This window comes from Lactococcus sp. UBA7128 (assembly GCF_002492185.1).
GTDB lineage: Bacteria > Bacillota > Bacilli > Lactobacillales > Streptococcaceae > Lactococcus > Lactococcus muris.
In genome coordinates this window covers 1-41885 of the sequence record NZ_DKXK01000018.1, presented here as the reverse complement: position 1 = coordinate 41885, position 41885 = coordinate 1, and the positions used below count along the sequence as shown (strand labels likewise).

The 41885-nt window shown below is 37.7% G+C and carries 36 protein-coding genes and 1 tRNA gene; 35 read left to right on the top strand and 2 right to left on the bottom strand.

All coding sequences use genetic code 11. The features are described from left to right. Positions 1 to 244 precede the first annotated feature (244 nt). The 16 genes from B4H39_RS02250 to B4H39_RS02175 all read left to right on the top strand — a co-directional run bounded on the left by B4H39_RS02250 (position 245) and on the right by B4H39_RS02175 (position 19792). Positions 245 to 436, top strand: a complete 192-nt coding sequence (locus B4H39_RS02250) for a helix-turn-helix domain-containing protein (protein WP_058211109.1) — start codon at positions 245 to 247, stop codon at positions 434 to 436. Positions 437 to 460: 24 nt separating this feature from the next. Continuing rightward, entirely contained in the window at positions 461 to 1072 is a 612-nt protein-coding gene (locus B4H39_RS02245) for a DUF1819 family protein (RefSeq protein WP_251420896.1), read from the top strand. Between the two features lie 3 nt (positions 1073 to 1075). Next, positions 1076 to 1651, top strand: a complete 576-nt coding sequence (locus B4H39_RS02240) for a DUF1788 domain-containing protein (protein WP_251420894.1) — start codon at positions 1076 to 1078, stop codon at positions 1649 to 1651. Next, complete coding sequence (brxC, locus tag B4H39_RS02235) at positions 1648 to 5187, top strand: BREX system P-loop protein BrxC (RefSeq protein WP_251420892.1); 3540 nt, start codon at positions 1648 to 1650, stop codon at positions 5185 to 5187. Before B4H39_RS02240 ends, brxC begins: the two co-directional genes overlap by 4 nt. Before the next feature lie 10 nt (positions 5188 to 5197). Further along, on the top strand, positions 5198 to 8596 hold the full coding sequence (pglX, locus tag B4H39_RS02230) for a BREX-1 system adenine-specific DNA-methyltransferase PglX (RefSeq protein WP_251420890.1): 3399 nt from the start codon (positions 5198 to 5200) through the stop codon (positions 8594 to 8596). A gap of 10 nt (positions 8597 to 8606) precedes the next feature. After that, a complete protein-coding gene (locus B4H39_RS02225) occupies positions 8607 to 9002 on the top strand; it encodes a hypothetical protein (protein WP_251420888.1) in 396 nt (131 codons plus the stop codon). Between the two features lie 171 nt (positions 9003 to 9173). After that, complete coding sequence (locus B4H39_RS02220; protein ID WP_251420886.1) at positions 9174 to 10394, top strand: AAA family ATPase; 1221 nt, start codon at positions 9174 to 9176, stop codon at positions 10392 to 10394. After that, positions 10394 to 10954 carry an RloB family protein gene (locus B4H39_RS02215; protein WP_251420884.1) on the top strand — a complete coding sequence of 187 codons (561 nt, stop codon included), beginning with the start codon at positions 10394 to 10396 and terminating at the stop codon, positions 10952 to 10954. The genes B4H39_RS02220 and B4H39_RS02215 overlap by 1 nt, the downstream gene beginning before the upstream one ends. Beyond that, positions 10935 to 13496, top strand: coding sequence for a BREX-1 system phosphatase PglZ type A (gene pglZ / locus B4H39_RS02210; protein WP_251420882.1), 2562 nt, complete (start codon positions 10935 to 10937; stop codon positions 13494 to 13496). Before B4H39_RS02215 ends, pglZ begins: the two co-directional genes overlap by 20 nt. A 224-nt stretch (positions 13497 to 13720) precedes the next feature. After that, a complete protein-coding gene (locus tag B4H39_RS02205; protein ID WP_251420880.1) occupies positions 13721 to 15082 on the top strand; it encodes a hypothetical protein in 1362 nt (453 codons plus the stop codon). Positions 15083 to 15601: 519 nt separating this feature from the next. After that, positions 15602 to 16078 carry a replication initiation factor domain-containing protein gene (locus B4H39_RS02200; RefSeq protein WP_251420878.1) on the top strand — a complete coding sequence of 159 codons (477 nt, stop codon included), beginning with the start codon at positions 15602 to 15604 and terminating at the stop codon, positions 16076 to 16078. Between the two features lie 108 nt (positions 16079 to 16186). Then, positions 16187 to 16498, top strand: a complete 312-nt coding sequence (locus tag B4H39_RS02195) for a hypothetical protein (protein WP_251420876.1) — start codon at positions 16187 to 16189, stop codon at positions 16496 to 16498. Between the two features lie 1036 nt (positions 16499 to 17534). Further along, entirely contained in the window at positions 17535 to 17882 is a 348-nt protein-coding gene (locus B4H39_RS02190) for a nucleoside triphosphate pyrophosphohydrolase family protein (protein WP_202231694.1), read from the top strand. Continuing rightward, positions 17879 to 18496: a thiamine diphosphokinase gene (locus B4H39_RS02185; protein ID WP_202231695.1), complete on the top strand. Its 618-nt coding sequence runs from the start codon at positions 17879 to 17881 to the stop codon at positions 18494 to 18496. Before B4H39_RS02190 ends, B4H39_RS02185 begins: the two co-directional genes overlap by 4 nt. Before the next feature lie 9 nt (positions 18497 to 18505). After that, positions 18506 to 19426 carry a Gfo/Idh/MocA family protein gene (locus tag B4H39_RS02180; RefSeq protein ID WP_202231696.1) on the top strand — a complete coding sequence of 307 codons (921 nt, stop codon included), beginning with the start codon at positions 18506 to 18508 and terminating at the stop codon, positions 19424 to 19426. A gap of 39 nt (positions 19427 to 19465) precedes the next feature. Beyond that, positions 19466 to 19792, top strand: coding sequence for a heavy metal-binding domain-containing protein (locus B4H39_RS02175; protein WP_202231697.1), 327 nt, complete (start codon positions 19466 to 19468; stop codon positions 19790 to 19792). Positions 19793 to 20166: 374 nt separating this feature from the next. Here the strand turns inward: B4H39_RS02175 and B4H39_RS02170 are convergent, their stop codons facing one another. Beyond that, entirely contained in the window at positions 20167 to 20469 is a 303-nt protein-coding gene (locus tag B4H39_RS02170; protein WP_202230454.1) for a GIY-YIG nuclease family protein, read from the bottom strand. Between the two features lie 105 nt (positions 20470 to 20574). On the opposite strand from B4H39_RS02170, the gene uvrA reads away from it, so the two are divergent. From uvrA to B4H39_RS02125, 9 genes are all read left to right on the top strand, one after another. Next, positions 20575 to 23394: an excinuclease ABC subunit UvrA gene (gene uvrA, locus B4H39_RS02165; protein WP_286927481.1), complete on the top strand. Its 2820-nt coding sequence runs from the start codon at positions 20575 to 20577 to the stop codon at positions 23392 to 23394. 164 nt (positions 23395 to 23558) lie between these two features. After that, positions 23559 to 25481 carry a fructose-1,6-bisphosphatase gene (locus tag B4H39_RS02160; RefSeq protein WP_251420872.1) on the top strand — a complete coding sequence of 641 codons (1923 nt, stop codon included), beginning with the start codon at positions 23559 to 23561 and terminating at the stop codon, positions 25479 to 25481. A gap of 46 nt (positions 25482 to 25527) precedes the next feature. Further along, entirely contained in the window at positions 25528 to 26280 is a 753-nt protein-coding gene (locus B4H39_RS02155; protein WP_251420870.1) for a MurR/RpiR family transcriptional regulator, read from the top strand. 130 nt (positions 26281 to 26410) lie between these two features. Beyond that, positions 26411 to 27553: an N-acetylglucosamine-6-phosphate deacetylase gene (gene nagA / locus B4H39_RS02150; protein ID WP_251420868.1), complete on the top strand. Its 1143-nt coding sequence runs from the start codon at positions 26411 to 26413 to the stop codon at positions 27551 to 27553. A gap of 150 nt (positions 27554 to 27703) precedes the next feature. After that, on the top strand, positions 27704 to 28126 hold the full coding sequence (locus B4H39_RS02145; protein WP_202230459.1) for a PTS sugar transporter subunit IIA: 423 nt from the start codon (positions 27704 to 27706) through the stop codon (positions 28124 to 28126). Beyond that, positions 28127 to 28402 carry a preprotein translocase subunit YajC gene (gene yajC / locus B4H39_RS02140; protein WP_202230460.1) on the top strand — a complete coding sequence of 92 codons (276 nt, stop codon included), beginning with the start codon at positions 28127 to 28129 and terminating at the stop codon, positions 28400 to 28402. Positions 28403 to 28491: 89 nt separating this feature from the next. Next, on the top strand, positions 28492 to 28968 hold the full coding sequence (gene agaV, locus B4H39_RS02135) for a PTS N-acetylgalactosamine transporter subunit IIB (RefSeq protein ID WP_202230461.1): 477 nt from the start codon (positions 28492 to 28494) through the stop codon (positions 28966 to 28968). Positions 28969 to 29090: 122 nt separating this feature from the next. Next, the gene (locus tag B4H39_RS02130) at positions 29091 to 29900 is read left to right on the top strand and encodes a PTS mannose/fructose/sorbose/N-acetylgalactosamine transporter subunit IIC (protein WP_202230462.1); all 810 of its coding nucleotides are present in this window, start codon (positions 29091 to 29093) and stop codon (positions 29898 to 29900) included. After that, the gene (locus B4H39_RS02125; protein WP_202230463.1) at positions 29890 to 30729 is read left to right on the top strand and encodes a PTS system mannose/fructose/sorbose family transporter subunit IID; all 840 of its coding nucleotides are present in this window, start codon (positions 29890 to 29892) and stop codon (positions 30727 to 30729) included. The genes B4H39_RS02130 and B4H39_RS02125 overlap by 11 nt, the downstream gene beginning before the upstream one ends. 31 nt (positions 30730 to 30760) lie before the next feature. Here B4H39_RS02125 and B4H39_RS02120 read toward each other — a convergent pair whose 3' ends face one another. Continuing rightward, positions 30761 to 31519 (bottom strand): MurR/RpiR family transcriptional regulator, encoded by a 759-nt coding sequence (locus tag B4H39_RS02120; RefSeq protein WP_202230464.1) that lies wholly within the window; start codon positions 31517 to 31519, stop codon positions 30761 to 30763. 156 nt (positions 31520 to 31675) lie between these two features. Between B4H39_RS02120 and pfkB the strand changes: the two genes are divergently transcribed. The 10 genes from pfkB to B4H39_RS02070 all read left to right on the top strand — a co-directional run bounded on the left by pfkB (position 31676) and on the right by B4H39_RS02070 (position 41883). Continuing rightward, positions 31676 to 32608 carry a 1-phosphofructokinase gene (pfkB, locus tag B4H39_RS02115; RefSeq protein ID WP_251420864.1) on the top strand — a complete coding sequence of 311 codons (933 nt, stop codon included), beginning with the start codon at positions 31676 to 31678 and terminating at the stop codon, positions 32606 to 32608. Between the two features lie 9 nt (positions 32609 to 32617). Beyond that, entirely contained in the window at positions 32618 to 34546 is a 1929-nt protein-coding gene (locus B4H39_RS02110; protein ID WP_251420863.1) for a fructose-specific PTS transporter subunit EIIC, read from the top strand. Between the two features lies 1 nt (position 34547). Beyond that, on the top strand, positions 34548 to 35195 hold the full coding sequence (locus B4H39_RS02105) for an HAD family hydrolase (RefSeq protein WP_202230503.1): 648 nt from the start codon (positions 34548 to 34550) through the stop codon (positions 35193 to 35195). Between the two features lie 154 nt (positions 35196 to 35349). Beyond that, positions 35350 to 36501, top strand: coding sequence for an SIS domain-containing protein (locus tag B4H39_RS02100; RefSeq protein WP_251420860.1), 1152 nt, complete (start codon positions 35350 to 35352; stop codon positions 36499 to 36501). Between the two features lie 14 nt (positions 36502 to 36515). After that, positions 36516 to 37445, top strand: a complete 930-nt coding sequence (gene lacC, locus B4H39_RS02095; protein WP_251420858.1) for a tagatose-6-phosphate kinase — start codon at positions 36516 to 36518, stop codon at positions 37443 to 37445. 25 nt (positions 37446 to 37470) lie between these two features. Then, positions 37471 to 38328: a class II fructose-1,6-bisphosphate aldolase gene (gene fba / locus B4H39_RS02090; protein ID WP_251420857.1), complete on the top strand. Its 858-nt coding sequence runs from the start codon at positions 37471 to 37473 to the stop codon at positions 38326 to 38328. Between the two features lie 857 nt (positions 38329 to 39185). After that, a complete protein-coding gene (locus B4H39_RS02085; protein ID WP_202230470.1) occupies positions 39186 to 39605 on the top strand; it encodes a hypothetical protein in 420 nt (139 codons plus the stop codon). Further along, positions 39606 to 40826, top strand: coding sequence for a hypothetical protein (locus B4H39_RS02080; protein WP_251420855.1), 1221 nt, complete (start codon positions 39606 to 39608; stop codon positions 40824 to 40826). It abuts the gene before it with no gap. Between the two features lie 329 nt (positions 40827 to 41155). Next, positions 41156 to 41359: a DUF2969 family protein gene (locus B4H39_RS02075; protein WP_202230472.1), complete on the top strand. Its 204-nt coding sequence runs from the start codon at positions 41156 to 41158 to the stop codon at positions 41357 to 41359. Between the two features lie 452 nt (positions 41360 to 41811). Continuing rightward, positions 41812 to 41883, top strand: a tRNA-Gln gene (locus B4H39_RS02070). Positions 41884 to 41885: the final 2 nt, after the last annotated feature.

The following is a 41885-nucleotide window of genomic DNA, read 5'->3' as shown; positions in this document are numbered from 1 at the left end:
ATTAGGATGGTTATCTCCAATCGAATACCGTAATTTTACTTGAGCATCGGTCCAAATTTATGGGTGCACGACATTCTCTGTCTAACTTTTGGGGTGCAGTACAAAAAATACTGAAGTTTTTTTATATCCAAATTTTCTTATTTATTCATAGTAAATCCTATTAAATGTCATTAGATAATATTTATTCAAATATAAAATATGATACAATAATAAGTAAAAGCAATCAAAGATAGAGGTGTAGAAAATGGAGAAAGAACCTGAAAAGTGGTCGAATTTAGAGGAAATTGCTGAGCATTGTGGTGTAAGCAAAGATACAATCAGAAACTGGATAAAAAAAGATGCAATTCCTTATCATAAAATGGGAAAACAATATAAATTTAAAATTTCAGAAGTTGATAGATGGGTAGAGAGTGGAGATAGTGCCAATATTGACTAATCAAGTGAAGGGAGAGTGATTGAGATGATGAAATCTGATAGATATAGTGGTGCGCTAACTGCAGAGCAATTTTTGTTTCATGAGATGCGTATCGTAGCAAAAAAATATTTAGAGAAACAACTAATAGAAAAAATCATTTCAGAAGTCAAAAAAGATAATCTATTTCAATATCCAACTGAAAGACAAGTTTCAAGAATGGTGAGAGCGTGCTTTAAAAGAGCTAATTTGTTAGATAATGATAAATTAGTAGCTGAAATAATCAATGCCCCTACAGATGTTGCTAAACAAATCAATCTTTACTCAATCATGCGATACAATCGTTTGGTGTGGGAATTCATGGTTGATGTAGTTGGAGAAAAATATCGACAAAATGACGATACGCTAACTGTAAAAGATATCAATGAATTTTTCACAAGACTTCAAGAACAAAATGATAGTGTGGCATCTTGGAGCGAGGCAACTATAAAAAAATTGAGTCAAGTACTTAGAAAGTGCCTAGTTGAGGTTGAGATTTTAAATTCATCAAAAAGTACAAAACTAAATCCTATTCTTATTAGCGCTGAACTTGAAGAAGGAATGAGAGAAAATCATGATGAAGCAGCATTTTCTGCATTCAATTATTTTCCAAGGAGTTAATAAATGTCAGATATAAAACAGAGATTAGATCAAATTAAACCAAGAATTTTAGAAAAAGGATTTCTGGAAAATGAAGGGCTATCAAATGAAGTTGGAATTTACATTTTTCAATATGATCCTAAAGATGAACTGATTGTTCAGGCTTACGTTCAAAAAATAGTGGAAAGCTCTAACCCTCCGTTTAAAATTGTGAAGCAAGATTTATATGAACTTTTTCTTCAAATTTTAGAAGAAAAACGAGTATTGCCTGCCATTAGTGATATGGAGCGTAAAAAAGGAAAAGATTTCTTGTTGCAGCAACTTCAGAAGATAGCTAGTCCAAACGAGTTTTTAGACCGAATGAAGAAAGTAGAAATCGGAAAAGGAAATGTACTGTTTTTAACTGGAGTTGGCCAAGTTTATCCCTTTATGCGGGCTCACAAAGTGTTAGATAATATGCAACATATGTTTGAAAATGTACCAATTATTATGTTTTATCCTGGAGAATTTACAGGACAAAGCTTGAGTTTATTTAATGAGTTTAGTGATGGAAATTATTATAGAGCATTTAACCTTTTGATTGAGGAGAAATCAGAATGAAAATTCAAAAGATGTTTAAAAAGGATATCAATCGCGATATCAATGGAGTAGTCAAAGTAAGCCAAGATGATAACAAAAGCTTGAGTACCGAGTTAGAAGAGTATATCGTTACAAAGGAGTTAGAGAGACATTTTAAGACTTTCCTAGACAACTATTCTTTAGCACTTGACTATCCGACAGATAAAGTTGGCGTTTGGATTTCAGGATTCTTTGGGAGTGGTAAATCTCACTTCCTAAAGATTTTATCATATCTCTTATCAAATAAAGAAGTCGATAATAAAAAAGCTATTGATTTCTTTGAAGATAAATTTGTTGATGTGAAGTTATATGAAAAACTTCTTCAATCAGCAAACGTGCCTACAGAGTCAATCCTTTTCAATATTGATAATGAAGGCCCGATTAATAAGGACAAGACTGCCATTTTGCGTGTGTTTGCGAAAGTGTTCTACAATCATTTAGGTTTTTTTGGTGATGATTTAAAACTAGCAAAGCTAGAATTGTTCATTGATAAAAAGGGCAAAACCAATGAATTCCATCGAGTTTTCAACGATATTCATGGAGACCCATGGTTGACAAGTCGTGAAGCCTATGCTTTCTTTGAAGATGATGTTGTCGATACTCTTCAAAAAGTGCTTGGTATGAGTGATACCGCAGCCAGAAACTGGTTCAATGGCGAAGAAAACATTGATATGAGTATCAAACAACTTGTAGCTGATATTAAAGGTTATGTTGATGCAAAAGATGGTGATTTCAGGCTTTTATTCTGTATTGATGAAGTGGGGCAATACATTGGTGATGATGGCAACTTGATGATTAATCTCCAAACGATTGTCGAAGAGCTTGGGACACATTGTCAGGGTAAAGTTTGGGTGATGGTGACTAGTCAAGAAGCAATTGACTCAGTTGTTAAGATTGCAGGCGATGATTTTTCAAAAATTCAAGGGCGCTTCAACACTCGTTTATCACTTTCATCAGCATCAGTCGACGAAGTAATTAAGAAACGTATTCTTGAGAAAACAGATGAGGCGAAGCAACAACTTCAGCTTGAATATAGTGAAGATTATGCGGTGCTTAGAAATCTTTTTACCTTTAGTGATGCAGTTTCAGATATGAAGGGATTCAATGATTCAGAAGAATTTGTTTCAACTTTCCCATTCGTTCCATATCAATTTATCGTTATCCAAAAGGTCTTGGCTGAAATCAGAAAACACGGCAACTCTGGAAAGCACTTATCAGGTGGTGAACGTTCAATGCTGTCAGGTTTCCAAGAAGCTGCGCAAAAAGTTCAAGATGCTGATGAACAAGCACTTGTGCCATTCTTTAGATTCTATGATACAGTTCATACCTTTTTAGAAAGTACGATTCGTCGTGTTATTGACCGTTGCCAAAATTTAGTTGATACCAATCCCAATATGAAGCAACTAGATGTTGATGTACTGAAATTACTTTATTTGATTCGTTATATTGATGATATCAAGTCAAATATTGATAATATTTCAATTTTGATGATTGACAGTATCAAAACAGACAAGATTAAACTTAGACAAGAAATTACAGAATCATTAGAGCGCTTAGAGCGGGAGAACTATATCGCTCGTAATGGAGATCGTTACTATTTCTTGACTGATGAAGAGCAAGATATTGCTCAAGAAATTCGTAATACACCAGTGGATAGTGCCAATATTGTACAAGGCATCGGTCAAACTATTTTTTCTGAAATTTATCCATCGAAGAAATTTAAATATGGTAAAAATGGGAGATATGACTTTGCTTATGACCAATATATTGATAGTACGCTTATTGGTGGTGTAAAAGGTGACATTCGCTTACGATTCATTACTGTAGCGAGCGATGGTTTTTTGAGTGATGAAAATAAAATCCTGTTTGATTCGAGAGCAAATAATGAAGCAGTCGTTTTACTTTCAACAACAGCCCAGTATTATAATGCACTTGAGTCAGCAGCTAAAATCAAGAAGTATGTGAAGCAAAAAAATATTGGACAGCTTCCAGAACACGTTCAAACGATTATCCGTACTCGCCAAGAAGAAGCAAGAAAACTTGAAGATGAAGCGAAACAGCAAATTGAGCAGGCGATTATTGAAGGAGATTTTTATGCTTTTGGTGAAAAAATAGAAATCAAGGCGGGGGAAGCAAAAGTTAAGATCGATACCCTGTTAAATCACTTGATTGAAGATGTTTACTCAGAACTTGACTTGGTAAACACTTTCTATGAGAGTGATGCTGATATTCAAGCAGTTTTAAACAACGTGATTTCAGAAACGACACTTGAAGGAACTGGGGGGAATAACGAGTTTGCCATTCAAAAAATGTTGCAGTGGTTGGATGAGCGTGAGATGAGCCATATCCCTGTGACCATGGGTGATGTTCAAAAGCGTTATCAAGCGATTCCTTATGGTTGGCGTGAGCATGAGATTGCTGGGATGATTGCACAACTCATTGTAGCTAAGAAAATTGAGATTAGATACGCTGGCGCAGTGGTAGGAGCTGATAATCGAAATCTAGTGAACTATCTACGTAGAAAATCGGAAATTGACCGTGCAAGTGTCAAACGTAAAGTTGCACCATCAGAAGAACACCTAAGAAAATCTGCTATCTTCATGCGCGAGTGGATGGATCGCATGAGTGTGCCAACTGGTGAAGAAGAATTGCCAGATTTTGTTGTTGCGACACTGACAGATAAAGTCAATCATTATCACGAACTACTCGCTGAATACAAAGTAACAAGCTACCCACAAAAGCATGAGGTTGAATATGCCATTCAACTCCTACAAGATATTCTTTCACAAAAATCTGATAGTATCGCTTTGTTGACAATCTTGATTCAAAAGCAAGATGACTTGTACGATATGTCAGAGGATTTAGAGGATATTGAGACATTCTTTACTTCTCAGCGTGAGATTTTTGATAATGCCCTCAAACTTCAAATTGATATGAAAGATGAAAGGCATTATCTTGAAACAAGCGAAAAAGCAACAGATAGCCTAAGAGAAATCGCAACAATTTTAGCAAATCCTAAGCCATACCAACGCATCAAAGAACTTCCAAGCTTAATTCAAGAGGTTAAAAATGTCCACCAAGAGTTACTAGCTCAAAAGAAAGCGGAAGTTTTTGAAAATATTCAAGAGTGTATGGCGGAAGTGCATACAACAGCGGAGGGGGATCTTCGGGCGCAAAATGAAGTCACTCGAGCTGATCAATATTATACAAGTGTAAAGGAAGAGGTGGAATATACCACTCAAATCATGAAGCTTGATGCGATGATTCGCCAGCTTCAAAATTACACTGCTCCTGTAGTTGCTCGAATCGAAGGATTGGTTCGACAAACAGAGTTTACTGTGTATGAAGATGGGACTGAGATTGAAACTCATATCCCTAAGATTACTCGTGTGCGCCGTATGGAAGTGTTTCCTGTCAAAATGCTCAGCTCACATCAAGAGATTGATGACTATTTAGACGCAATAAAGCAAAAGCTTTACAGCAAATTAGATACTAATGACAGTATCAAAATTAATTAAGAGGTGACTTATGAATAAAAATGCCGTTCAAAAATATGCGGTATGGGCAAGAACGGAACTCATCTCACAAGTGAAACAGCAAGCTTATTTTTACGGAATTGATGAAAACGGCTATGGAGAAGAAAACCCTGTCGCTGTCAATGAGCGTGTGCTAACGGACAATGAGAAGTCCCAACGTAGAGAGCTCGTCTCAAAAATCAAACAATCCAGTTACCAACAAGTCATGGAAGAAGTGGCTTATACGTGGTTCAACCGTTTTGTTGCGCTTCGCTACATGGAAGTCAACGATTATCTACCAACGCACATTCGAGTTTTTTCAGATATTAATGGTAAGTTTAAGCCTGAAATTTTAGACAATGCCTTGCGCTTAGAGCTTGATGGACTTGATTCGTCAAAAGTGGCAACTTTCATCAATGATAATGCCACAAATGAACTTTATAACTATCTTTTGCTGACACAATGTAACGCGCTCAATTCAGCACTCCCTGAGATGTTTGAACGTTTGGATAGCTACACCGAGCTTTTACTTCCTACAAACCTTCTCAAAGACGATAGTGTACTCGGTCGTCTAGTCTCTGATATCCCTGAGGCTGACTGGCAAGATGCCGTACAGATTATCGGCTGGCTTTATCAATACTACAATACAGAGCCAAAGCAAGAAGTCTTTGATGGACTGAAGAAAAACAAAAAAATCACTAAAGAGAAAATTCCCGCAGCCACTCAACTTTTCACACCTGACTGGATTGTACGCTATATGGTTGAAAATTCGCTCGGTCGGACTTGGTTAGAAGCTCACCCCGATAGTCCGCTCAAGTCAGAATGGAAATACTACCTTGAAGAAGCTGAGCAACTGCCCGAAGTAGCAAGTGAGCTTGCACAAATTCGTAGCACAAGAAGCGGACTGTCGCCTGAAGACATTACTTTCCTTGACCCTTGTATGGGAAGCGGTCATATCTTGGTTTATGCCTTCGATGTCTTGATTAAAATCTATGAAAGTGCAGGCTATCGTCCTCGTGAGGCTGCACAGCTCATCTTAGAGAAAAATCTTTTTGGACTAGATATTGATAAACGTGCTTATCACTTGTCTTACTTTGCACTGATGATGAAAGCAAGACAATATAATCGTCGTTTCTTGACACTTGGCGTGAAACCACAAATCTATCATCCAGAAGGCTGGACAAACGGAGAAGAATTTGGTTCTTTGCTCAAAGTTGAAACGCTTGAGCCTAAACCGATAGAGCAGATTGATCAGCTGGATTTGGAAGATTATGGCACGAAACTACGTGTATGGAACTTTAAACGACTGTTGTCACAAAAGTATGATGTGGTTGTGACCAATCCGCCTTATATGAGTTCAAATGGTATGAGTGGAAAATTGTCTGAATTTGTGAAGAAGAATTATTCTGACACGAAAAGCGACCTTTTCGCCGCGTTCATAGAAAGGTGCAGGCATTTATTGAAGCCGACTGGCTATCAGGCGATGATTACTCAACATGCTTGGATGTTCCTGTCAAGTTATGAAAAACTGCGTAATAAACTGCTTACCTGTGACATCGTAAACATGGCACATTTGGGAGCACGAGCGTTTGAGGAAATCGGCGGTGAAGTAGTGCAGACTACAGCATTTGTCCTAAACACTCACAAAACGCCGAGTTTCTTGGGAACGTATATCCGCTTGGTGGACTTTAACAGTCAAGATGAGAAAGAAATATCGTTCTTAAGGGGTAAGGATCGCTACGTCTCTAATGCTGACAATTTTTCCAAGATACCGGGTAGTCCCGTGGCATATTGGGTGAACAGAAAAGCCTTTGAGATTTTTGATTCAGCATCAAGTTTTGGTGATTTATTCACAACTCGTGCGGGAATGATAACGGGAAACAATCATATATTTGTGAGGCTATGGCATGAAGTAAATAATCAAAGCTTTTGTGTAAATTGTCAATCACGTGATTTAGCAATAATGAGTAATGCAAAATGGTTTCCATACAGTAAAGGTGGTGAGTTTAGGAGATGGTATGGTAATAATGAATATGTAGTTGACTGGTATAACGACGGTTATAATATGAGAAATCTAAAAAATGAAGCTGGCAAGATACCAGCGCATGCATTTAATTTAGAGTATATATTTTGTGAAAATATTTGTTGGAACTCATTGTCATCAAATATGTTTTCTACAAGGTATACGGAGTATGGATTTTTATATGATGCAAGCGGTTCTTTTGCTTCAATTCCACCAGGATATTCAATAAAATATTTGTTAGCTTTCTTGAATAGCTGTGTAGCTTCATATTATTTATCAGCAATTAATCCGACAATGAATTTTCAAAAGGGAAATGTCAGCAACCTACCGATTTTATTTAGTTGTATAGCAGAAGTAGAAACCATTGTCGAACACAATATCTCCATCTCCCGTACCGACTGGGACTCTTTCGAAAATTCATGGGACTTCAAGAAACATCCGCTTCTTGTCAGTACTGACAAGATTGCGACAGCTTTTGAACTTTGGGAAAAAGAAGCTGATGAGCGCTTCAATACCTTGAAAGCCAATGAAGAAAAGCTTAACGAAATTTTCATTGATATCTATGGCTTGCAAGATGAGTTAAGTCCTGAGGTTGAAGATAAAGATGTCACTGTTCGTAAAGCTGACTTGGTGCGTGATGTGAAATCACTCATCAGCTATGCAGTGGGCTGTATATTTGGACGTTACACGCCATACGAAGATGGCCTTTTCTATGCAGGTGGCGCTTGGAGCTATGGTTCAAAGGTGGAGCGGATTATGGATTCTGCAAAACGTAACGGAGTTGAGAACGGGATAGATCCTTTCCTTCCTGATGAAGATAATATTATCCCAATCACAGATGATGAGTATTTTGAGGATGATATCGTAGGTCGATTTGTGGAGTTCATCAGCAAAATCTATGGAGAAGCGACTTTAGAAGAAAATCTCAAATTCATTGCGGACGCACTAGGTGGTAAAGGCACACCAAGACAGGTCTTGCGGAACTATTTCCTTAAAGATTTCTACAAAGATCATGTCAAGATGTATCAAAAACGTCCAATCTATTGGATGTTTGATAGTGGTAAGAAAAATGGTTTTAAAGCGTTGGTTTACTTGCACAGATACAGTCGTGATACACTTGCCAAACTCCGTACCGATTATATCCATGAGCAGCAAGACCGCTATCACACGCAACTTGAACAAATTGAACAAGAATTGCTGACTGCAGAAGGACGCGAGCGTGTCGCTTTAACCAAAGCTCAAACCAAGTTTATGGCACAAGTTCAAGAGACAGTAATTTTTGAAGAAAAAGTTCATCACCTAGCAGATATGAATATCGAGCTAGATCTTGATGATGGAGTAAAGGTTAACTATCCGAAGTTTGGGGATATTTTAACGAAGGTGTTCTAGGAGCTAATTTATGGGGAAATCAATTTTAGGATTATCAAATAAAGAGGCGAGAGACTATTTTCCTGAAGCTAGAAATTATGTGACAGTTAATCTTCCACCTTATTATGATGTTGGTGCACTTCTGAATAAGGCTGTTAAAGAAATCTGGAGCCAGCGTCTAGTGATTAGAAATTTGGAAGATGAATCCGAGTTGATTAACGCTTATGTTGAAAAAAATAATAATGAGCTAACCAAGCTTTGTGTTGCTGTTGTTAAAGATGAAGAATTTGAACCTATATTTAACCAGAATTGGTTGAAGGATAAATATAAGATTGATGAAACAATATTCATTAACAAAGAAGTAATTGCTTCATTATCGGAAGTAATCTCGAATACCGAAATAAATGATTCAGAGTATCCTTTTTAAGTAGTCGCCCTCATATTGGAGATTAAAATAAATTGCGAACGCAGCGTGTATGCAATTAAAGTTTAAATAGTTAAGACTTTGTTAAATTCGGCAAAGTCTTTTCTTCTGTTTTAAACAATAAAATGTTAAAATTAAATACAGGAAAGTGTTTTTAAGATTGGAGATGTTGAGATGCTATTATCTTTAAAAGTGAAAAACTATCGGTCATTTAAGGAAGAACAAGAGATTTCTTTTGTATTGAATAAAGATGAACGAAGTGATAAAAATCGCCGTTTTGAGGTTAAGACGAAATTAGGCACAATTCGTGTGCTTAAAAATGCAATGATTTACGGCGCAAATGCGAGCGGAAAATCTAATATTTTGAAAGCTTTATTTCAGCTAAGTGCCTTGATTTTAAATCCCAATCAAAATGATGAACAAGGACTTTTTTCAGATAGTTTTGCTTCAAATAAAGAAAACACAAGATTTGAAGTTGTATTTTTAAAGCGTGAATCTGTTTTTAAATATATTCTTGAGTATAATCGAAATGAAGTTGTTTTTGAACGTTTGCAACAAGATGAAGAACTGATTTTTGAGCGAAATTATCAAGAATTTGTTTTTTCAGATATCAATGCTCAAGTTAATTACTTAGTAGCAACGATACGGAAAACAAGTTTGGCTTTATTTTTTGCACAAAATAATAATGTTAAAGCAGCACGTATTGCTTTTTCATGGTTTTATGACCTGCAGAATCCAAATAGTGGAAATGTTTTTCAAAAACTAAGAGATGATAGTAACTTTAAAGAACGCGTACTTTATGCGATGCGTTTTGCGGATTTCAATATTTTTGATATAGAAATTGAGGAAAATCTACGTCCGTCACTTTCTTTTGGAATGAAAATAGACATGAAAGAAGCAAAAGGCCCAGAAGATTTTCAGCAGCAATTCACTATGCAAAATGTAACCGAAATATACCTTGTTCATGAAAATAACGGAAAAAGATTCAGGATACTTTTGCAAAATGAAAGTGATGGAACACAACAATATTTCAATATGATTTTACTTCTATTGGGGGGCAACTCGGTGAAAGATATTGTGATATTAAATGATGAATTTGATCGTTCACTTCATAAAAAATTGACACAAAGTTTTGTGAATTTAATCAATAGCGAAAAGAATAACATTCAATTTATCTCAACCACTCATGACAGTAGCTTGATGGATATTCTCCAAAAGCATCAAATCTATTTTGTTGAGAAAAACTCTGATGGTGAGAGTGAACTCTATAAACTTTCAGAATTTGATGGAATCCGCAAAGAGACAAAAGTTTCTCCTAAGTATGAAGCAGGACTTTTTGGGGCAATTCAAGAAGTGAATGAAGCTGGTTTGATGGGGATCTTGGAGGAAGACTAATGGGACGAAAAATAAAGCAGGTCTTCACTATCTTTGTCGAAGGATTTAGCGAAGAAATTTATTTCTCAGCTTTGAAACAGCAAGACTTTGTGCGTCAATCTAACTACAAGCTTGAAATTATCAATTGTGAGGGCTTAAATCATTTGTTGGACGCTGCGCTAAAAGACCGTTTTTACAAAAAGCAAATTAAAGATTCTGCTAAAGTTGCATTTGTATTTGATAAAGACCATTTGACGGAGCAACAGTTTGAGCAAATGTTAGCAACTGGGTATATCATTGGTTTTACCAACCCCCAGTTTGAAATCTGGTTGCTTGCTCACTTTGAGAAATTGAGAATGAACTATGCGGATGTGATTCGAGATTTAAAGAAACATATTCCAGAGTATAGTGAGAACAATAAAACAACGCGTAAAATTACAGATTTAGTTCGAGATATTCATCAAGCCATTGAAAATAGTCGAGATGTTTCAACTGCCAAGTATGATGAAGTTTCATGCAGTATTGAAAATGTGATTAGAGAGATTGGGAAAGGAAGTTACAATGTTATCAGAAGCAATTGAACAAAGATTAAAAGAACGATTTACATCTCCTTTGCCAGAATTTCATCAACGTCGTATTGTTTTTTGGAGTGATGAAGATGAGGAATTTAGAGAGGATTTTGCTGACTATGAGCTCACTAATGTCAAAAAAATTATTTTAACAGGGAGCAATAATTTTCAAGTTAAGAAGCAATTAGTCATTGATGATTTGGAGAGTGATTACCTAATTTATGATTCACTAACTTATGAAAAAGACCATCAAGACGACTGGTTATATGATATTAAGAAATATAGTGGGGAACCTTTCAGAGCTGATTTAGTCTCTTTGCAAATGGAAGAATTAAATATTGCTCAAACTCAAGAAATGCGTAGAGTTTTAAAAAAATACTCTAAATTCTTTGCTAATAAGGAACGGAAGTTAAAAATTCAAAGGCGTGGCAGGAGATATGAAGAAGCAGAACAGCTTCATGTTGATATTATGGCTACCTTATGTGGTTTGACAGATGCAAAATTTGAAGATGTCATTAAAGCAGTACTAATTTCAGGATTAGAAGAAGAAAACGAAAAAACGGTATCTATTGCTAAATTTGGAAATATCAATGAGTTTTGGCATTTAGTTCAAAAGTACACAGGGTTTGCAAATGGTATATCTCGTACAGTGTTTGATTTAGCTGCACACATACTTGTTACTGCTTTTGCTCAAAATAATCCAGTTGATTCTTATAAAGAGTTAAGTCCGTATTGTGCTATAAATTACTCAAACTACTGTTATCAGTTTATTCGTGCTTGGCAAGCGAGTGATTTAAATAATGATCTTGAAAGTATTGTTTATGAAGTTGAAAATCGACTTAACTTGTTTAGTTTGTTTTCAAGACAAAGTGAGTTAAGAGTAAGTAATATTTTTCCAATTATCAATGTGATTCTCTTGAAACGTCAATTTGACCTAGTAAGCAATCAGATAATAAAAGTTGATGATATCAAAGTTCTAGTTGAGCAATTGCGGATCTCCTCTTGGTATAAACTTCATAAAAATTATTTTGAAGGCTTGTTCTATATAGGAAAAATGCAAGAGTTCTATCTTAAGCACTTAGATGCTTTTCATACTGTCGGTGCAGATAAAATATGGAAGAGCTATACTGAGGACTTCTACTTGATGGATAGTTATTATCGCCAGTTTCATATTTATTTCAACAAGGCAAAATCTACTCATCATCCTTTGCTAGAAGAGGATTTGAGAGCCACTGTTGATGTCGTAGAGGGACTATATCATGAATGGTATTTGAAAAAGGTTAACAGAAATTGGCTTGACTCAGCAAAAAATGATTTTAAAGAAAAAGGATTTGTTTCAGGCGTTGAGCGTCAAAATAACTTTTATTCACATTATATTTCATCGACAAAAGGACGTACGATTGTTATTGTTTCAGATGCACTGAGATATGAGGTCGCAGCTGAATTATCAGATTATCTGGTTAAGAAAACAAAAGGAACTACCGTATTAGAATCAATGCAATCAACATTCCCAAGTGTAACTAAGTTTGGAATGACAGCACTTTTACCCGCAGGCGAAATTACAGTTGACGATAAAATGAACGTGTACTTGGATGGCATCTCAGCAAGTGGAACAGTCAATCGGAATAAAATCCTTAATAGAGCAAATCCAAAAAGCATTGCGATTCAATATAGTGAGTTAATTGCAAAAAACAGAGAGCAAAGACGTAAAGTTTACTCAGGAAAAGAAGTTATTTATATTTATCATAATAGAATAGATGCTACAGGCGACAAATTGACTACTGAGACGGATGTTTTTGATGCTTGTGAGAAAACGATCGAAGAATTGACAGGCTTAGCAAAAATAATCACCGATGATTTGCATAGTTCTAATATCTTATTTACAGCAGATCACGGTTTTATGTATAGCTATAAATCATTAGAGGAGTCACAAAAATCAGGAAGTCAATCACTTAGTGGCACTGTTTTAGAGTTAGGAAGAAGATATGCAATCACAACAGAAGCAACTTATTCAGAATATCTCCTACCAATTAAGAGTGATGTAAAGTTAAATGGAAATTCTATTCAAGGTTTTGCGCCTCAAGAGACAATTCGTCTTAAAATTAAAGGTGGTGGGGAAAACTTTGTTCACGGTGGTGTGAGCTTACAAGAAATGGTTGTTCCTGTCATTAAATATAAAGGGCACAGAACGACTTCAAAAGGATTTGTTGAGATCCAAACTCCCGAATTGATTTTAATCAGTGAAAGCAGAAAGAGCAATAACTTTACTTTCTCATTAGATTTTTTACAAAAAAATCCTGTTGGAGATAAAATTCGTCCAGCTATATATTCTTTATATTTTGAAAATCAAAATGGTGACAAAATAAGTGATGTGCAGCAGGTTATTGCAAATAAAGAAAGTTTGAGTGATTCGGAACGCTTATTTAGATTACAATTTAATCTTAAACAGCAAAAATATTTAATGAGTGAAGAATATCGACTTGTGATTGAAGAGAGTTCAGATGTTTTTGAGAAAATCGGGTTTCGGTTTGATATTGGATATTTTGAAGGGTAGGTGGGATATTTATGCTTCATACAGTAATCAATTTCATTCTGCAAAATCCTTCAGTGATTTTATTGATAATTTTCTTAATATTTTTGAGTTCAAAGTTATACTGGAAGTTACTTTCGAAGTATTACAGGTCAATCGTGAGTCCTAAATACAACAGATTTCAGGGCATTCTACTTTTTATCATTCAGTCAACTTATTTTATTGGATTGTATTTTCTTAGTTCTAAAATGAAATTGGCAAACATGTTCTCTACCAATGATAGTGCAACATTATTGGGTGTTGCTTTTACTGTAATTTCAGTATATGCAATTATTTTTTCAATTTCTCAGTTCCTAATTTCCTCAAAGAAGGGAAGAGAGAAAATCTGGGGGATTTATATGGATGGCCGACCTGTAAAATTAGCTGTATTAGAAGAGATAGAGCAACTGTTTTTATTTAGATTAATCTTGTTATATTTTATTGTATTTCCTTTATTCTGGGGGAAAGATATCTTAATCTTACAAAATCTTTGGATAGCATCACTGATTTTCATTATTATAGCGATTTATTTTAATCTTACCTGGGGTTTTTCATCTATGAGAGAGGTGAAAATGGACGGTATTTGGAGAGAAGAATGGATAATCCAAACTGGTCTATCAGATCAATATATGAAAATATTATATAAAGATTTAGTATCTGATAGATTAAGAAAATTTGATAACCGTATTAGAAATCGTATTGAATTGATTGAGGATGAAGATGAGGTCCAAAATTTTATAATATCAATTTATGCCGATAGTCACTCATTTTTTGATATTTGGTTTAGCAGGAAGAATAAATTGAGTACTTTACTTAAGTGGCTCACTTCCCCGAGATTGTTATTAAAAACCAACGAAGAAATTGGAAAAAAATACTTTTACTTTCAAAATGATTTTTGGGAACTCATTAATGATATGGGGGAAAAATGGCATAATGAAAATTATCTTTATGTAGTTTATGATAGAACTTTAGAGCTGCTTTGTGACAGAATGATGGAATCCGACAATAAAGATTTTATTAGCGGAGTTCTCTATTTAGAAAGAATTTTAAATAATTCTAGAAACAGCTATAATCGACTTAATAAACGAAATTCGAGTATTTTATTTCCTGGAAGAATATTTTCGTCTATGAGCTCGAAGGCATCTTATTGGTATGATATGAATTGGAAGTTAGTTAAGCTAGCAAGATTGCTTAGAAAACTTGAGATAAAACTTAAAATTGAGGATAGAAATGATTTCATAAGCTTCAAAAATGGTGAAAAAGATGTTTCTGAAGTTATGTCTGACAATTTTATTAAGACTTTTGATCATGAATTATCAAGAGTTGAAATCGAATCTGATACTTATTTTTTATCAGCACAGGAAAGTTATGGGAGGTTTATCGATTCTATAATCTTTGTTGATTCTGAGTTTACGATTGAATATTTAGAAAAGAAAATGAAAGATAATGCTTATTATCACGTTTTGAATGATGAACAAGTGAAAATTATAGAAGAGAGAATCGAGAAGGGAAAAGCCACAGTTGAAAAAGAACTTAAAGATATAAATAATTCAGAAGTTCCTGGCTTATAGTGCTTTCTTTTCGCTTATTAGTGAGAGGAATTTTTATATCTATTCTTGAGTATTTGTTTTTTACAAAAATATTGTGAAAATGTAATTAAAAAAGTACTCTACTTTTGCCTGATTTTTCAATTAATAAGTAGAGGGACTATTTTGTAGTTTTTATTTTATAAAATTTTAGAAAAGGGGGGACGAATTATCAAAATTTTTCGCTTATATATTGAAGTGATAAATTTCTATCTAAAAATAAATTATGGAAAGCACTATTTGAAATCTAACCAACAAAAACTCTATGCTGACAAAGACGAAATTGCTCAGAATTTCGGCGTAAAACCCATCACCAAAATGCGCCGAGATCCCCAACTTTTCTCAATACATCTTAGACGTAAGTCACAAAAGAGTCTTCATTTCCATAGCTGGATATGAGACTTTTTTAATTGACCAGAGTTTGAAACATCATGAAGAAATGAGAAAGCAAAGATGAATCATTTTGAAAATATCTGGTAGTACTTGTAGCTGACGAGGGGGATAATGTGCAGAGGCTTTAGCCACAAGTTCGTCGATGCGCCTTGCATCCAAGAACGGGCGAGCTTGCTCGACCGCCAACTCCCAAGTGTTAATCAAGGGGGGACATGGCGCATAATACTAAAGAAGGGATTTACCTTGTATATCGGCAGTAGGAAGAGTCTGCTGTTTTTCCGATTTTATGAAAAAGATTTCGAACGTGCAGAAGCGATGAGGCTTCCTGTTGAAATCATCAATGATAATCTGACTGTATACTCTGATGCAGAGGGACATTTGGATGAGGAGTGGTTTGACCTCATGGGAAGTCGTAATGTCTATTATTTTAAAATGAATCCAAAACCAAAAAATGTTGAGAATATTTGGTTCTGGGCAATGAATTCTGCATTGCCGACCATGAAATTTTTGAGCATGTTAGATGCTACACGCTATCAGGAACTGTTTGAAGAATCAGAAATTCCAAAGAAGCACCAGATTTTATCTTAAACAACTAAAAAGTAGGTAACCCAGTAAAATCAAGGAATTCATGCTGAAATGTGAGTGTTCTAAACGCTCCTTTTTTCGTGAATGAATCTAGAAAAGGAGAAAATTATTATGGCAACAAAGAATGGATTAAGGGTTTACGATGAGAAAGCTTCAGGTAAGTATAAATATCGGGCGATATTAGACTATAAGCATCCTTATGAAGATTGTGGGGAACAAGTTACTTGTGGGATTAACTCAAAAACAAAAAGAGCTCTTGACGAAGCCAAAACGAAACTAGAATTTAAAATAAAAACCAAATTGGAGGGGCTTGATGAAAAGATAATAAATCTAGCAATTAATGAGGCTCTGGAACTTTGGCATGATTTTCGGAAAGATTCTATTGCGAAAGGTACACATGTTGATGATGAAGCTAATACATGAGGATTTAAGAAAAAGTTTGGTAAGTGGGAGCTTTCAAAAATAAAAAAAGAGCATAAAAAAAATATTTACTAGGTTTAGAGGTTGTACCTACATCAAGAAAAAATTATCGAAGCAAGTTGAATTTATTTTTTTAGTACTGTGAGATGAGGAAGATATTGACGAGAATCCTATGTTTCGGGTAAGACTTCCAAGACCCAGAGAGACTCTGGAAGAAAAACAGAAACATGAGGATAAGTTTTTTACAATTGATGAAATGAAATTATTGCTTGAATTAATGGAGTTGAAAACGAAACAATACCATAGTTTTATGAAATCACAAAACTATTGGAGTAAACGTTACTTTGTTGAATTTCAATTTTCTCTTGGTAATCGGATATCAGAATCAATTGTATTGAGATATCAAAATATTGATTTTGAAAATGGTATATTGCATCTGCGCTCCCAAATTAATCGTTTAAATTCGAAAACTAATGCTCCAAAGTTCGCCTCATTAAAAAAGTGAGCGTGATATTAACTTGAAGTCACGTGAGCTAGATATTTTAAATTGGTTTAAATTGAATAATCGTCAAAAATCAGACTTTATATTTATTTAAGAGAGTGGAGCATTATTTACTACAAATATTATTAATGAGTTTCTTTAACAATTTTGTGAACATTTTTCAAATAAACTAAAATCAACTTTTGTTTCCTATGTATTTAGACATGGGAATATGATGTATAAAAAAGATCTTGGAATTGATGAACAGATAATTGGATGAGATGGTGGATAATCAGATGATTAGCAAGGTTTATGGACGACATGTAACGCCAACATTGCAAGACCAAAGTAATCAATTATTAGAAAATTTCTCTGTAGAAGATTCTCGAATTATTCACAAAAAAATAGATGATATAGTAGTCAGACGGGGTACTATTGAAAAATAATTTCTTGAGAAATGTGTCAACAGAGGGGATTAGAAGAATAAGGAGAAGTATAAACACAAAGGAATGCGTTTTTGATATAATAGGGGGGAGAATTAAAGGAGGAACCTTATCTATGGAACTTAAGGATTATCAAAAGGAAATAATAAAATTTGATGTCAATGGTCCTCTAGCGGACATTGAGCAAATAAATTTTGCTTTTTTAGATAAGGTACTCGGTTTAGCGGGCGAATCAGGAGAAGTTGCGGATAAGATAAAAAAAATCATCCGGGACCAAGATGGAATCATTCGCGAGGATGATAAAAGCGCTTTGGAAAAAGAGTTGGGTGATGTCCTATGGCATGTGGCGACCTGTGCGCGCTATTTGGGGCTTGATTTGGAACAAGTCGCTCAAGCCAACTTAAATAAACTGGAAAGTCGTCAGCTCAGAGGTAAAATAGCGGGCAGTGGGGATGAGCGATGAGAGTACTAATTCACGCAGGACGGCCAGCAAGCTTACCTGATGAAAGCTATGACTATTATGTCGGCATTGACCGAGGCGCCTTATTTTTACTTGAAGATCGTCAAAATATCGACTTAGCAGTTGGTGATTTTGACTCTGTAAGTCAGGAAGAATTCGACAAAATATCAGAAGCTGCTCATGAACTTGTTAAACTGCCGGCAGAGAAGGATCAGACGGATTTGGAAGCTGGTTTAGAGCAGGTGCTTTCTCGTTTTGCAGATGCAGAAATTATGATTATTGGCGCGCTAGGTGGAAGGCTGGATCATCATTTGACAAATGTATATCTTCCTTTAAATTTTGCTCACCCTGAAAGAATTTCTTTAAAAGACAATCAAAATTTTGTAAAATATCTCGCCGAGGGTCAGCATACAATTCGCAAGATTGAAGGCTATCCCTATTTGGGAATTGTTCAGGTAGGTACGGAAAGAAGCTTAGAGATTAAAAACGCAAAATATCCACTTAAAGCTGAGGATAACTTTGCGGATATTTACGCAAGTAATGCTTTTATCAGTGAGACGATGGAGTTAAAAATTGCTCAAGGCAAGCTTATCGTCATTTATTCAAAAGACAGTTAGAGAGACTATATGATTATTGGAATAATTGGTGCAACATCAAATATCGCAGGGAAGGCATATCTGCCCGTTTATGCAAAAATGCAAGCCGAGCATCGTTTCATTTTGCATTCGAGAACCTGGGAAAAAGCGGAAGAAATTCGAAAAAAATACAAGTTTGAATATGCGACGACTGATTTAGGCGCTTTGGAAACTTGTGATATGGTCGCCATCCATGCAGCAACTGCTCAACATTTTGAACTTGCAAAACGCTATTTGAGTGCAGGCACACATGTCATGATGGACAAGCCGGTTTCTGAAAACTTTGATGAAGTCCAAGAACTCTATCGCTTGGCAGAGGAAAATAATGTCCTCTTTGTTATCGGTTTTAATCGCCGTTTTGCCCCAATGACAGACAAACTTAAAGAGGTCAATCAAAAAAACTTTATCAAGGTAAGTAAAAATCTAGCGAATAATGCGGACGAGGTGCAGTTTAGTTTGTATGATATTTTTATTCATCCTTTAGATACCTTGATTTACTTGCTTGATGATGAGATCGAACGTTACAGTTATCAATTAGCGATGACCCCTGGCAAAAAACTTTCACGTGTAATTGTCACACTGAGAACCCAATCTTGTATGGGTATTGCCAGCATGAACCTGACTTCAGGTGCTTTTTCTGAGGAATTTACGGTCGAAGCAAGCAGTGGAACCTATCGTTTATCAGAGCTTACGGAGCTAGAAATCCTTACTGGACTAGACAAGCAAAAAATCGGAATTAATGGCTGGCAAAGTGCCACATATAATCGTGGTTTTGAAAGTTTAGTTTTTAGTATGGTTGAAGCAGTAGCTAATTTTGATGGTTATAATAGAGACAAACTTATGAAGCAGATGAAGCAAACAAATATTCTGGATTCGCATGAAATTATCCATGAAATTTTAGAAAAAACATGATAAAATAATAAGCAACTATAATGAAAAAAGGAGAGCAAAATGGAAGATATCTTAGTTCTTACAATGAATGACGCCCCAGGTTATCGTGTTGTTGAGGTCTATGGTGAAGTATTTGGACTTACAACCCGTTCACGTAACGCTTTTTCAAGTGCAGGTCAGCAACTAAAAACAATTGTTGGGGGTGAAATCGCTGGTTACACAAAGCTTCAACATGAAACGCGTGCAAGCGCTATTGAACGTCTTACACAAGAAGCAAGAGAGAAAGGTGCAAATGCCGTGCTTGCTATGCGCTTTGATTCTTCAACTTTTGGAAATGTAGACTCCGTTGCTGCGTACGGAACTGCCGTTAAATTGGAAAAAATATAAAAAAATGCAAACTTGATGTTTGCGTTTTTTATAAATGAATAATGGCTAAACTGATAAGAACAGTTAAAAGAATTAAATATAAACCAAAAAGAATAAAATGAGGAATTTTATTGTACAATAATCTCAGATATACTGAGAACAAGCTAAGAATGAAGAGTATGATAAAATTCTGGACGGAAATATGTTTAAAGATAAATACCCAAACGAGAGTGACTAAAGCCAATGCACCAAGCACAACGATGAAGTTTAATAAAATTCTTTTCATAAATAAATCCTTTGCTTTTATGTTACGCCAAGGTGACATACAGGTTTATTATATAACATTTATTAAGCTAAAAACAATATTATGTATTCAGGAGAAAAGAAAAGGAAACCTATTTTTCCTTTTCTTTTGCTGCAAGTGCTTTTTCAAAGTTTTCTTTGATTGCTTTAGCTTGGATTATTTTTAATTTTTGTGAACGTGTGAGTTTATTTTTAAACCACCATTCGCATTTTAAGGCTGTTTTTTTGTCAGAAAATTCAACGGAAGTTAACAGCTTAAGCGGGCGGCGAGCTTTGGTGTATTTGGCTCCTCTGCCAGAATTGTGCATTTCTAGACGTTTGGCAACATCATCGGTGTAGCCACAATAAAGCGTATCATCTGCGCAACGTAGAACATAGACAAAATAAGATTTCATGATAAGGCTATTGTACCTTAAAATATAGTATAATTGAAGTATCTTTATCGAAAATAAGAAAATTCAATCCTGAATATACGGGATAGAGCTGAGAAGGAAAGAAAAATGCCTCAAGATAAAATTGTTATACATGGTGCGAGAGAGCATAATTTAAAAAATATAGATGTCACTATTCCACGTGATAAGTTAGTCGTTGTTACAGGTGTTTCTGGCTCAGGAAAATCATCCTTGGCTTTTGAAACACTTTATGCGGAAGGACAGCGCCGGTATGTAGAGTCGCTTTCTGCCTATGCACGTCAGCTCCTTGGCAATATGGATAAGCCTGATGTAGACAGTATTGACGGACTATCGCCTGCAATTTCTATAGATCAAAAAACAACCAGTAAAAATCCGCGTTCCACTGTTGGAACAGTGACGGAGATTAACGATTATCTCCGTTTACTTTTTGCGCGTGTCGGAAAACCTTTCTGTATCAATGGACACGGACAAATTTCAGCCCAGTCTGTTGAAGAGATTGTTGATCAGATTCTTGAACTGCCAGAAAAAACGCGTTTGCAGATTTTAGCTCCGATTGTGCGTGGCAAAAAAGGGCAGCATGTCAAGGTGTTTGAGCGCATTCAAAAAGAAGGTTATGTACGTGTCCGTGCGGATGGTGAAGTTTATGATGTCACAGAAGCACCTGAACTTGATAAAAATAAAAAGCATAATATTGAAGTTGTTATTGACCGTATTGTTGTAAAAGAAGGTATTCGTTCACGTTTGTTTGACTCTGTCGAAGCAGCCCTCCGTATTGCTGAAGGTTACGTCATTGTGGATAAGATGGATGGAGAAGAGCTTCTTTTCAGTGAGTTTTATGCCTGTCCTGTCTGTGGCTTTACAGTTCCTGAGTTGGAACCGCGTCTCTTTTCATTTAATGCGCCTTTTGGTTCTTGTCCGGACTGTGATGGTCTCGGAATGAAAAATGAAGTCGATCCTGACTTGGTTATTCCAGATGACAGTAAGACCTTGCGTGAAGGAGCCATAGTGGCTTGGAATCCTATTTCATCAAATTATTATCCAACCATGTTGGAGTGTGCATGCCGTGACTTTGGGATTGACATGGATACGCCATGGGCAGACTTACCTGAGGAACACAAAAATCTGATCCTTAACGGTTCAGGTAAACGAGAGTTTCATTTTCATTATGTCGGTGATTTTGGTAATGTGTCTGATAAAGACATGGTTTTCCCTGGGATTATCAATAATATCAACCGTCGCTTCCGCGAAACTTCAAGTGATTATACACGTGAATACTTGCGCGGCTACATGACAGAGTTGACATGTACGACTTGTCATGGCTATCGTTTGAACGATCAAGCCCTTTCTGTCAAGATTGACGGCAAGCATATCGGCGAGTTTTCAAATTTTGCGATTGGAGCCGGTTTAGACTTTCTTGGACAACTTATTTTAACTCCAAATGATGAGAGGATTGCTCGACCTATCGTGAAGGAGATTAAGGACCGCTTGTCTTTCTTGAAAAATGTAGGACTAGACTATTTGACGCTGTCACGGGCTTCAGGTACTTTATCAGGTGGAGAATCGCAACGTATTCGTTTAGCGACACAGATAGGTTCTAACCTCTCAGGTGTTCTTTATATTCTTGATGAGCCATCAATTGGTCTGCATCAAAGGGATAATGACCGCTTGATTGAATCCCTGCAAAAAATGCGTGACTTAGGCAACACACTTATTGTGGTTGAGCATGACGAAGATACGATGAAAGCCGCAGACTGGTTGATTGATGTCGGACCAGGCGCTGGAGATTTAGGGGGAGAAATCATCGCTGCTGGAACGCCGAAACAAGTAGCGAAAAATAAAAAATCCCTGACAGGACAATACTTATCAGGAAAACGTTCCATCCCTGTACCCGAGAAGCGCCGTAAGATAGACAAAAAGCGTATGGTTAAGGTTATCGGTGCATCAGAAAATAACTTACAAAATATCGACGCTCAATTCCCTCTCGGGATTATGACAGCTGTAACCGGTGTTTCAGGTTCCGGTAAATCAACCTTGGTTAATTCGATTTTGAAGAAAACCTTGGCGCAAAAACTCAATCATAATTCAGAAAAACCAGGTAAACATAAAAAAGTTACCGGTTATGAAGAAATTGAACGTTTGATTGATATTGACCAATCGCCGATCGGACGTACTCCACGTTCAAATCCAGCAACCTATACCTCTGTTTTTGATGACATCCGTGGACTCTTTGCGGAAACCAATGAAGCCAAAATACGTGGCTACAAAAAAGGACGTTTTTCATTTAACGTCAAAGGCGGACGTTGTGAAGCTTGTTCGGGTGACGGTATTATCAAGATTGAGATGCACTTTCTTCCAGATGTGTATGTCCCATGTGAAATCTGTCATGGTAAACGTTATAACTCAGAGACCTTGGAAGTACATTATAAAGGAAAAAATATTTCGGAAGTTCTTGACATGCGCGTGTCGGATGCTTTGGAATTCTTCCGTCATATTCCAAAAATTGAGAGAAAATTGCAAACTATCGTTGATGTCGGCTTAGGCTATGTTACTTTGGGTCAACCAGCCACAACCTTATCTGGTGGTGAAGCGCAACGGATGAAACTGGCTTCTGAGTTACAAAAACGCAGTACAGGCAAGAGCTTTTATATCTTGGATGAGCCCACAACAGGCTTGCACAGCGAAGATATCGCTACATTGATTAAAGTTTTGGACCGCCTAGTGGATCAAGGCAATACCATCGTGGTTATTGAACATAATCTTGATGTGATTAAGACGGCTGACTACATTATCGATCTCGGGCCAGAAGGTGGTGCTGGCGGCGGAACTGTTTTAGCTACTGGGACACCAGAAGAAGTTGCTAAGGTTGAGCAATCTTACACCGGGCAGTATTTGAAACAAAAATTATAATTGACAAATTTAAAAGGAGTAAAGTTCAAACTTTGCTTTTTTTATTGTGTAAAGAACTAAGGAATAACTATTATTAAAGTAAGCGCTTTACTAAAAATGTTAAAAATAATATAATGTAGGCATGTTGCTTTATGAAGAAACAAGTTTAGAGGAGAGAATCAAATATGGACGAGAAATACTACAAACTGTTGAAGGAACAATTTGTCTCAAAAGAAGCAGTCTTAACGGAAATTATAAATCTCAGTGCCATCTGTGAGCTACCGAAAGGAACAGAACACTTTGTCAGTGACCTTCATGGGGAGTACGATGCCTTTAATCATGTCCTCCGCAACGGATCAGGCTCAATCAAAGAAAAGCTCCGTGAGTGCTTTCCTGACTTAGACCCAACAGAAATTTCGGAGCTTGCGACCTTGATTTATTACCCAGAAGAGAAACTGGCTTCAAAAGAGAGCCAACTTTCTCAAGATGCTTTTGCCTACTATTGCCGGGAAAATCTGATTTTCTTATTGAAACTCGCGCGCTTTGCGGGGAAAAAATATACACGGTCTAAAGTACGTAAAGCCTTTCCTGAAAAATTCCGCTATATTCTTGAGGAATTAAAACATGAAGTTGAGTCTAGTTCAGAGAAACAGGCATATTTTGACTCCATCATTGAAAAACTTCAGCATCTTGGAGAACTTCCGAACTTAATCATTGCTCTTGCGGATAGTGTGAGACGTTTGACGGTCGATCATTTACATGTCGTGGGTGATATTTACGATCGAGGCCCTTATCCTGATAAAATTATCGATCGGCTGATAAGTATGCCTTCAGTTGATATCCAATGGGGCAACCATGATATTATTTGGATGGCCGTTTTGGCAGGTTCGTCGCTTGCAATGATGAACGTTATTCGTATCAGTTCCCGTTATGGTAATCTGGATATTCTTGAAGATTCTTATGGGATTAATCTTCGTCCACTGATTGAGTATGCAGAGCGTTATTATGAGCCCAGTCCTGCATTTGCACCTCGTCTGACGGAGGGAGAGTATCTGTCACAGGAAGAATGTGACTTGTTAAACAAACTCCAACAGGCGACAGCCATTTTACAGTTTAAGTTAGAAAGCCAGTTGATTGCAAGACGCCCAGAGTTTCATCTGGCAGAGCGTGATGTGCTGCATTTTATTAATTATGAAGAAAACCGCATTGAACTAAAGGGAAAGTTTTATGATCTGAAAGAATTTCAAGCACCCACAATTAATCCAGATAAACCAGAGGAATTAACGGATGAAGAAAAGATTCTCTTAAAGAAGTTACTAAAGAACTTCAAAGCCTCACAGAAACTGAAACAGCACATTGATTTTCTTCTGGAAAAAGGGTCGATGTATCTTTCTTACAATGGGAATCTTCTAATTCATGGGTGTTTACCGCTGCATGAAAACGGTGATTTCAAATGTTTTAGACTTGAGGGAGAGGCTTACTCTGGACGTGAATTGCTGGATCTTTTTGAATACCACGTGAGAAAGAGTTTGGCGCATCCTGATAGAGAAGAAGATTTATCCACAGACCTTCTCTGGTACCTGTGGGTTGGAGAATCCTCCTCACTTTTTGGCAAAGAGGCGATGACAACCTTTGAGCGTTATTATATTGCTGATAAGGCGACACATGTGGAGAAGAAAAACCCATATTATCAATTAAGAGAAAATCCAGAAACGATTAGCCGTATTTTGAAAAATTTTGGTATGGATGAAAAAGGGCATATTATCAACGGACATACACCTGTTAAGGAAAGAAAAGGTGAGGCGCCGATTAAGGCAGGTGGCAAGCTGATTGTCATTGACGGCGGCTTTTCAAAGCCTTATCAAAAAGAAACAGGTATAGCTGGATACACCTTGCTTTATAACAGCTACGGTATGCAGCTGGCAGCACATGAGCCTTTTAAAACAATCAAAGCAGCTGTCGAGGAAGGGAGCGACATTGTCAGTGTTAAGAGATTGGTTGATAGGGTTGAGAAGAGAACATGTGTCAAGGATACCAATATTGGGAAAGAGTTTTTAAAGACAATTGAAGACTTAGAGTATCTTTTCGAAAACTATGAAAAATATTAATTTGGGATATCCAAAGATAAATGGTTCAATAATAAAGGAGTAACGAATGAAAACATTGAGTGAAGCAGAGTCGTATTGTTGGAACCATATCCAAGACAATCTAAATCGGATCCCAAATTTATCTATCTCTATATTGGCAACAGAGTCACATGTGAGTGTTTCAACAGTCAACAGAACCTTGAAAAAAATGGGCTACGAAGGTTACTCAGACTTTAAACAAACCATTCGTAATACCAAAAATGAACGACGGAAGAATGGTTTTTCTAAAGAAGTCAATCAAGCGATTCGCAAAAATGAAATAGAAATTACACGCACCATTAATCAACTCTCAGCAGATGATATTGAAGTTGCCATCAAACTGATCAATCATCACAGCAAAATTATGATTTTTTGTGCGGGCCTAAGTGCCAATGTTGCGAGGGAAATGATGGATAAGCTGCAACTTTTTGGAAAACTTTGTGTGATTCATGATGATTTTGACTATATGCAGTATTTTGCAAGTAAAGCCAACCGTGATTATTTAATCGTTGCTTTCTCTTTGAGTGGTGAGACACCAGAGATTGCTCAAGCGCTGCATAAGGCAAAAAATCGTGGGGCGAAGATTATTGCTCTCGTTGGCGCCATGCCCAGCTCTATTGGAAGTCAGGCGGATGTTTGCATTCATGCCTATAAGTCCACACAAAAAACGATTAATTTTGGTTTGGATGTCGGCAGTCGCCTATGTTTACAAGTTGTGAATCGCATCTTGTTGGATGCTTTTGCCCTTTACAAAAATTTAGCTCCAATTAGGGAAGATTAAATGTACCAAGCAGAGGTTGTAAGACCTCTGCTTTTTTTGGGAAAAGTTTCCGACCACTCAAAGGGTATTTCGGAAAATTTTCCCCCTATTTCTGATTTATACTAAGAAAAAAGACAAATGGAGGCAAGGTATGACTTACTATATTAAAGCAGATAAATTTTTCTATCCTTATCACACGCTCAGTGGCGGCTATTTAGAAATTAAAGAGGGCAAATTTGGTAAACACAGACAAGAAGTTCCTAAAGATGCTGAGGTTAAAGATTATACAGGATACTGGATTGTGCCAGGATTGGTGGATACACATATACATGGTTTCGATGGCGCAGATGTGATGGATGGGCAGTCAGAGCTTCTTGATAAGATGAGCCAGGGCTTACTTAGAGGAGCTGTAACTTCTTGGATCGCGACACCATTGACAGGGGAACATGGGCGTCTCAGAGAAGTCTGCGAAGCAGTTGGAAATTATAAACCAAGGGTTACAGGAGCCAAAATACAAGGACTTTTCTTTGAAGGACCATACTTTACTGCTCAGCATAAAGGTGCCCAAAATCCCGCTTATATGACAGATCCAAATGTGCAAGAATTCGAAAACTGGAACCAAGCAGCGCATGGTATGATTCGAAAAATAGCCGTTGCACCTGAAAGAGAAGGAAGTATCGAATTTATCCGAGCTTTAACAAAGCGAGGAATCACGGTTGCTTTGGGGCACTCTAACGCTACTTTAGCCCAAGCAACAGCAGCAGTAGAAGCGGGAGCTACTGTCTTTGTCCATACCTTTAATGGCATGAGTCCCTTTAACCATCGGGAACCCGGAATGGTTGGTGCGGCACTGAGCCTTCCGAATACCTATGCCGAGTTGATCTGTGACGGACATCATGTTCATCCGACAGCGGCTAAAATATTAATTCAAAGTAAGGGGGCAGCGCACACGGTCTTGATTACGGATGCGATGCGTGCTGCAGGAATGCCCGATGGAGATTATATGCTGGGAGAATTTCCTGTACGTGTCGAAGGAGGCGCGGTCCATCTTAAAGAAGGAGATAGTTTGGCTGGCTCTGTCCTCATGTTAAAGGATGCGATTAAAAATGTGGTAGACTGGGGCATTGCAACACCAGAGGAAGCCATTATGATGGCAAGCTTGACTGCTGCGAAGTCCGTCAATATCGATGATTGCTGTGGGCAGATTAAAGAAGAGTACAGTGCAGATTTCATCGTTCTAGGCCCTGATATGCAACTTTCGGAAGTGTATGTAGACGGTGAACGGGCGATATAATTCTAAAAATTGAATTTACGCATCAACTAAACAAAATAGTTGTAAGCGGTTAATTTGGAAAAGTTTACCAAAATGTTACTTAATATTTGGAAAAATTTCCTACAATCTATAGCTTATAATAAAAATAAATTTAGAAGACAAGGAGAAATGATGAAAGCTTTAATTTCTGGCCATGCGCATTTTGCAGAAGGCATGAAGAGCGCAGTCGAATTAATTACTGGTCCACAGGTAGACTTGCTCACACTTACTTTTGATGAAGCAACTAACCTTGAAGAATATCAAAACGCTTTAAATGATTTTTGTAAAAGTGGTGAAGAAGTAGCTATTTTTACGGACTTACTTGGAGGGACACCTTTTAATAAAGCGATGATAGCTAAAGGGGATAAGAAAAAGGTGCATATTTTTACGGGCACGAATCTTCCCATGCTGATTGAGTTTGTTTCTCAAGAAATGATGGGAGCAGAAGTTGATTTAATGCTTGACTTGTCTGTTTCCACAGCTAAAGATGGCGTCACTCTTGACTTAGAGCTTGGCAAAAAAGTGCAAGAAGCTGAAGAAAGTGATGGCATCTAGATGACAGCACAATTTATTATCAACAGTTCACTTGTTTTTATTGGTTTTATTCTTCTAGGCGGTGCTTTTTATAGCATAGTTAGTGGTCTGCAGTTTAGCAAGCGTAAAAAAGTTATCGCCGAGTTGCATCAGACTCTTGCTGTAGGGAGTGAAGTCATGTTTAGTGGCGGATTGACGGGAATTATTACTGACTTAGATGAAGAATTCTGTCGCATCAAGCTTGCGGATAAGTTGGTGATTAAAGTTTCGCGTTATGCCATCACGCAGATATTGTAAAAGGTTCATTTTCCTAGTTTCTAGGTTAGTTAATAAAATTTAAATACGGATGCTCAGTCTCCGCTTTGATATTAAGAAAGGTCATTATTATGCCAAATATTTTACTTACTCGTATTGACAACCGCTTGATTCACGGTCAAGTTGCCACACAGTGGAACAGCTTTGTCGGTTCAAACCTTTTGCTTGTCGCAAATGATGATGTGGCAAGCAATCCACAGCGTCAAGCACTGATGGATATGGCCGCACCGACTGGAGTGGCTACACGCTACTTTAGTGTTCAAAAGACTATTGATATTATCAGTAAAGCTGCGGATCGTCAGTTGATTTTCATTATCTGTGAAAACCCACAAGATGTTTTACGTCTTGTTGAAGGTGGCGTACCCATTAAAAAAGTGAATATCGGTAATATGCACATGTCAGAAGGAAAACGTCAAGTTGCAACTGTCATTGCTGTGGATGACGATGATGTGGCAGCTTTTAAGAAACTGAAAGAACTGGGTGTTGAGCTTGAGATACAGCGCGTGCCAACTACACCCGTAGAGCCACTCGGAAAGCTCTTTAATTAATTTAGTTTAGGGAACAAGAGTTTTTGATGAGGAAGGTGTATTTAGGATGAAGGTGCTTATCCTTGATCGCGCACTACTTATTTCGAATCAAAAATCATAAAAAAATATAAGGAGAAAAACTTATGGATGCTTCCATTTTTCAGATTATTTTGATCTTTGCAGTGACTTTTGTTGTCGCCATTGACCAATTTAGTTTACTTCAATCTTTGTACCAGCCTATCGTTACAGGTTTGGTCATCGGTCTTATTCTTGGTGATGTTCAAACCGGTTTGATTGTCGGGGGGACTTATCAACTGATGACCATTGGTAACATGCCGGTCGGAGGAGCTCAACCACCGAATGCGGTTATCGGAGGGATTATGGCAACAGTTCTTGCCATTTCACTTGGGTTAGAACCAGCAGCGGCCGTTGCTACTGCCATCCCATTTTCACTACTCGGACAATATGGTGTAACTTTAATCTTCACAGTTATGGCACCGGTAATGGGTGTTGCGGATAAATATGCCGAAGAAGCAAACCCAGCCGGAATTGCTAAAATTAACTGGCTTGCTATGTGTGCGCTCGGTACTATCTTTGGTATTGTTGTTACGCTCTTTTTCGTCGGTGGACAAGCCTTTGGCGATACTGTAGTAAATGCTATCCCAGCCTGGCTTATGAGTGGACTCGGTGCAGCAGGAAATATGATGCGCTATGTCGGTTTTGCAATCTTGATTAAGGTCATGGTTTCCAAAGAACTTTGGGGATTCTACTTCCTTGGGTTTGTACTTGCAGTTATCGTTACTGGTATCGAAGCTCTTAAAGGACCAGCATTACTTTTACTCGCCGTCATCGGTTTTGCATTCGCCTATTGGGATTTCCAAATGAATACAAAACTCAAAACAGCTGCCCCTGCAGCATCAGCTAGTGAAGGAGATTATGAAGATGGTATTTAATATTCCTGATAATTATTCTAATCAAACGCCAGCACCACAACTTGATAAGAAAACACTCAACAAAATGGTTTGGCGCTCCGTTTACCTCCAAGCATCTTTTAACTATGAGCGGATGCAAGCAGGTGGTTGGCTCTATTCTATCTTGCCCGGCTTGGAAAAAATCCACACGGACAAAAAAGATCTGTCAGCTTCAATGGCGCACAACTTAGAATTTTTCAATACACACCCATTTCTGGTTAACTTTGTCATGGGGATTGTGCTTTCACTTGAGCAAAATAAAACAGATATTCAAACGATACGTGCTGTCCGTGTCGCAGCGATGGGACCTCTTGGAGGGATTGGTGATGCGCTCTTCTGGTTCACGCTTGTACCAATCACCGCCGGTATTACAGCCAATATGGCCATTGCTGGAAATATCGCAGCACCGTTCATCTTCCTCTTGATTTTCAATGCTGTACAGTTCGGCTTGCGTTACTTCTTGATGCATTGGTCTTACCGAAAAGGAACAGATGCCATTAGCATCATGACTGCTAATGCAAAAGAATTTACACGTGCGGCCTCTATCCTTGGGATTTTCGTAGTTGGAGCCTTGACTTCAGCTATGGGGGCTACTTCAGTAAATATAGTCATACCAAACGGCGAAGCTAAAATTAATATTCAATCCATCTTAGATGGTATCTTGCCATCAATGTTGCCGTTAGGATTAACTTTGCTCTTGTTCTATCTCATGCAAAAGCACAAGTGGACACCGATTCGTTGTATCCTTTTGCTCCTCTGTCTGGGTATTCTCGGCTCAGGAATCGGTATCTGGCCTTCAATCTGGCCGTAACAAGGAAAAAGTAAGTGCGCTTGTTCCACACTTACTTTTTTTGTGTTTCTTTTTTTCTTAAGGCATAAGAATCCAGTAATATCCGTGAAAGAATGGTCAGAGGAAGTCGTGAGCGTACTTCATAGTCTGGGAAAAAGGAGCCGTCTGATTTAAAACCAACTAGAGCAACGTCAGAGAGGGCAGCTAGCGTAGATTCACCAGCTGTCGTAAGAAGAAGCGTTGCAATATTGTGCTGCTGGCAATTTTGCGCAGCATTTACCAGCTCTGGAGTTTCACCATTTAAAGAAATGAAGAGGACAGCATCTTCAGGAGATAACTTTTTACTCATGATTTTGATGATTTCAGGATCGGTAAAGAACTCACAGTATTTTTCTGTCAGTTGAAACTTGGTCATCATCTCTTGAGCGACCATTTCGGAAAAACCGCGGGCAAACAAAATGAGCCGTCTTGAAGCAGTGATGATCCGAATTGCTTCTTCAAGTTTTTGAATGTTAATCATCGAGAGGGTCCGCATCACTTCTTGTTCATTTTTGGTAATGACGAAACGAATCCCTTCATCCTCTTGATCAAACTGTGAAAAATCCTCATGTAACTTTCTTCGTTCTTTAAGTTTATACTTGAAGTCGGCATAGCCAGAATAGCCTTTTTTCTTTAGTGTACGTACGATTGTTGCCGTTGAAACCGCAGCTTCAACACTTAATTCAGCAATGGAATAGTTAGGGATTTCTATAATATTACGCTCAATATAATTCCATAAATATTGCTCAGAGTCACTTAGTTTAGTACTCACAGTATATACCTCCCTATTTTTCAAAAATTATTAACCTAAGTATAGCAAATTTAAAAATAGAAGTGTAACATTTTTCAGAAATGTCAAAAACTTGTAAGCGCGTACAAAAATAATGCGCTATGATAAGACTATGATAAAAAGAAAGTGAGGTGTTCAATGATCTACACAGCTACACTAAATTTAGCCATTGATCTTTTTATTGACACCAAGGAGATGTCTCCTAAAATAGTAAACCGTACAGACGAGTACGATGTTCAAGCCAATGGAAAAGGAGTCAATGTTTCTTTAATCTTGCAGAAACTCGGAGTGGCAAGTACAGCACTGGGATTTAAGGCTGGATTTACTGGAAATTTCATCGAAGACACGCTCCGAAATGAAGGCATCCACACAGAATTTATCGAAGTGGACGGTATAACCAGAATCAACGTTTTTACACATGTAAAAAAAGAAAATATGGAATATAAGCTGGTTAATAAAGGGCCAAAAGTTACACCTGAGCAAGTGGAAATGTTTTTAAAGCAAGTGCATCAACTCAAAGCAGGGGATTACCTTTGTTTATCTGGCAGTTTTTCCGAAGGTGTTCCGTCTACACTCCTAAGAGAGGTTGCTGCGGTTTGTCAAGAGAACAAGGTGAAACTCATTATTGATACCAGCTATGCCGAAATACTGGATACTTTGCCTTACGAACCTTTTTTACTTAAACCCAATGATGAGGAACTGGCACACTGGTTTAATGTGGCGCTAAAAACGCCAGAAGATGTGATTGATTACGGTAAAAAATTGGTGGAGCAGGGAGCGAAAAATGTTTTGATTTCCTTGGGAGAAAAAGGTGCCTTGTTTATCAATTCGGACCAAATCTTAGCCGTCAATGCACCACAAGGAGAAGTTGTCAACACAGCTTGTGCAGGCGATAGCCTGCTTGGAACTTTCTTAGCCGGAATAATCAAAAATGAAGCTATCGGAAAAAATTTGCAAACAGCAATTGCAGCTGGCTCTTCTACAGCTTTCCAAAAGGGCTTGACTGACTTTTCCGATGTGCCACGGCTGATGGAGCAAATTACTGTTACTGAAATTATGAATAAACTATAAGGAGGATTTATGGGAAACTATAAAATAATCGCTGCGACAGGTTGTCCAACAGGGATAGCGCACACGTTTATGGCACAGGAAGCTTTAGAAGCGGCAGCAAAAAAAGCAGGTGTATCAATCAAGGTGGAAACACATGGACAGATTGGTGTAGAAAATGAATTGACAAACGAGGACATTCGTCATGCTGAAGCTGTAATTATTGCAGCCGATAAAGATGTCCATGCAGAGCGTTTTGCTGGAAAACGTATCATTGAAGTTTCTGTTTCAGCAGGGATTAAAGAGGCAGACCGCTTGATTAAAGATGCCTTAGCTGGCAAAGGGAAAATCAAGGACGGAACAGCAACTATGGAAAATTCTTCCACCGTACCAGATGTATCTAAAATCGGGCACAGCATCTACAAAAACCTTATGAATGGTGTCTCGCATATGCTGCCTTTCGTTGTTGCTGGTGGTGTTCTGATTGCGATTTCCTTTGCAGTTTGGGGGATTCATTCTGCAGAACCCGATCACGCAACATATAATGCCACAGCAGCGATGATCAAGGATATTGGCGGACAAGCTATGGGAATGATGGTCCCAATATTGTCAGCTTTCATTGCCGAAAGCATTGCTAAACGTCCCGCGCTTGTTGCAGGTTTGATTGGTGGTATCGTAGCAAATGCTGGTGGTGCAGGTTTCTTAGGAGGAATTCTATCAGGTTTCTTGGCGGGATACTTGATTCTTTTCCTTCAAAAACTCTTGCGTAAGATGCCCAAATCTCTTGATGGATTAAAAGCTGTCTTTATTTTACCGGTTCTAGGAGTCGCAATTGTCGGAATAGCTATGTATTTGCTAGCAGGTCCTATGGAAACCATCAATCAGGCCATGATGAACTTCTTGGCTGGATTTGAAAACAGTAACCCGATTGTTTTAGGACTTATTGTTGGTTCAATGTGTGCCTTTGATATGGGAGGGCCGGTCAACAAAGCTGCCTATGTTACAGGTACAGCGCTCTTAGCTCAAGGGAATTACTCCTTTATGGCAGGTGTGTCGGCTGCTTGTATTGCGCCGCCATTGATTACAAGTATTGCAACGTTTGCGTTTAGAAAATATTACAATACTGAAGAACGTAATGCAGGGCTTGTGAACCTCATCTTAGGTTCCACACATATCACTGAGGGAGCAATTCCTTTCGCAGCTAAAAATCCCTTGATTATTTTGCCTATTTTTATGGTGGGGTCTTCAATCGCTTCAATTTTAACTTATCTTTTCGGAGTAAAGGTTCCCGCGCCACATGGAGGATTTCTGGTTTTACCTGTTGTCACAGGTGCTTTCCAATGGGTTTTATCAATTTTGATTGGTTCAGCAGTAGGTGGAATTTTACTTGGTCTCTATCAAAAACGTCGCTGGGAGAAGGAAAAACGTGAAAATAAAGAATTAGCCACTGAAGAAATTCTAGCTCCCTCAGCATTCCTTTCTGAAAATGATGTCTTTCTCAATCAGACATTCAATACACGAGATGAAATGTTCGACTTTTTAGCAGAAAAAACAGTCCAACGAGGTATCGCTACGGACAAGGAAGAAGTCAAAGAAAAGTTAGTGGCACGTGAACTCGAAGGAACAACAGGCATGATGGACGGCTTTGCTATCCCACATGCTAAATCGTCAAATATTAATAAAGCCAGTTTGATTATTGTAAAAAATGAGAAAGGCATTGCTTGGGACAGCTTAGATGGGCAACCGATTACTTTTGTCATCGGACTTTTTATCCCCGAACATCAAAAAGGTACAGCACACCTGCAATTGCTCTCATCTGTCGCAAAAATGCTCATGATACCAGCGGTGATTGACCAGTTAAAAGCAGCGGACAGTCAAGCAGAGATTGTGTCAATCATTAACCAAAAACTCGCTGAAAATAGTGAAGAAGCTTCAGAAAACCTTGCATATGCAGGAGTATAAGATGAGCTTTAATACGATTATCTTTGACATGGACGGCGTATTGGTCGATACGGAGTATCATTATGCCCAAGTATTTGATGCTTTTTTCGAGAAAAAGGGCATTCCGATCGCCCATCTAAATCGCCGTGAACTTTTAGGTCGTCCTCTGAGAGACTTGTGGCCGTTCATTTTGGGAGAGGATTTTGATAAGGAAGAAGCGGCAAGGTTACAAAAAGAGTTCTTCACCTATAAAAAAAGGAGCCATTTTCCCATCGAGGAAATGCTCTTTCCCGATGTGAAAGTTGTGCTGCAACGCTTGTCTGAAACAAAACTAAAGATTGGTTTAGCCTCAAGTTCGTCACACGAGGAAATTGCAGAAGTTCTAGATACACACAATCTTCGTAAATATTTTGAGGTTATTTCATCTGGCGAAGATTTTGCAGCGTCCAAGCCCCATCCTGCCGTTTATTTGTCTGCCATGGAGCAGTTGAATGCCAGAGCATCTGATGTGCTTGTCATTGAAGATTCACCTAATGGAATCACAGCTGGAAAAGCAGCGGGCGCAACGGTTTGGGCGCTTAGAGACCAACGATTTGGCAGTGACCAGAGTCAGGCGGACAGGTGCGTTGAGCATTTAACTGAAGTACTGGAACTTCTCGGTTTTTCATGATGTGACGAAATAATTCTATGGAGCATTGAAACATCCCCTTGAAATCAGGAAAAATTTCCGTTTTGATAAAGTGCCATTTGGAAAATTTTCCTATGCTTATCACCTTATAATAGACACCATAAGCTTAAAGAAAAATAGAAATCGAGGGAATAATATGCTTCAATTACCAGAAGAACGACTCAAAGAACTAGGTGCGGCTATCACCGTTAAAGAAACTTTAGGGCAGCCAGAATTATGGCGCAAGGTTTTCGGAGAATACGCAGAAAGAAAAACAGAAATTGATGCTTTCTTAGCAAAACTGATCGAAAAACATGGCTTTATCCGAGTTATTTTCACTGGGGCAGGTAGCTCGCAGTATGTGGGGGACACCGTACTTAAAAGTTTAATTGAGCTGGGAGATACGGAACATTTCCGTTTTGAATCAATCGGAACAACAGATATCGTAGCGGCCCCACAAGCTACTTTGGAGCAGAATACACCGACCTTGTTGGTTTCGTTTGCGCGCAGCGGAAACTCCCCTGAATCTGTTGCAGCGGTCAACATTGTCGAAGAGCTTGTCCAAGACAGTTATCAGCTGGTGATTACTTGCGCCAAAGAAGGCAAGCTCGCTCAGCAAGCCCTCACCATGGAAAATGCGTTGACTTGTATCCTGCCAGATGAGTCTAACGATAAAGGTTTTGCAATGACGGGTTCATGCAGTTCAATGACGCTTTTATCAACGCTTATTTTTTCAACAGAAGAACTTTCGGATAAAGAAAAGCAGGTCAGCATTACCGCGGATTTGGCTACAGATGTTTTTCAGCGAGAAACGGAAATTGTAAGTTTTCTCAATGATGATACAGACCGTATGGTTTATGTGGGCTCAAGTACACTTTCAGGTTTTGTACGTGAAGCTCAACTCAAGGTTTTGGAATTAACAGCAGGAAAAATAGCAACCATGTTTGACAGCTCGATGGGCTTCCGTCATGGACCTAAATCTTTCATTAATGAAAATACTGTCGTTTTCGTATTTGCTGCCAATAACGCTTATACACGTCAATATGACTTGGATCTCTACAAAGAGGTTGCCGATGATGCAATTGCTCAACGAACAGTCGTCATTGGACAACATCTTACGGAAGGTTTTGCTTATAAAGAAGCACCAGCACTCAAGGAGGCTTATCTCGTCTTCCCAGCATTTGCTTTTGCTCATGTCATTGCCTTGAATGCTTCAATTTTGGCGAAAAATACGCCTGATACACCTTCAGCATCAGGCACAGTCAACCGTGTCGTAAAAGGAGTGATTATCCATCCTCTGGAAAAATAGGAGAGCAGTAAACCATGAGTATTTTAACAGTCACACTCAATCCTGCGATCGATATTTCTTATCCATTGGAAACCTTTCACTTAAACACGGTCAATCGTGTGGCACAGGTTGGTAAAACGGCTGGTGGTAAAGGGCTCAATGTCTCACGTGTGCTGAAAGAATTAGGTGCAGATGTCTTGGCGACAGGCTTTGTTGACGATATCTTAGGTGCGGAGATTGTCGAGAACTTAAAAAGTGAAGGCATTGATAGTCGATTTACTAAGATTTCTGGAAAGACACGCAACTGTATCGCGATTTTACACGAAGGGCAACAGACCGAGATTTTAGAAAAAGGGCCACGGATTTTAAGGGAAGAAGCAGAAGGATTTATTGACAATTTTAAAGCAATATTAGCTGAAGTTGAAGCAATTGCCATTTCAGGTTCTCTGCCTGATGGCTTACAGGAAACTTTCTATTCTGACCTTATCGCAATTGCCAACAAGCAGGAGAAAACAGTTGTTTTGGATTGTTCGGGGCGCACACTTGAAGCAGTGCTTAAAACCCCAGATAAACCAAGTGTAATCAAACCCAACTTGGAAGAGTTGACGGATTTGTTAGGGAAAGAAGTCACCTTAGAAAATATCAAAGAAAGTTTACAGGATAGGCTTTTTAACGGTATCGAGTGGATTGTGGTTTCTCTTGGAAAAGAAGGCGCATTTGCTAAAGTTTCGGATGACTTTTATCGTGTGAAAATCCCCAAAATAGATGTCGTAAATCCTGTCGGATCCGGCGATGCGACTGTTGCAGGCCTTGTTTATGGGATAAGTCAGCATGAAAGGGTTGAGAATACCTTGAAAGGTGCTAACGTATGTGGCATGCTCAATGCGCAGGAGGCGAAGACAGGTCATATTAATCGGACGAATTATCAAGCTTTGTTTGACCAACTCAAAGTAGAAAAAATATAAAACAAAGACGCTAAGAGGAGAAAAAATGGTACTTGTAAAAAGTAAAGAAATGATAGACAAGGCATTTAAAAATGGCTATGCCATTGGTGCCTTTAATGCAGAAAATATGGAAATGGCGGAAGCAATCGTAGAAGCAGCCGAAGAGATGCATGCACCCGTCATTGTCCAAACAACGTCAGGTACGCTCAATACGACACCACCAGAAATGTTCTACCACATGGTTAAAGCAGCAGCAGACAAGGTCTCAGTGCCTGTAGTGCTGCACCTTGATCATGGGGATGATTTTGAACGTGTGGCACGTTGTTTACGCACAGGTTATACTTCAGTGATGATTGATGCTTCGAAAAAGCCATTTGAAGAAAATGTCGCAATAACCGAAGAAGTGGTCAAGATGGCGCATTCGATGGGGATTCCCGTTGAAGCCGAACTAGGTATCGTTGGTGGCAAAGAAGATGGAAATAATGCGGAAACGGTAGCTTTCACTGACCCAGAAGAAGCTGAAAAATTTGTCAAAGCGACAAATGTTGACTTTTTAGCTATCGGTATCGGCAACTCACACGGCTTTTACAAAGCAGAGCCAAAGTTACAATATGACGTCTTAGAAGCTGTCAAAGCGAAAACAGGCGATGTACCATTGGTGCTTCACGGAACATCAGGTATCCCTGATGAAGATGTTTCAAAAGCCGTTGCTATGGGGATTGCTAAAGTTAACTATGCCACTGAACTTCGCGCTGTTTTCACAAATGCCATTAAATCTTACCTCTCCGAAGATGAAAAAGTCGTAGATCCGAAAAAGTACAACTCCGTAGCTAAACAAGCCGTTAAAGAACTTGTGAAACAAAAAATTCAAGTGCTTGGTTCTGATGGGAAAGCTGGAGAGTGAGGCTGAGTAGAAATATAAAAGTTTTCAGTACCTCCGAATAATCGGTAGTAGGAATAAGTTAAAGAACCGTTAGTTTGCCAAGCCAGACGGTTTTTTATTTTTTCATCAATCGGGCGATAAACATTGGTAAAACGATTAGAAAACTGTCTATTTCAAAAACAATGAATAGTACTTTATTAGCAATAAGAATACTCCTTTCTGTTGAAGCTTGTATTCACATTCATAAGTACATCCTTCAAAAAACAGTGTTTATTAAACTTTTACACATTGTAAAAAGCAACATAGGATAAGAAGCTTTACTTGATTTCAAAACCTTAAGATTTCTTGACAACATCGAAAATTGAATGATAAAATAAAAATGTGAGGAAAAGAACAATCTTTTTGCTTTTGTACTGAACGGACGCGCTTCATAAAAGAGCAATAAATTTTTAGATGGACTATAGAAAGTTAAAAAAGTATTTTAGGTGTTATGTCTATTGTTATTATTTTGGGAGATTGAGCACATAAGAAGAATTTAGAAAATCAAAGACAATCAGCATTATCATAAAAAGAAGAACCTTATGCGACTAAGGCAGTATTTGCAACTGAAGGAAATAGCGCTGGAAATGGCTATTCTTGGGTTGTAGGAACGGAATATTTCGTATATCCCCTAAGACAAAGAATGTCTGAATTATACATCCTAGGGCATGGTGAAAGTTCAACTAAAAAAGACTCATGAGAGGTAACTTATAGTAATGAAAAACGTGAAGTTACCAAATGAAGATTATTCCTAATGATTATCAAGTTTTAGCTGATATTACTTTAAAAGTCATTTTTTAAATTCAAAAAGTAGAAGAAATTGAAAAGGAAATGAGCAAATGAAGATAAAAAAACAAATGAAAATAATGATTATTTGTTTTATGGCTATTGTTGGAGTAGGATTTTTTTGGAGATTACACATGAATAAAGAAAATATAAAAAAAGAAAAACAGCAATTATCTGAAGTTGTGAAAATGGAAAAGATTGCGGCTGAGCAAGTGAAAAATACTTATTCAGGTTTAAAAAAAATAGATTTCGATAAAGATTATTCTTATGATTCAATGACTGGTTTTACATTGGTGAATGTCACAGTTTCAACCGACTCAGTGAGCAAGTCAAACTTTAGCATCTCCATGACTCTTAATGACAAAGAAAATGAAAATTATGTGGGTTCTATTGCGCGTCCAAAATTACAGAATGGTAAAACAGAATCGCTAGTAAAAGTTATTTACTCTGATGGTTCTATAGGAGAACAATAAATGAATAGTGATAAAATATTAAGAGATTTGAATCAGCAAGTATATTTAGTGGATCCAGCATATAAAGGTGGGAAGTACGTGACCTATGTCGCTAAATCAGATAATCAACTTAAGTCAAGGGAAGAAAATACTCTCAAATTATCTGGTGGTCAAGAATTTAGAGTTATCTCTGTTGAAAATGGGAAATGGGGATTTCAAGGAATGGCAGTTGCACCAGTCAAAGGAGGTCATGTAGATTATAGTCAAGTTACGGTGGTAGCTGCTGGAACTGATCCAAGTCAGCCTATTGATTTATTGGAAGCCCTCGATGCAGCAACGGATATAGGTTCTCTTCAAGAATCCTCTGCTGAACAATTTGTTCAAGATATAATGGAAAATCATCCAAACTGGAAAATAACTCAACTTTCTGGATATTCTCAGTCAGCATATATGCTCAAAGTCGGAGCCAAATTTCATATTCCTACAACTGTTTTTAATGGCTGGTTTCAGTATGGTTCGCTGTCTAAAAAGGAAAAAGAATTTATGAAGAGTCATTCAGATTGGTTTATTAATTATCGGAGAAAGAATGATAATGTAACAGTGTGGAATGACTTTAACTCAGAATTTTTTAATAGTGAAGATTATGGTACCATAGTTTGGTTAGATGGAGATAGTCATGATTTAGCAGATTGGAAATTTGATAAAGATGGAATGGTCAAACTTCCAAAATCTTCGGCTATGACTGCTGCTCGTATAAAACAAAGTCAAAGTCTTTTAAATGTTAGATTTTCACAAGCAATGTTTCAATTGGAATATCTTCGCACTAATTTTTTGGAAAGTGGAGGTGGACTATCCTCATCAGAAGAAATATATTTGGACTCTGCCCAAGCTCTAGCCATTGTTTCTACTGCTAGGGCTGAATTTAACTTGGCTTTGAGTAAAGTTATGAAACTTTATCAAGATGGGATCAAACAAGTAGAGGAACACTGGCAAGAAACACTATCTGAAGCTATGAGTATAGGCAATCAGTTGGATAAATGGGAAGTTTATGAAGCTCTTGAAGAGGCAGGTTTCACTCATGAGGCTATTGTGGGCACTCCTACACAAATATACCAACACAAGATAAGTCAAGTGAAGCGCACGAGTGAAAAGTTCGAAAATCTTGAGAATAAGATTAAGGCTAAAATTTCGGAGGTAGTCTCTAGAGATCAGGAGTTGGCGCAAGAACTGAAATCTTTATAGAAATGAACGAGTCGTGAAAGAAGTATGTCCCTTTAATTTATAGACTAAATAATTGCTGGACTCTATTTTGTTTAGTAATCTTTTATGACGAACAGTATGTGATTGAGGAAGCTCACTGAGAATCAATGCTAAAGAAAATAAATTTACCTCTATTTGAAAATCCTGACATAGAGACAAATATGAACTAAAGTACCTAGCAGTTTATTCACTATTTATTGGGTTAATGAACGAGATCTTGCACAAAAGAATAGCGTGACAAAAGTCAATCAAAATGGTATCATTGAACAGTTGAGGAAAGTGCCTCAAAAAGAATGATAAGGAGACTGATTATGCCTAAGAAAAAAGATACAGAAATTGAAATTATTGATACAGAAACAGGTGTTCAAGTAAAATCAGGGAAAAAAATTATTGCTGAAATCACTGAGGAAAATGGCAGCTTCGTGGCTGTAAGTTCGGGAAAAGAAATTGCTGTTACCCGTGAGTTTTCTGAGGCACTGGAAGAAGCAATAAAAGCTTATAATTTAGGTGTATAATAATGTAAAACCTATGATGAAGATGAATCCCCCCGATATTGAAGTTCATTCGCCAATCAGTCAAGGTGGGTTAACGAATTTTTCGAGGCTTCCATATTTTTCAAAAGATAAAAATAAATGAGCGACAGCGTTCACACAAAGTTTTTTGTCGGGCGCTTCTTTTTAGTTCATGACGAACAATTGGACAAAAGAATTTGAAAAGCAAAGTTATTCATGTGAAAGGACAGGTAAAAGGACAGCGATAGAAGTTGCAACCACAGGAATGGAGGCACATGAATAAAGCTCAGTTTCTGAATTTTGAAAAGCAGAATAAGTCAGTTTAAAGTTTATGGTTTGAAAATATATAAAAACAGAAGGGACAAAAATCTTGCTTCTTCTTTGAAAAAAAAGTAAATTCTTGAAATCCATGAATAAATTTGATAAAATACTTACTGTTGTCGAAAGATAGGCAATGGGGTATAGCCAAGCGGTAAGGCAAGGGACTTTGACTCCCTCATGCGTTGGTTCGAATCCAGCTACCCCAGTT

Bases quoted from the DNA above. Each gene is read 5' to 3' on its own strand.
- B4H39_RS02250 (WP_058211109.1), top strand. From the start codon at position 245: ATGGAGAAAGAACCTGAAAAGTGGTCGAATTTAGAGGAAATTGCTGAG.
- B4H39_RS02245 (WP_251420896.1), top strand. From the start codon at position 461: ATGATGAAATCTGATAGATATAGTGGTGCGCTAACTGCAGAGCAATTT.
- B4H39_RS02240 (WP_251420894.1), top strand. From the start codon at position 1,076: ATGTCAGATATAAAACAGAGATTAGATCAAATTAAACCAAGAATTTTA.
- brxC (WP_251420892.1), top strand. From the start codon at position 1,648: ATGAAAATTCAAAAGATGTTTAAAAAGGATATCAATCGCGATATCAAT.
- pglX (WP_251420890.1), top strand. From the start codon at position 5,198: ATGAATAAAAATGCCGTTCAAAAATATGCGGTATGGGCAAGAACGGAA.
- B4H39_RS02225 (WP_251420888.1), top strand. From the start codon at position 8,607: ATGGGGAAATCAATTTTAGGATTATCAAATAAAGAGGCGAGAGACTAT.
- B4H39_RS02220 (WP_251420886.1), top strand. From the start codon at position 9,174: ATGCTATTATCTTTAAAAGTGAAAAACTATCGGTCATTTAAGGAAGAA.
- B4H39_RS02215 (WP_251420884.1), top strand. From the start codon at position 10,394: ATGGGACGAAAAATAAAGCAGGTCTTCACTATCTTTGTCGAAGGATTT.
- pglZ (WP_251420882.1), top strand. From the start codon at position 10,935: ATGTTATCAGAAGCAATTGAACAAAGATTAAAAGAACGATTTACATCT.
- B4H39_RS02205 (WP_251420880.1), top strand. From the start codon at position 13,721: ATGAAATTGGCAAACATGTTCTCTACCAATGATAGTGCAACATTATTG.
- B4H39_RS02200 (WP_251420878.1), top strand. From the start codon at position 15,602: ATGTGCAGAGGCTTTAGCCACAAGTTCGTCGATGCGCCTTGCATCCAA.
- B4H39_RS02195 (WP_251420876.1), top strand. From the start codon at position 16,187: ATGGCAACAAAGAATGGATTAAGGGTTTACGATGAGAAAGCTTCAGGT.
- B4H39_RS02190 (WP_202231694.1), top strand. From the start codon at position 17,535: ATGGAACTTAAGGATTATCAAAAGGAAATAATAAAATTTGATGTCAAT.
- B4H39_RS02185 (WP_202231695.1), top strand. From the start codon at position 17,879: ATGAGAGTACTAATTCACGCAGGACGGCCAGCAAGCTTACCTGATGAA.
- B4H39_RS02180 (WP_202231696.1), top strand. From the start codon at position 18,506: ATGATTATTGGAATAATTGGTGCAACATCAAATATCGCAGGGAAGGCA.
- B4H39_RS02175 (WP_202231697.1), top strand. From the start codon at position 19,466: ATGGAAGATATCTTAGTTCTTACAATGAATGACGCCCCAGGTTATCGT.
- B4H39_RS02170 (WP_202230454.1), bottom strand. From the start codon at position 20,469: ATGAAATCTTATTTTGTCTATGTTCTACGTTGCGCAGATGATACGCTT.
- uvrA (WP_286927481.1), top strand. From the start codon at position 20,575: ATGCCTCAAGATAAAATTGTTATACATGGTGCGAGAGAGCATAATTTA.
- B4H39_RS02160 (WP_251420872.1), top strand. From the start codon at position 23,559: ATGGACGAGAAATACTACAAACTGTTGAAGGAACAATTTGTCTCAAAA.
- B4H39_RS02155 (WP_251420870.1), top strand. From the start codon at position 25,528: ATGAAAACATTGAGTGAAGCAGAGTCGTATTGTTGGAACCATATCCAA.
- nagA (WP_251420868.1), top strand. From the start codon at position 26,411: ATGACTTACTATATTAAAGCAGATAAATTTTTCTATCCTTATCACACG.
- B4H39_RS02145 (WP_202230459.1), top strand. From the start codon at position 27,704: ATGAAAGCTTTAATTTCTGGCCATGCGCATTTTGCAGAAGGCATGAAG.
- yajC (WP_202230460.1), top strand. From the start codon at position 28,127: ATGACAGCACAATTTATTATCAACAGTTCACTTGTTTTTATTGGTTTT.
- agaV (WP_202230461.1), top strand. From the start codon at position 28,492: ATGCCAAATATTTTACTTACTCGTATTGACAACCGCTTGATTCACGGT.
- B4H39_RS02130 (WP_202230462.1), top strand. From the start codon at position 29,091: ATGGATGCTTCCATTTTTCAGATTATTTTGATCTTTGCAGTGACTTTT.
- B4H39_RS02125 (WP_202230463.1), top strand. From the start codon at position 29,890: ATGGTATTTAATATTCCTGATAATTATTCTAATCAAACGCCAGCACCA.
- pfkB (WP_251420864.1), top strand. From the start codon at position 31,676: ATGATCTACACAGCTACACTAAATTTAGCCATTGATCTTTTTATTGAC.
- B4H39_RS02110 (WP_251420863.1), top strand. From the start codon at position 32,618: ATGGGAAACTATAAAATAATCGCTGCGACAGGTTGTCCAACAGGGATA.
- B4H39_RS02105 (WP_202230503.1), top strand. From the start codon at position 34,548: ATGAGCTTTAATACGATTATCTTTGACATGGACGGCGTATTGGTCGAT.
- B4H39_RS02100 (WP_251420860.1), top strand. From the start codon at position 35,350: ATGCTTCAATTACCAGAAGAACGACTCAAAGAACTAGGTGCGGCTATC.
- lacC (WP_251420858.1), top strand. From the start codon at position 36,516: ATGAGTATTTTAACAGTCACACTCAATCCTGCGATCGATATTTCTTAT.
- fba (WP_251420857.1), top strand. From the start codon at position 37,471: ATGGTACTTGTAAAAAGTAAAGAAATGATAGACAAGGCATTTAAAAAT.
- B4H39_RS02085 (WP_202230470.1), top strand. From the start codon at position 39,186: ATGAAGATAAAAAAACAAATGAAAATAATGATTATTTGTTTTATGGCT.
- B4H39_RS02080 (WP_251420855.1), top strand. From the start codon at position 39,606: ATGAATAGTGATAAAATATTAAGAGATTTGAATCAGCAAGTATATTTA.
- B4H39_RS02075 (WP_202230472.1), top strand. From the start codon at position 41,156: ATGCCTAAGAAAAAAGATACAGAAATTGAAATTATTGATACAGAAACA.